We start from the raw sequence: 43,013 nt of genomic DNA, 5'->3' as shown, positions 1-43,013 counted from the left end.
GGGCCGGACACCCGAAGGCGTCCGGCCCCGCGAAGACCTGCACATCAAAGGTGCACATCAGACCCGCAAGTCAGGCTGCGGGCAACCCCGCGCTCAGACCTGTACCCGGTCCTCGACCGCCTTGACGATCTCGGCCACCGCCTCGTCGACCGGCACGCCGTTCTTCTGCTCGCCGTTGCGGTAGCGGAAGGACACCGCGCCGTTGGAGGCGTCCTCGTCGCCGGCCAGCAGCATGTACGGCACCTTGGACTTCTGCGCGTTGCGGATCTTCTTCTGCATGCGGTCGTCGGCCGTGTCGATCTCGACGCGGACCCCCTTCGCCCGCAGCTTCGCCGCGACCTCCTGGAGGTACGGGATGTGCGCGTCCGTGATCGGGATCCCGACCACCTGCACCGGCGCGAGCCACGCCGGGAACGCCCCCGCGTAGTGCTCCAGGAGCACCGCGAAGAACCTTTCGATCGAACCGAACAGCGCGCGGTGGATCATGACCGGCCGGGACCGGTTGCCGTCCGAGCCCTGGTACTCCATGTCGAACAACTGCGGCATCTGGAAGTCGACCTGGATGGTCGACATCTGCCAGGTGCGCCCGATCGCGTCCTTGGCCTGCACCGAGATCTTCGGGCCGTAGAACGCCGCCCCGGCCGGGTCGAGCACCAGGTCGAGGCCCTGCTTCTCGGCCGCCGCGCGCAGCAGCGTGGTGGCCTCCTCCCAGTCCTCGTCCGACCCGACGAACTTCTCCGGGTCCTTGGTGGACAGCTCCAGGTAGAAGTCGTCGAGGCCGTAGTCGCGCAGCAGGTTCAGCACGAAGGTCAGCAGCGAGTCGAGCTCGCCGGGCATCTGCTCCTTGGTGCAGTAGATGTGCGCGTCGTCCTGCGTGAACCCCCGGGCGCGGGTGAGGCCGTGCACGACGCCCGACTTCTCGTACCGGTACACCGTGCCGAACTCGAAGAACCGCAGCGGCAGTTCGCGGTAGGAGCGGCCGCGGGCACGGTAGATCAGGTTGTGCATCGGGCAGTTCATCGGCTTGAGGTAGTAGTCGACGCCCTCGTCGAGCTGCATGGGCGGGTACATGCCGTCGGCGTACCAGTCCAGGTGCCCGGAGACCTCGAACAACTTCCCCTTGGTCGCGTGCGGCGTGTAGACGAACTCGTAGCCGGCCTCCTCGTGGCGGCGGCGCGAGTAGTCCTCCATCACGCGGCGGATGATGCCGCCCTTGGGGTGGAAAACCGCCAGGCCCGAACCGATCTCCTCGGGGATCGAGAACAGGTCCAGCTCGCTGCCGAGCTTGCGGTGGTCCCGCTTCTCGGCCTCCTCCAGGAAGGTCAGGTGCGCCTTGAGCGCGTCGCGGCTCGGCCACGCGGTGCCGTACAGGCGCTGGAGCTGCTTGTTCTTCTCGCTGCCGCGCCAGTATGCCGCGGCCGAGCGCATCAGCTTGAACGCCGGGATGTTGCGGGTCGTCGGCAGGTGCGGGCCGCGGCAGAGGTCCTTCCAGCACAACTCGCCGGTCTTCGCGTCGAGGTTGTCGTAGATGGTCAGCTCACCGCCGCCCACCTCGACGTTCGCGCCGTCGTCGCTGGTCGCGTCCGAGCCCTTGAGGCCGATCAGCTCCAGCTTGTACGGCTCCCCGGACAGCTCGGCGCGCGCCTCGTCGTCGGCGACCACGCGCCGCGAGAACCGCTGCCCCTGCTTGATGATCTCCTGCATCTTCTTCTCGATGCGCTTGAGGTCGTCGGGGTGGAACGGGGTCTCGACGTCGAAGTCGTAGTAGAAGCCGTCCTTGATGGGCGGGCCGATGCCGAGCTTCGCGTCGGGGAACAGCTCCTGCACGGCCTGCGCCATGACGTGCGCGGCGGAGTGCCGCAGGATGTTCAGGCCGTCCTCGGAGTCCATCGGGACGGGCTCGACCTCGTCGCCGTCCGCCACGACGTACGCCAGGTCCTTGAGCTGGCCGCCCACGCGAGCGGCCACCACCGAACGGTCGCCGTCGAAGAGGTCGGCGGCCGTCGTGCCCGTGGCCACCAAGCGCTCTTCCCGCTCCGGGTCGCGTTTGATGATCACTCGGGCGTCGGACACGGCCATCTCCTGACTTGGGGGTGATTGGTGTTCCGATGCTATCGGGGTACGGGAGCACATCGCGCCTCGGTTTGGCCGCGCCGGCACGGCCCTGCCGTCGGCCGGTCCCGTCCCTGGTGGCTCGACGTCGGACGGTACTCGCGCTCCTCGCAGGGCGGGCCGGGACGCGGCGGGCGTTCGGCGAGCAGGTCCCGGGCGCGCTCGCGGGCCGCGTTCCCGGCGTACCACGGCTCGTCCGACCTGCTCAGGTCGGCCGCGATGGGCCGCAGTAGGCACGAGCGCTGCGGTTCGGGAAGTCGGTCGAGCCAGGGCACGGCGTCCGCGGACAGGCCGTCCAGGTCTCGGACATCGACCACGCCGGTGTCGCGCTGGCGTTCGACTCCGACGCGCGCGATCAGTTGATCGGGTGACGCGAGGCCGAGGCCGAACAGGATCACCGCGCCGGCCGCACCGGCGAGCCGCGGAAGCTGCCGCGCGGCGCGCTCCCAGGGGCCCGTGGCCAAGACCAGCACGAGCAGTACGCCCAGCCAGAGTTCGAGGGTGGCCGCGCAGATCCGGAGGCGCGTGAGGCCGGAGTATTCGACGTACAGCTCCAGCCGGTGCAGCGCGGCGGCGACCACCGCCAGGGCGAGGACGCACAACGTGCCCGACAGCGCCTCGAACAGTCGGCGGCCGGGCGCACCGCGGCGCGGGCCGAAGCGCGACGCCATCGCGACCACGGCAAGGGTGAGTGCGGTGACCACCAGCAGGACGAAGAACCCTTGGCGGGCGTAGTCGGCGTAGTTGATGCCTTTGCGCGCGAGGACCTCCTGATAGCCGTCGAAGACGACCACGGCGATCTGCACATAGACGAAGACCGCGAAGACGGCGTTCAGCACCACCAGCGGCAGAGCCCACTCGACCACGCGCAGAATGCGACCGCGACGCGCGACGTGCTCGACGGTGCGCGGACGCGCGGCGAGGTGCGCGGTTGCCAGGACGAGGACGAAGGCCGCGGTGCCAGTGGTGTACGCGACCGGTTCGCGGCCCGGGTCGACCGCGCCGAAGGCGTCGTCCGCCATCGCCGCCACCACCGCATCCGCTGCCGCGAACAAGCCGCCGAACACCGCGAGCACCGTGACGGTGCCGACCAGCGCCCACGCCAGGCTCCGCACCGGAGTACGCCGCGCCGCGATCGTGCCCACCCCGCGCGCGGCCCAGGTGATCCCCGGTTTCAGGGCACGCAGGAGCGCGAACGGCCGCGTCAGCACCGCCCGCCACCCGACTCCCCCGGCCAGCGCGAGCGAGCCGAAACCGAGCGCCGCAATGGTCGTATAGATGTGCAGCCAACTGTCGTCGCGCAACGTGGGCAGGGCGGCGAACGCCAAGGCTGCCAACGCCCACACGAGTCCCCATCCGCCGGGCGCCCTCCTTCCGAGGACAACACTCGCGCCACCGGCGACGCCCACGCGCGACGCCACGGCCGCCAGGGCCGCGAGGACCGACGCAATGAGGAGGTTGGCCCCCATCGCGTCGTGGAACGTGGTCGCCGACCACGCGCCCGCGGCCACCGCGAGGACGAGCACGGCGGCGAGCGCGCGGGGTGGCGGCGCATCGTGCCTAAGGACCTCGTGGGACTTGTGGCCCGCGTGGTCGTCGAGGCCGTCGCGGTCTCCGAGGACGTCATGGTCGTCGCGGTCGTCGCGGTCTCCGAGGGCCTCGTGGTCGTCGCGGTCGTCGTGGTCGCGGGTCACCGGCGATCCGCCGGGCCATCGTCCGTGCGCGTCGACCCACTCGGCGGTCCGCTCTGCGATCCGTACGTCGGTCCGTGGCCGGGCATCACCGGCGACGCGCAGCGCGCGTTCCTCAGGACGGGCCGGTCCCGGAGGATCCGCTCGGCGCGCTCGCGGGCCAGGCTGGTGGCGTACCAGGGCGGATCCTCGTCGGCGAGGTCCGCGGCGATCTCCCGCAGCGCGCAGGACCGGGTCGGCTCGGGGAGGCGGTCGAGGGCGGGGACGGCGTCGACGCCGAGGCCGCGCACGTACTCCAGGTTGATGCGGCCGGTCCGCTCGTACAGGCTCACGCGCTGGTCCGCCACCATGGCGTCCGGGGACGCCGCGGCGATCACCGCGACGGTGACCAGCCCGGCCGCGGCCGCCGTACGCGGCAGAGCCGTGGCCATCGCGCGCCACACCAGCGCGACCGGCACGAGCACCAGGACGACACACATCCACAGCTCGGCACCCGCCATCACCAGGCGGGAGCGGTTGAGGCCGAAGTCGTCGATGTAGGCGTCCGTGCGGTGGAGGCTCGCGGCGCCGACCACCAGCGCGAGCACGGCCAGCGCCCCGACCAGGCGCTTCGCGAGGCGGCGGTCGGACGGGCGGTCGCGCGGCACGACGTACATCACGGTCGCGATGACGACGAGCGTGAGGATCGTGACCCACAACAACTGCCAGAACCCCTCGCGCGCGTATTCGGCGCGCGTCGTGCCCGCGTCGTCGAGCGGGCCGTCGACGCCTCCGAAGAGCACCACCGCCTGTACGACGACGAATCCCGCGAACAGCGCGACGAGCACCGCGAGGGGCACCAACCACTCCATACGCCCTCGCACCGGTACGCGGGGCAGGCTCGGCTCGCGCCACAGGCCCTCGCGCGGCGGGTCGAACGCGACCGAGGCCGCCCCCGCCGCAAGCACCGTCGCCAGGGCCGCCAGGAACAACCGGAGCGCCAACGCGTCCCCGGGTACGAGCCCGTTCAGCAGTTCGGCGAACACCGCGTCGGCCGCCGCGAACAACGCCGCGAAGACCGCCGTCACCACGCCGGTGAGCAGGACGGCCCGGAACGCCGCTCCCGCACTGCCCTGCCGGCGCGGCAGCACCCGGGCGAACCCGCGGTAGACCCAGAGCACCCCGCGCGGCGCCAAGAGCAGCACCGCGAAGGGGCGGATGGCGATCTGCCACCAGGTCCGGCCGCCGGCCAGCGCGAGCGAGGCGGCGCCGAGTGCGACGGCGAGGGTGAGCGGGTGCAACCAGGTGTCGCCGTGCCAGAGCGGGACCGCGACGAGGGCGAGGCCGCCGAGCGCCCAGACGAGCGTCCACGGGCGTATTCGGCGGCCGCGTACGCCCAGCGCCGCCGTGACGGTCAGGGCCGCCGCGAGGATGAGCGCGTTGGCTCCCAGGCCCTCCGATATCGCGACGACAGCGGCGGTCAGCGCGGTGGCCGCGGTCCCGGCCAGCACCCTTGCCGGGGCGCCGAGCTCTGGTTCCTTGTGGCTGGATATGTCCGTACCGGACCATTGGCCGAACTGCTGGTCGTCCACGGCTCCCCCTGCGTCGCTCCCGCTCGCCGAGGCCGGGAACGCGGTGAAGGCACCGCCCCCGTCGGCGACTTGACGAGAACGCTAGGGCCGGGATGCGCGGGAACCGGGGCTCTTCTGCGGAGCACCCGTGAAGATCGTGTGGGGAGTCGGCGGACGATTCTCCGCCGTCGTCGACCGCACCGGATCAACCGTTTTGTCGGATGTAATCGACCACTCCTACCCTTCCGGTCCGGTAAATATCCCTCCCGGCGTCGAGATCGCTCGCTCGTTCGGGTGAGAATGGGCCCGTGAAGCATCGGACGGACCCAGGCGCCGCCCCGTTGCGGCCCGCCGTCCGTGCGCTGGCCGTGGCGCTGCTCATGCTGGGCGCGCTCATCGGCGGGACCTTTCCGGCCCGGGCGGAGCCCGTCCCCGCGCCACCGCCGCCGTCCGCCGCCGACCCGATGGCCTGCCCTTACCACGCGACGAGCCCCAGTGACTCGCAGGGCAACCCCCAGGGCTGCGGATCCGAGGTCAGCGTCTGCACGCCGTCGACGATCCCGCCGATCCCGCCGGTGCTCCCGGTGCCGGTCGGCTCCTTCGTCCCGCCGTGGCTGCTCGACCCCGACGGCACCGGCCCCGCGCTCGACACTGCACCAAGCGCGGTGCCCACCGACCTGACCGATCTCTGCGTCAGTCGCACCTAAGCGGCCCCGCGCGACCACCGGCTCTGCCCCCGCAGGGCCAGTACGGCCGCGTCCGCACACCCGAAATCACCCGCACACCTACTCCCGGAGGGACCCATGGGGCCGCAACAGTCGGGCAGTTCGAAGAAGCAGAACAAGGCGGCGAGGAACGCCAAGATGGCCGCGGCGCGCCAGCGCGTCGCGGAGCAGCGCGAGCGCGAGGCCAAGTCCGCGCGCCGCCGCTCCATACTCATCGGCTCGACCGCCGCGGTGATCGCCATCGGCGTGATCGCCGGACTCGCGGCAATCGTCATGACGTCGGACGACGGCGACGGCGGGCCGGCGGGCTCGGTCGACGCCGAGGTCACCGTCGCGGGCAACGTCAGCAGCACGATCAACGGCGTCGTCGCGTACACCGCGTCGCGCGATCACGTCGGCTCGGGCGTGGACTACAAGCAGGTCCCGCCGGTAGGCGGCAAGCACGACCAGCGGTGGCTGAACTGCGGCATATACGACAAGCCCGTCGAGAACCGCAATGCCGTGCACTCCCTCGAACACGGGGCCGTGTGGATCACCTACGACCCCGCGCTGCCCGCGGACCAGATAGAGAAGCTCAAGGCCAAGGCGAACCAGCCGTACATGCTGCTCACCCCGTACCCGGGCATGCCGAAGCCGGTCAACGCCACCGCGTGGGGCCTCCAGCTCCCGCTGGACACCGTCGACGACCCGCGCCTGGACGAGTTCATCAAGCTGTACCGCAACGGCCCGCAGACCCCCGAGCAGGGTGCGGCGTGCACCGGCGGAGTGGGGAAGCCGCAGTGACCTTCCGCACCAAGGCGGTCGCGTTCGGCGCGGCCGGCCTCATCGCCCTGCCGGTCCTCGCGGCGTGCGACTCCGACGACGGCAAGCCCGCGCAGCCGTCCGCCGCACCGACCGTCATCGGACTGCCGCCCGCGGCGGTGGCGAACCCGCCCGCGGACAACTCCGTCGAGGCCGGGTTCGCGCGCGACATGAAGGAGCACCACGCGCAGGCCGTGGAAATGTCGATGATCGTCCGCGTGCAGACGGAGGACGAGGACATCCGGAGCCTTGCGTACGACATCGCCACCACGCAGCAGAACCAGGAAGGCCAGATGTTCGGCTGGCTGGACCTGTGGGGCCTGACCCAGACCACCACCGGCCCGCCGATGACCTGGATGTCCCCTGAGGGCATGACGGCGATGGGCCACAACATGGGCACGCCTGGCCCCGACGCCCCCCGCATGCCGGGCATGGCGACCAAGGCCGAGATGGAACGCCTCCGCCAGGCCAAGGGGCGCGAGGCCGAGGTGCTGTTCCTGCAACTGATGATCAAGCACCACGCGGCGGGCGTGGCGATGGCCCAGGACGCGGCCAACCGCGCCACCGTGCCGCAGGTGAAGAGCCTCGCGCAGAAGATGGTCAACGGGCAGACGTCCGAGATGGACCTGATGCGCGACCTGCTCGCCGAGCGGGGCGCCTGACGCGAGAGGGGCGGGGGGGGCTCCCGCCCCCCCCCCCCCCCCCCCCCCCCCCCCCCCCCCCCCCCCCCCCCCCCCCCCCCCCTCGCCGTCACTCAACCGGCCTCCGGGACCTCGTCCGGCACCTCGCCACCGCCGCGACGCCGCCGCACCGCCCGCACAATGCGCGCCGGTATGCCGACCAGCAGGGGCACCGAAGCCCCGAGCAGCATGCCGCACACCACCACGAACAACGGGCTGTCATGCACATACTCGCCCGCGAGCGCCCCGATGGTCAGCGCGTACGACACCGATATGCCGGCACCCACCAACGTCGCCGTCCGAAACTGCCGCGGCGGATAACCCACGCGCCCCGCGAGTATGTTCACCGCGGTACGCCCTCCCGGCAGAAACCGCGCGGCCACCAACGCCGCCATCCCGCCCCGGTTGAGCGCGCGCTCCGCAAGATCGAACGCCTTCTGACGCCGCGGCCCCAACGTCACGTCCCCGCCCCGCCGCAACCCCGCGCGCCCCACGGCGTAGGCGCACTGGTCCCCGACAAACGCCCCGACCGCCGCGAGCAGCAGCACCAACGCCAAATACCCGAAGTTCCCGCGCCCCACCGCCGACGCGGCCATCACGAGCTCGTCCCCCGGAATGACCGGCACCACGGAGTCGGCACAAACAGTCAGCGGCAGTACGAGCCACAGCCAAGGCGAAAACAGCAGCCCCGTCCCGGCCGCCGTCACGATGCGCCTCCGCTCCACCGGTCAGCACAGCCGTCACTCAAACTCACCGCCCGATCATCGCGCGCGCCCCACCCACCCCAAACAGCGGGTCCCCCAACCCCGTGCGCCGACGCACTGCGAAGAGCGCGACGGCAAGTCGTCGGGCGCGCGTCGCCGCACGGCGGCGAGGCGAGTGCGACGGCACGGCTGTAGTCGCGCGAAGCCGGGGGCCGCCCTACCGCGGTGGGTTGGGGGAGCGCGTCGGCACGACCGTGGTCGGCAACTCGGCGCCAAACCGACACAGCTGGGGCCGGCAAACGTTTGGTGCCACCGCACTGGCCCCGGTGTGAAGGCGTAGCAGAACACCATGCCGACGCGAAGTCGGAGGCGGGCGTCGGCGGTGTGGAAAGGGGCGGCACGGTCACGCAACGACGCTCCACCGGGGCGATGCCGGAGGCGGGCTGCTTGGGGGGTGGGAAGGCGGGGTTAGTGCGCTTTGCGGGGCGGAGTGCGTTTGCGAGGGGGTGCGGGTGGCGAAGCCCCCGCCGCGGCGAGGCCGCAAAAAACGACGAGGGCGACCCGGTCTGCGCAGTCCGCAGACATGGGTCGCCCTCGCGCTCGTGGGCGATACTGGGATCGAACCAGTGACCCCTTCGGTGTGAACGAAGTGCTCTCCCGCTGAGCTAATCGCCCGGGCGCGGTAAGAACCTTACCGCATGGGGAGGGGTCGTCGTGCCGCGCTCAGGACGGCAGGGCGAGGCCGTACTTGAGGTAGTAGAGCACCGCGGCCGCGGCGATGAGCAGGACGCCGACAATCAGGATGATCAGGTTGCGGCGGCGCGTCTTCGGGTCGAGAGCCCGCTGCGCGGCCTTCGTGGCCTGGTCCTTGGTCCACAGCAGGGTGCGCTGCGCCCAGACGAACTCGGTGCCGAGGATCGCGAGGCCCACCAGGACCGCGGGAATGCCCGGCCCCGGGATCACCATCATGATCAGGCCCGCGACGATCACCGCGAAGCCGACGATCGCGACGCCGATCTGCCACGTCAGGTGCAGGGTGCGGGAACGCTTGATGAAGTGGGGCGCCTTCGACGAGTGCCCGCGGGGCTTCGGCACGGTCGACTCCGCGGTCTCCGCGCCCTCCGTCGCCGCCGTGGGCGCGGCGGTGTCGGTCTCCTGCGCCTTGTTGGCGGCGCCTGCGGCCCCCGTGTCCATCGTGGGCTCCCCTTTCTCGGTGCAGATCCATGGCGCTGTGCTTGTTCCGTGACGGAATGTCGCGTCATCCGCTACATCCGGTGCCACGTACTGTGGACGCGCGTGTGCGCGGGGGGACCACGCTACAAGGGGGCGCCCCGAGGGCACAGGCCCAGTACGTACATGGGTTCGGATACCAAGCGTCGCAGAACAAACCGTCCCCCTGTTGGGGTACACCACGCGACCGACCCGGCACAGCCCGTACGCCACCCGTCCGGCCCCTTCGGGACACATCCGGTACGTGTCCGGGACAGACCCGCAACACACCGCGGGAGGGCCCTCGCGATTGGCCCCGAGCAGGCCCCGGAGGCCGTCCACCGATGGGCTGACCGGCCTCATTGCGGTGTTTCGCGGGGACTTCGCTCTTAAGGAGTACCCAGAGGCGCGTATATCGGGCAACGACGTTTACGAAGCGCGCGTAGGTGGGATGTTGCGAACGCCGAGTGCGAATCCCCGAGCGCACACTGAGCGAAAGGCCATGGCGCTTATGAACACCACGGTCAGCTGCGAGCTGCACCTGCGCCTCGTCGTCTCCGCCGAGTCTTCGCTTCCCGTCCCCGCGGGACTGCGCTACGACTCGTCGGACCCCTACGCGGTGCATGCCACTTTCCACACGGGTGCCGATGAGACGGTCGACTGGGTGTTCGCCCGCGACCTGCTCGCCGAAGGGCTGCGCCAGCCCTCGGGCACCGGAGATGTCCGCGTGTGGCCGTCCCGAAGCCACGGTCAGGGCATCGTGTGTATCGCGCTGAGCTCCCCCGAGGGCGAGGCGCTCCTGGAGGCCCCCGCGCGGGCGCTCGAATCCTTCCTCAAGCGCACCAACGCCGCCGTCGCGCCCGGTGCCGAACACCGCTACTTCGATCTCGACCGCGAACTCTCGCAGATCCTCGCGGAGAGCTGACCTCCCGCCCGCCGCCGTCGCGCCCCCAGGGCCGGTCTCCACGGGCCGTCCGCCGGGCGCCACGCGACGCCGTGCGGTAGCGGGAGCAGTCCTCCGCGGGACACCGGTACAAGCTCCATCCGAGGCCGACCGGGCCTCCCACTCGGGGAAGAGGGTCCGGTCGGCCTCGGCGCATCCGGGGCCGCCGGGCCCTCCGTCGTACGGGGGCCCGGCAGGCCCCGTACGGCTGCCGCGACGTGGCGCGGGTGCGAGGTTTGCGTCCGTATTTTCGCGGAACCGCGACGTTTCCGGTTCGGGTCTCGTTCGACTTGTGCCCGAACGCGATAGATCTGCGGCGAGATCACGATCTGTTGTTGCGCGGCGAAGGAGCCGCCCCGCGCGGGCGTACGGAAGTCGTCCCGGAATTAGGTGAACTTCCCGGTTATTCGCGCATACATATCCGCGCGGACGCATCACCACATGCGTGACCGGATTCACAGGCATGCATCACGACATAGCGTTCAACGCTAACCGCAACGGCTATTTCCGGCGGACCGCCGCATCAGATTCCGCGGCGCCGCAGGATCTCCTCGATCTCCGCGAACTCGTCGCCCAAACCGCTGTCCCCGCGCCGCGACCTGGGCTGCTTGGCAGGCCTGGCCTTGGGCTGCTCCTGGGGCTGCCCCGCGGTACGTGCCGTCTCCCCCGCGACCGGCGGCAGACCACGCGCGGCCGCCCCCGCACCGGCCAGGGAGGCGGGGCCGGACGACTCCTCCTCCGCCCCGGAGCGGCGCGCGCCGATCGCGCGCACGAGCAGGAGCAGCATCGCCGCGAAGGCGAGGATCGCAATCCCTGCCCAGGCGCGAATGCCGAACACCAGGTCCGTCGCCCAGTCGGCGGCGGCGTCGCCCACCCGCCGCCCGAGGGTGGCCAGGCCGGTCAGGTAGAGGCCGGCCGGGATCAGTGCGATGCCCACCCAGCGCGTCGCCCGCAGGTAGCTTCCGGCCTGCGCGGAGCGTACGGCCAGGACAAACCCGAGGCCCGTCAGTGCCGCGCACACCGCCCCCGTGACAATGCCTGCGTCAGACATCTCGCGCTCCCTCCGCGTCGAACACCTCCCATAGTGCCCCCCATGCGCGGCTGGGGCGTCGTCCGCGCGCACGAGTCACGATCTCCGACCTGGGAGAATTGCGGTATGAGTGCTCCTGTTCCACTGCGCCTGGACTTCTGGTGCGAACTGCAATGCCCCGACTGCCGCACCGCGCTCGCCGACGTGGCCGCGCTGCGTGACCTGTTCGGTCCCGAACTCGTGGTGGAACTCCGGCACTTCCCGCTGGAGAAGCACAAGCACGCGCACCTGGCCGGACAGGCCGCGGAGGAAGCGCGTGCGCAGGGGCAGATGTGGACGTACGTCGACGCCGTCCTCGCGCGCGTCGGCGAACTCGCCGCGGCCAAGGGCGCGGCGGCCGAGAAACTGCTCGTCGACATCGCGCGCGAACTGGGGCTGGACGCGGACGAGATGGAACTCGCGTTGATCGACGGCCGCCACATCCTCCAGGTTGATGCGGATGAGGCGGAGGGTGCCGCGATCGGCGTCAGGGGCACACCGACGTACGAGGTGGCCGGCAAGCTGCTCGACGGCAGCAAGGACCAGACGGGGCTGCGCGAGCAGATCGAAGCCCTGCTCACCGACCGTGCGGGGCACCTGCACAACGGGGGCTGACAACCGCGATCGTTCACTTCTGTGCGCGGCGGGAACCGTCCAGCGCCGGCCGTGCCGAGCGCCTTCTCGGGCCGCGCCCCAGCACCACAGCCGGGCCTGGACGGCCGTCAGGGCGGCGTTCCGCCTCGATACGAAAAGCGGCGAGGCCGAGGCGTAGGGGCCGCCGGGATGTTGGTGCGGTTGACGGGTGGGGCCGTGGAGTGCGGTGTGGCGGCGCGGGTGGTTGTCGGCACGGAACGGGCCGCAGGTGTTGGTCCGTTCCCGTTGCCGGTGTGGGGCCGCGGACAGGCGCCTGTGTCGAGTTTGCGAAGGCCGGCTAGAGGATCATCTTCCCGAGCTGCCGCGCATGGGTGGTGTAGCCGAGTTCGGCGGCGATGTGGCGGGCGGCGGGGACGGGGCCGACGAGTTCGAGGCCGAGTTCGCCCAGTCCCGCGGTGTACGCGAGGTGTTCGGCGGTGCGCAGGAGCAGCCTGCCGTGGCCCCGCCCGCGCCACGCGTCGGCGACCTCCACTGCGCGCACCTCGGCGCGTCCCGGAACCGCCCGGGAGGGATCGAGCCACACCACTCCGGCCCGGGCGCCGTCCGGGGCGCACAGCTCGTATGCGGGCGACTCGCCGCCCGACAGGCGTGCGCAGGCGCGTGATTCGGCCGCGCGTCGCGACCAGCCGGCTCCGGTGAGCAGGGCGACGTAGCGGCGCCACGCGTCCTCGCGCCACGCCTCGTGCGCGGTCTCGGACATGACGGCGAGCCTCATGCCCGCCGGCGGTTCGGGCGGCGTACGCTCCGCACCGACCCCGCCCCGCACCCGCGCGACCAGGTAGCGGCTGTCGAACACGTAGCCCAGCGACGTCGCCAGGCGCAGCCCCGGCAGGTTCCCCTCCGGCACCTCGACGGCCACCCGCCCGCAGCCCAGGCGCCGCAGCACCTCTTCGGCGGTGAGCAGCGCGACGCAGCCGTGCCCGCGTCTGCGCCGCGAGGCAAGCACCTCGATGTGGTCGATCCAGCCGGTACCGTCGCCCCAGCGCCCGCCCGCGGCCAGATGCAGGCGTCCGATCGGACGCCCGTTGGCGCAGATCGCGTACCAGTCACCGGTCTCGACCTCCGCCCGGTTCCCCGGCGGAGCGGGCCGCAGTGTCGTGGTCACCGGGCTGCCCTCCCCTCGTCCGTCGAAGGGGTGCTGCCCACCGCGGGAGCCGGTCAACCTACGCGAGGTGCCCGCGGCGAACGCCATGGGCGAACGACGTGTGCACGGCCGAGAATTGCGCCCGGCCGCGGGCGGTCAGGGATCGATATCGGCCGCCGAGCGCGCGGCGAACGCCTCGGCGGCGGCCCGGGTCAGCGGCCCGGGCGCGGCGAGGTCGCGGGCGTCGACCCGGTGCACGGGCTGGACGTCGCGCAGCGAGGAGGTCACGAAGACCTCGTCGGCCTCGGCGAGCACGGCGTAGGGCAGGTCGGCCTCTTCGGCGTCGGTCCACTCCAGGACCAGGGCGCGCGTCACGCCGGCGAGGCAGCCGGATTCCAGCCGCGGGGTCAGCAGGCGTCCGCCGACGCCGACGAAGACGTTCGAGCCGGTTCCCTCGCACAGCAGTCCGGCGGTGTTCGCGAACAGCGCCTCGGACGCACCCTGCCGCGCGGCGTGCGCGAGCATCACCACGTTGTCGGCGTAGCTGGTCGTCTTCAGGCCGGCCGTCGGGGAGTTCTCGTTGCGCGTCCACGGCACGGTGGCGACGGCCGTGGTGGGTTGGTGCGCCTTCGCCGGGGTCAGGGCCACGACGAGGGTCGCGGGGGCCGCGCCGCGGTCGGAGCCGAGCGGGGAGGGCCCGCCGGTGTACGTGACGCGCAGCCGCGCCGTCCCCTCGACCCGGTTGGCCCCCAGGACCTCCGCACATGCCTCGCGGACCAGTGCGAGGTCGGGATCGGGCAAGCCGAGGCCGCGTGCGGAACGGGTGAGCCGGTCGAGGTGCCGGGTGAGGGCGAACGCCTCGCCGCCGACCGCCTTCATGGTCTCGAAGACGCCGTCCCCGACCGTGAACCCGTGGTCGACGACGGAAACCGTCGCGTCCTCCTCGTGGACCAGGCCGCCGCCCGTGCCGTCGCCCAGCCAGATCTTCATGCGTCTCCCTCGTTCCCGTGGCCGTTCGCGTTCCCGTGGCCGTGTCCGCGGTGCGTATCGCCGGACGCCACTCTGAGCAGGTTCGCGGCCTTCAGCTCGGTCTCGTCCCACTCCCCCTGCGGGTCCGAACCGTACGTGATGCCCGCGCCCGTACCGAAGCACAGACGCCCCTCCGCGTCCACGAAGAAGCTCCGGATGCCCACCGCGAGTTCGCCTTCGCGGCGGTCGGCGTCGACCCAGCCGACCGCACCGCAGTAAGGGCCGCGCGGGACCGGCTCCAACTCGCTGATGACACGCAGCGCGCTGGACTTGGGGGCACCGCTGACCGATCCGGGCGGAAATGTCGCGGCGAACAATTCCGGCCAACCGGCGTTCGCGGTCAGCCGGCCGTCGACGACGGAGACGAGGTGGACGAGGCCCGGGTGCTTCTCGACGATGCACAGCTCGGGCACGGTCACGCTGCCGGTCTCGCTGGTCCGGCCGAGGTCGTTGCGGACCAGGTCGACGATCATGACGTTCTCGGCGAAGTCCTTGGGCAGCAGGTCCGCTTCGGTGCGGCCGGTGCCCTTGATCGGCCCGGACTCAACGTGGCGGCCGCGGCGCCGCAGATACAACTCCGGTGAGGCGCAGGCGACTTGCACGCCATGTCCGGGCAGGCGTATGACGCCGCCGTAGGGCGCGGGGTTGCCCAGTGCCAGGCGGCCCGCGAGCCCGACTATGTCGGCGCGGTCGGGATGGGGCAGCGGCGCGGTCAGGATGCGGCAGAGATTGACCTGGTAGACCTCGCCCTGCTCGATGTATGAGCGGATGCGGCGCACCCCGTCGCGGTACGCGTCGGCGTCCAGCGACGTCGTCCAGGCGTCCGGCCGCGGACCGTGCCAGGGCGCGGGCGGCAGCGGCGCCTCGCGCACGTCGTCGAACCGCGCGCACACGATGCCGCCCTCGAAGTCGGCCACCACCGCCCAGAAGCCGCGCGAGTCCAGCGCGGCGGGGTCGTCGGTGACGTCGCGCAGGCCGGTCGCGAGGCGACCGCCGAGGTGGGCGAGGGCGGGGAGTTCGTTCACGCGTTCACGGGGTTCCACGGGATTCGCGGGGCGGCGGAGCCGTCGGCCGGGGATTCGGCCCGGCGCCGGGCGGCGGCGGGCACCTTATTGTAAGGACGTTTGTAAGGACGTTCCGGACAGATGCCGGTCCGCGACGAGGGCTCCCCTACATCGTGATCCGGCCACCCGTTCCCGCGGATGTCCGCGCACGGCATGATGCGGTGTCAGGGGGCGAGGGGAAACTGTCGCGCCCGGTCGTCTCCGGGGACGACGAAGGATCCGCGTGGGCGGACCACCTGGCCATCCCCGGTCCGGCAATTGTCGTCCGGTCTGCTGTCCGGGCTGCTGTCTGGTCTGCATGACAATGAAGGGTTCCATTCGTGCTCTGTCCCGCCTGCGGCACCTGGTCCACCCAGGCCGACCGCTGCTCGCACTGCGGTACCGCGTTGGCCGCGCCCCCGGCGGCGCCTGTCCCCGTGGGCGGTTCGGCGGCTCCCCAGCCTCCCGCGGCCCCGTACGGGCAGCCCGTTCCCGGGCAGGGCGCGCAGCCGCAGAACCCGTACGCTGCGCCGAATCCCTACGCCGCCGCACCGCAGGCACCCGCCTACGGGGCGCCGAACCCGTACGCGGCGCAGCAGGCCGCGTACGGCCAGATGCCCGGGCAGGTTCCGGGGCAGATTCCCGGCCAGGTCCCCGGTCAGATGCCGTACGCCGGGCCCGGCTACCCCGGGGCGCAGCCGCCCTATCCGGGCGCGCCCGGGTACCCGGGCGCCGGGTTCACCTGGCGTCCGCCGCAGCCGTTCAAGCCGCTCAAGGGCCTGGCCGTCTCGCTGTACGTGCTGCTGGGCGTCACCTCGCTGGGCGCGGTGGTCAGCCTGGTCGCCTACTTCATGCGGGCCTCACTTCTGAGCGATCTGATCGACGACCCGGGGTCTGTGACCGGTAGCGAAGCCGACAATGCCGACAACTTCGTCACCGCGGCGACGGTGTTCGAGGGCGCGGTGATGCTGGCGACGGCGGTGGTCTTCGTCATCTGGTTCTACCGGGCGCGCGGCAACGTCGACCTGTTCGGCGCCTCGCGCCAGACGCTCGCCAAGGGGTGGGCGATCGGGGGCTGGTTCTGCCCGGTCGTGTGGTGGTGGTTCCCGAAGCAGATCGCGCACGACATTTGGAAGGCGAGCGACCCGCAGGCGGCGGAACGCGGCGGTGCGACGCCGGGACGCAAGCCGCTGCTGTGGGTGTGGTGGATCCTGTACGTGCTGGCCGTCTGGGCGCCGGTGGGTGCGGCCTTCCTGTACCCGTCGGAGGACGACATCGTCTTCGACGACGCGAAGGACCTGCGTACGGCCGACTACGTGTCCGGCGGCCTGACCCTGCTCACGGTTTTCGCGGCGATCGCCGCGGTGTTCGTGGTCCGCAAGATCACCGCGTTCCAGCACGCCCGTGAGGCGCAGGCGTTCGCGGCGCTGGGCCTGCCGCAGGACGCCGCCGCAGCGGCCGCGTGGTCGGGCGCTCCGGCGGCCGGTCAGGTGCCGGGTCAGGTGCCGGGTCAGGCGCCGGGTCCGCTGGGTGCCGCGTCGGCCCCGGCGCCGGGGGCGCCGCAGGACGCGGCTCCGCCCGTACCGCAGGGTCCGCCGGCCATGCCGACGGCGCCTCCGACGGTCGCGCCCGCGGCGCAGCCCGCGCCGCCGTCGGTCGAGTCGGAGCCCGCGGTCTTCGCGTCGGCTCCGCCCGAGGCGCCTGCCGAGGCCCCGGGGATCCCGGCCGAGCCGGAGGCCTTCCCCGCGTCGGCCCCCTCACTGGAAAAGCCGGAGCCGCAAGCGGCCGCGGCCGTCGAGTCGGCTGCCGAGGCGCCTGTCGAAGCCCCGGCCGAGACCCCGGTGGCGGCTCCCGGAACCGACGCACCGTCCGCCCCGGCCGCACAGGACGACGACTCCTCTCCCCTGACGCTCACCAAGCGCTCAGAGGAGGCCGCCGAGACCGAGGCCGACGAGCCCGTAGCTGCCGAGCCCGTCGCCGCCGAACCGGAGGCGGAGGCCGGAACGACGATCGTCCCGGCCGTCCCGGCGGCCTCCGCCCCGGAGCCCGAGCCCGCCCCGGAGCCCGAGCCCGAGCCCGAGCCGGAGCCCGTGCGCGAGCCCGCACCCGCCGCGGAATCCGACGCCGAAGCGGGCACGACCGTCGTACCGGCGATCACGCCGTCCCACGTGACCCCCGAGCCGGACGCACCCGCCGAGACCGAGGCGTCGCGCACCGAGGCGTCAACAACTGAATCCGCACCGGCCGAGGACGCCGCGGAGCCCGCTCCGATCGCCGAACCGGAGGCGGGCACGATGATCCTCCCGATCGACACCCCGCCCGCGGACCAAGCGCCCGCGGACGATTCGCCGTCCGACGAACCCCCGGCGACGCGTCCGTAACGGCCGTAAAGTCCCGCCGCGCGCAAAGCAGTTGCCCACAGAACTGCGAACAGGCCGAACGCCCCCGCCGCCTCTCCGGCGCCGGGGGCGTTCGGCGTTTTCCCTGGTGTCCCCCGGGTCTCCCCCACGCCAACGCGCAACGCGCGCTGCCTCGATGCACACCAGACGCGCACCCCGCTTCGCTCCCGACCTCACACGCCGGCGTACGCATTCCGGTCGGCCGGGAGGTGTCGCAACGTCCCGGTTGTGTCCTGGTTGTGAACGGATGGCGCCCGGGAATACCCCGTCCCGGATCGCATGTTCGGCCCCCTCCGGGCACGTTGACCTGCGGGTTCGGCGCCGACGCCGGGCAGCGGACATTTCACCCCGGGGGTGGACCTGAGGGAAACGGAATTTGTCCTGGCCTCGGTTTCCGCTAAAGTTCTTCTCGTCGCCGGGAAGCGGAAACGCCGACCGGAAGGCACGCGGACGTGGCTCAGTTGGTAGAGCATCACCTTGCCAAGGTGAGGGTCGCGAGTTCGAATCTCGTCGTCCGCTCGGAAGATGGTTGTGGGATCGCCGTGGGCCACCGCCCATGTGGTCCCGCGCTTGGTGGAGTGGCCGAGAGGCGAGGCAACGGCCTGCAAAGCCGTCTACACGGGTTCAAATCCCGTCTCCACCTCGACGGAGGGAGTTCCGGTCCGCCGGAGCACTCTTCCCCGCGCGATTAGCTCAGCGGGAGAGCACCACACTGACACTGTGGGGGTCACTGGTTCAATCCCAGTATCGCGCACCACCTCGATCGATCGGGCCGCCTGGATCTCGTTCCGAGGTGGCCCTGTCCATGAGGGGCGCGGCACCCGTAGTACCATCTGAGCGGATCGCAAGGTCCGTCCCGCGCGATTAGCTCAGCGGGAGAGCACCACACTGACACTGTGGGGGTCACTGGTTCAATCCCAGTATCGCGCACCACCTCGATCGATCGGGCCGCCTGGATCTCGTTCCGAGGTGGCCCTGTCCATGAGGGGCGCGGCACCCGTAGTACCATCTGAGCGGATCGCAAGGTCCGTCCCGCGCGATTAGCTCAGCGGGAGAGCACCACACTGACACTGTGGGGGTCACTGGTTCAATCCCAGTATCGCGCACCACCTCGATCGATCGGGCCGCCTGGATCTCGTTCCGAGGTGGCCCTGTCCATGAGGGGCGCGGCACCCGTAGTACCATCTGAGCGGATCGCAAGGTCCGTCCCGCGCGATTAGCTCAGCGGGAGAGCACCACACTGACACTGTGGGGGTCACTGGTTCAATCCCAGTATCGCGCACCGACGAATGGGCCGCAGGAGGCAACTCCTGCGGCCCTTCTTCGTGTTGGGAACCCCGCGGGTGTGCGCGCCGAGCCTGGGACGGGGGCGGGCGGCGCGCCGGAGCGGAACCGGGGGGATACCGGGTGGGGGCATGTTCGGGGTCCGGCGCTCCCGGGCGTCGCCCGGCTACCATGACATGCCCGTCCTCCGGGCCCGTGACGAGACGATTCCTCGACCGACAGGCACGCCGATGATCCTCAGACCCCGTCGGCCTGCCGCCGACAGGGGGGCGATCGGCCCCGAACCCTCGCTCGGCGACCGCCGCGCGACCCTCGCCGCGTATGCCGCGATCCTGGCGATCTCCGTCATCGACGCCCTCATCGACCCCGCCGTCCCCGGCGCCGTCGCCCTGGGCCTCGTCGCACCGGCCGCCGCCGCCGTGTGCAGCAGGCGGCAGGTCGCCGGGATCGCGCTGACCGCGACGGTGAGCGCGGTGGTGCTGGTCAGCTGGTACGAGGCGACGACCCTCACGTCCAAGTTCATCCACGTCACCGTCATCGGCTCGCTCGGCCTGGTCGCGCTCGGCGTGACGTCGACGCGCCTGCGCCGCGAAGCGCAGCTCAGACACGCCCGGTCGGTCGCCATGACTTTGCAGAGCGCGGTACTGGAGCCGGTGCCGCCACGGCTGCCGGGTCTGGACCTGGCGAGCCTCTACATGGCGGCCGAGGCGGAGACGCTGGTCGGCGGGGATTTCTACGCGGTGGTCGACGGGCCGCACGGCATCCGCATGCTGATCGGCGACGTGCGCGGCAAAGGGCTGCCCGCGGTCAACACGGCGGCGGCGCTGATGGCGACGTTCCGCGAGGCGGCGTACCACGAGAAGGACCTGACCGAGGTGGCGTCCCGTCTGGAGGGGCGCATCCACCGGCTGACCTCGGAGCGCACCGGGCCTCCCGGCGAGCGGTTCGCGACCGCGCTCCTCATGGCGTTCGACGATCCCGACCGGCTGCGGCTGATCACGTGCGGGCACACGCCGCCCGTCATGCTGCGGGACGGCTCCGCGACCGAGATCGAACTCGGCGACATCGCACCGCCTCTGGGCCTCGCGCCGCTGTACCCGGGCGGGGTGAAGTACGTGGAGCACGAGATCCCGTTCGAGGCGGGCGACACGTTGGTGGCGACCACCGACGGCATCGACGAGGCGCGGGACGCCGAGGGGCAGTTCTACCCGGCGGCCTCCCGGCTCGCGGGGTGGAGCAGGGCGTGGCCGCAGCACATCGTGCTGCACCTCTACAGCGACCTGCGCGCGCACACCGGCGGGCCGTTGCAGGACGACGCGGCGGCGCTCGTCCTCCAGCGCCCTCGCCGCGAGACGCCCGCCGGGACGCGCCGCCGCATGCTGCCCATCTGACCCTGAACCGGGGCAATTCTCTTGCGCGGCAGGCGTTTTCTCGCACCGACGGCCGCAACGCCGTCAGATCTCTTTCACCTGCGCGCAACACATGAGGGCGCCCGCGGAAACAGCCCGTCCCTCTACTAGGTCACGACCCGCCGCGACGGCGGGGCGCGGCTAGGGTTCCGCCGCTCGGTGCCGAGGCACCGGCGGGACTGGTCCGAGAGCCGCAGGCGGGGCCGCGTCGGCCCCGTTCCACGGCGGGGGAAAAGCCCGGGAGGCCAGGTCGATCCGGTACGTCCGGATCCCGGTCCCGGGGAGCTCCCGTGACGCATCATCAGCACTTCCTCACTGCGGCGGCCGTCACGCGCAGCAGGACCGCGCATGCCGCCATGCGCCCGCCTCCCGGTCCCCGGGCACCCCATCGCCGCGCCCCTCTCCCCTGCGCCGCACCGCGCGCGGAAAGGCCCATGCCATGACCACGCTCAGCGCCCCGTCCGGCCCGCCGCCGGCCGCATCCGCGCCCCCCGGTGAAACCGCCGGAGCCGGAGCCGCCGACGCGCACGACCTCGCGACCTTCGGCTACCAGCAGCAACTGCACCGCAAACTGGGATCGTTCGCGTCCTTCGCGGCCGGGTTCTCGTTCGTCTCGATCCTCACGACGGTGTTCCAGCTCTTCGCGTTCGGCTTCGCCTTCGGCGGCCCGGCGTTCTTCTGGACCTGGCCGATCGTGTTCGCCGGGCAGCTCCTGGTCGCGCTGTGCTTCGCCGAGCTCGCCGCCCGCTACCCGATCGCCGGGTGCGTCTACCAGTGGTCGCGCCGCCTCTCCACCGGTCTGACGGGCTGGTTCGCGGGCTGGCTCATGCTGATCGGCCAGATCGTCTCGGTCGCGGCGGCCGCCATCGCGCTCCAGGTCGTACTGCCGAGGATCTGGTCGGGATTCCAGCTCGTCGGCACCGACACCGCGCTCACCTCCGGCGACGGCGCCACCAACGCGGTGCTGCTGGGCACCGCGCTCATCGTCGTGACCACGGTGATCACCGCGGTCGGGGTCAAGGTGATGTCGCTGGTCAACAGCGTCGGCGTGGCGTGCGAGCTGGTCGGCATCGCCCTGCTGATCGCACTGTTGTTCTGGCACGCGGAGCGCGGGCCGTCGGTCGTCACCGACACCGGCGGCGCCGGGGGCGAGGGCGGCTACTTCGCGGCGTTCCTGGTGTCGGCGCTGATGGCGGCGTACGTCATGTACGGCTTCGACAGCGCGGGCGAGCTCGCCGAGGAGACCAGGAACCCCCGCAGGACCGCGCCGCGGGCGATCCTCCGCGCGCTCATCGCCTCCGGGGTCGCCGGGCTCCTGCTGCTGCTCGGCGCCCTGATGGCTGCGCCGAGCGTGACGGACGGCGAACTGGCCGCGGGCGGGCTGCCGTACGTCCTGACCACGCAGCTCGGCACCGGGCTCGGCAAGGCGCTGCTGGTCGACGTGGCCATCGCGATGTTCGTGTGCACGCTGGCTATCCAGACGGCCGCGACGCGCCTGGTGTTCTCGATGTCGCGCGACGGCGTGCTGCCCGGGTCGGCACGGCTGGCCAAGGTGTCCCCGCGCACCGGGACCCCGGTGCTGCCCGCGCTCGTGGTCGGCGTGCTGGCCGCCGCGCTGCTGCTGGTCAACGTCGGGCGCGCGGAGCTGTTCACGGCGCTCACCTCGGTGGCGATCGTGCTGGTGTACGTCGCCTATCTGCTGGTCACGCTGCCCATGCTGATCGCCCGGCTGCGCGGCCGGCTGTCCGCGCACGAGGGCTTCGGGCTGGGCCGGTTCGGGCTCGCGGTGAACCTGGGCGCGGTCGTGTACGGCCTGCTCATGGCGGTCAACATCGCCTGGCCGCGGGCGGAGGTGTACGACCCGGCGGGAGGGCACTGGTATCTGGAGTGGTTCGCGGCGCTGTTCGTGGGCGGCGCGCTGGTCGTGGGCGCCGGAGCATACGCCCTGCTGCGCCGCGAGCACCGGCGTACCGCACCGGTCGCCGTCGCCGCGGGGGTGGCGTCGTGACCGCGCTCCCCCACGCGCCCGGGGCGCCGCTGTACGGGCACGAGATCGCCGCGGGCGCCGCCTGGACCGTGCGCCTCAACCGCCACCGGGCGCTGCGCCTGACCTGCGTGGACGACGGGGCCAACGCGTCCGTCCTGGTGTTCGCTGCGGCCGATCCGCTCGAACGGCTGAACGTCCCGGACACCCTCAAGGCGCAGATGTCCGCACGAGTGTGCCCGCCGATGGTCCTGATGTCGGACATGGGCCGCGCGCTGGCGTCGATGACCGGCTCGTCGCTGGACTGGCACGACGCGATCACCGGGCACAGCACCGACGCGCAGGTGCTCGCCCGGTTCGGGCCGTCCGACTACGCGGGCGACCGCAACGCGTGGCGACGCAGTGCGCGTTCGGGGCTGCTGGACGAGTTGGGGAAGCACGGGCTCGGCCGCCGCGACCTGCACGCGACGCTCAATCTGTTCAGCAAGGTCGTCCCGTCCGGGGACGCGCGCGGCTCGCTGGTCTTCGTGCCGGGGCACGCGTCGGCCGGGGACTGGGCGGAACTGCGGGCCGAACAGGACCTGTTGGTGATGCTGTCGACGGCACCGCATCCCATGGACCCCGCACCGAAGTGGGCGCCGGCCCGGGTGCGCGCGACGGTCGCGGCCGTACCCGCGCCCGGTGTCGACGATCCGTCGCGGGTGTTCCGCGCCGAGTCGGGACGCGCGCTCGCCGCGACCGAGAGGAGCCTCGCGTGACCGCCATCGACACCGGCCTCCTGCTGGACACGACGGTTGCGGCCGGGGACGGCTGGACCGGGGAGATCCCGGCCGGCGGCCGCCTGCGCATCGTCGACCTGTGCGGCAACCAGGCCGTGGACACCCTCTTCTTCGATGCGCACGACTACGCAAACCGCTACAGCGCCGTGGACACCGTTCGCGAGCAAGGTGCCGTCTACCTGACCACGGGCTCCGTACTGCTGTCGACCGGTCTCGACCCGCTCGCGACGATTGTGGACGACACATGCGGCAGGCACGACACGCTCGGCGGCGCATGTGCGCAGGAGAGCAATGTGGTGCGCTACGGCGAGCACACGCGGCACCAACACGCGTGCCGCACCACGTTCCTACGGCAGGTCGCGGCGTGGGGCCGCGGCCTCGACAAGCACAGTCTCGACAAGCACGGCCTCGACAAGCATGGCCTCGACAAGCGCGACATCACACACAACGTCAACTTCTTCATGAACGTCCCGCTCGCGCCCGACGGCGGGCTTGCGTTCGAGGACGGCGTGTCCGCCCCGGGCAAGTACGTCGAACTGCGCGCCGAACGCGACATCCTCGTGGTCGTCAGCAACTGCCCCCAGCTCAACAACCCGTGCAACGGCTACGACCCGACGCCGGTGCGGCTCATGGGGTGGTCCGCGTGACGGCCGTCGCGGGAGCGGAGTCCCCGCAGACGGCATCGGCGGCCCCGCCGGGCTTCACCGTGGTCGCGCCGGGCGTGCAGTCGTTCGTCGTGGACCTGTCCGGACGCCGCGGGCTGTGGGGCGTGGGCGTGCCGCCGTCCGGCGCGTTCGACGACCGCTCGTTCGCGCTGGCCAATGCCGCGGTGGGCAATCCGGCGTCGGCGGCGGGGATCGAGGCCGTGCTGCGCGGCCCGGTGCTGCGGTTCGAGCGGCGGGTGCTGGTCTGCCTCGCAGGCGCGGTCGCCCGCGCCACGCTGGACGGCCGTCCGGTCGTCCCCGGCCGCGTCACCGTGGTCGAGCCGGGCCAGGTCCTCGACCTCGGCGACACCGTCGGCCCCGGGCTGCGGCAGTACCTCGCGGTGGGTGGCGGCATCGCGGTCCCGGCGGTGCTCGGCAGCCGGACCACCTTCCTGCTCGGCAAGTTCGGCGGCCACGAGGGACGCGCGCTGGCCGCGGGCGATGTGCTCGGCATCGGCTCGGCGGAGAACCTGGCCGCGCCGCTCGACGTCACCGCGCTGCTCCCCCGGCTCGCGGACGCGTGGGAACTGCGCGTCGTACCGGGCCCGCACGGCGCACCCGAGCACCTGACCGACGACGGCCTGGCCGAACTGTTCGCCGCGGAATGGCGGGTGGACCACCGGGCGGACCGCACCGGCGTGCGCCTGGTCGGGCCGCCCCCTGGCTGGGCGCGTGGGGACGGGGGCGAGGCGGGGCTGCACCCGAGCAACATCCACGACAGCGCGTACCCCGTCGGGGGGATCATGCTGTCCGGCAACACCCCGGTCGTGGTCGGGCCGGACGGGCCGAGCCTGGGCGGCTTCGTGGTGCCCGCGGTCGTGGTGCGGGCGGACCGGTGGAAGCTCGCACAGGCGCGGCCGGACGACCGCGTGCGGCTCGTCCCGGTGACGCCGCAAGAAGCCGCGGACGCGAACCGGGCGCGGGACGCCGAACTCGCGGACCCACGAGCCGCCGCCGCGTGGCTGGAGGTGCTGGGCGGCCACGCCTCCGACCTGCCGCCGGACGGAGCCGGCCCGGAACTGCCCGAGCCGCTGCTGGTCCTGCCCGCGGCGGGGGTGCGCCCGGCTCTCGCGGTCCGGCACGCGGGCGACTGCCACGTGCTGGTCGAGGCCGGTCCGCCGCGGCTCGACCTGACCGTGCGCCTGCAAATTCACCTGCTCGCCCGGGCGTTGGCCGAGCGGTTCCCCACGGGCGGGGCGACGGGGATCACCGAGGCGGTGGAGGGCGTACGGTCGCTGCTTCTCGCGTACGACCCCGAAGTCCTCGACGCGCGGGACGTCGCCGAGGCCGTGCACGCGGCGTGGTCGACCCTGCCGGATCCGCGCGACATCGAACTGCCGGTGCGCGAGGTCGTGTTGCCGCTGTCCCTGGACGATCCGGCGGCGCACGAGGCGATGCTGCGCTACCAGCGCGGCGTGCGCCCGGACGCGCCCTGGTGTCCGGACAACGTCGAGTTCATCCGCCGCGTCAACGATCTGCCGTCGCGCGAGGCGGTGTTCGACGTGGTCGAGGCCGCCACGTACCTGGTGCTGGGGCTCGGCGACGTCTACCTCGGCGCTCCCGTCGCGGTGCCTCTCGACCCGCGGCACCGGCTGGTGACCACGAAGTACGACCCGGCACGCACCTGGACGCCGGAGAACGCGGTCGGCATCGGCGGCGTCTACCTGTGCGTCTACGGCATGGAGGGCCCGGGCGGCTACCAGCTCGTGGGCCGGACCGTCCCGGTGTGGCGGTTCACCGACTCCGACGAACCGCCATGGCTGTTGAGGCAGTTCGATCTGCTGCGCTTCCGACCGGTCGCTGCGGACGAACTACTGCGCCTGCGCGCCGAGGTCGCCGCCGGACGCGCCGGCCCGGAGATCCGCGAGGCGACGCTGACCTGGGACGACCTGACCGCGGCCACCGTTCTGCTGACCGCCGAACAGCGGCGCGAAGCCGCCGACTTCACCGCGCGTCGCGAGGCCGCGTTCGCCGCGGAACGCGAAAGGTGGGCCGCACGTTGACGACATGGATCTCCCGGTACCCGGAGGATCGGCTGAAAGCCCGCGAACGGTCCGCACCGACCGGCGGATCGCTCGCGGGGGTCCGCTTCGCGGTGAAGGACAACCTGGACGTCGCCGGGCTCCCCACCACCGCGGCGTGCCCCGCGTTGGAGGACCGCGTCGCGACCCACGACGCCGAGGCGGTCCGCCGTCTCGCGGCGGCCGGCGCGGTCCCCGTCGGCAAGACCAACATGGACCAGTTCGCGACCGGCCTGGTCGGCACCCGCAGTCCCTACGGCGCGTGCCGCAGCGTCGCCTCGCCGGACCACGTGTCGGGCGGCAGCAGTTCGGGCAGCGCGCTCGCGGTCGCCACCGGGCAGGTCCCGCTGGCGCTCGGCACGGACACCGCCGGGTCGGGGCGGGTGCCCGCCGCGTTCAACGGCCTGGTGGGCGTCAAGCCGACGCGGGGCCTGGTGTCGACGCGAGGGCTCCTGCCCGCGTGCCGGTCGCTGGACTGCGTCACCACTCTGACCCGCACGGTCGCCGAAGGACGGGCGGCGCTGAGGGAGTTGGCCGGATACGACGCGGCGGACGCGTGGTCGCGCGCGGCTCCACCGGTGGCGCCGCAGGGGATCGCCGCGTCGATGGGCGTGGTGGGCGTTCCGTCCGGGCCGCTGGACCTGGACGGCAAGCACGAGGAGGCGTGGCGGGGCGCGGTCGCGCGCGCGTACGAGATCGCGGACGCGGTCGTCGAGGTCGACGTGGGCGCGTTTCTGGAAGCGGCCCGGCTGTTGTACCAAGGGCCTTGGCCCGCCGAGCGGTTCGCCGCCTTCGGGACGCTGCTGGCACCGGACGGACCGCATCTGGACCCGACGGTGCGCCGCATCGCGATGGCCGGGCGGCTGGTGACCGGCGAGCAGGTGTTCGCGGGCCTGGACCGGTTGGCCGAACTGCGGCGCGCGACCGAGCCGGTGTGGTGGGACGTGGACGCGCTGCTGCTGCCGGTGACGCCGACGCATCCGACCCTCGCGGAGGTCGCGGCGGATCCGGTGGGCGTCAACGCGCGGTTGGGGACGTACACCAACTTCGTGAACCTGCTGGACCTTTGCGCGGTCGCGGTGCCGTTCGGCGAGCGCGCGGACGGCCTGCCGTTCGGAGTGCAGTTCGTGGCCCCGGCGTTCGCGGACGGGCCGCTGCTCGACCTCGCGTCGCGGTGGTGCGGCGAGAGGGACGCGGGGGTGCCGATCGCTTCGGGACGCACGCAACTCGTGGTCGCGGGCGCGCACATGAGCGGTCTGCCGCTGAACCGCCAGGTGCTGGGAGTCGGCGGACGGCTGTACCGGCGCGCCCGGACGGCCGCGGGGTACCGGCTCTTCCGGCTGCCCGGCGACGGCCTCCCGCGCCCGGCCCTGGCCGCGACCGGCGACGGCCCGGCGGAGGGGATCGCGGTCGAGGTGTGGGATGTACCCGAACAGGGCGTCGGTGCACTGCTGGACGCGATCCCGGCGCCGCTCGCGCTGGGTCGCACGCAGTTGGCGGACGGCACGTGGGCGACGGCATTCACGGTGGCCGAGGGCGGGTTGCGGGGCGCGGAGGACATCACCGAGTGCGGCGGGTGGCGGGCGTACCTGCGCCGACGGGAGGAGGACGCGACGTCCCCTGCGTGGCGCGGCGCGATGTGACCGACACGGTGCTCCACCATGTGAGTTCAGGGGAAGAGGCGGCGTGTTCCGACGGTGGGGGCCGGTGCCGCGCGGGAATTCGCCCGTGTGGCACCGGCCCCGGTGGCTTGCGCTGGTTCCCGGTCCGTTACCGGACGGTCTTCCGGTGTGTCGGCGTCTTGGTGACGTCGTCCTACGACGCGTCGGGCGCGTCGGGCTTGGCGGCTGCCTCGCGCGTCTCCGTCTCCGCCGGAACCGTCTCGATCGCCCCCGTCTCCCCGGTCTCCCCCGTCTCCCCGGTCTCCCCCGTCTCCCCCGCCGAGGCCGCGGGCGCGGACGGCTCGGCGGCGGTCGGGGCCGGAGGCGCTTCGGCAGGCCGAACTTCCGGAGCGGGGGCGGAACTCGGCGGTGCGGGAGTCGGCGCGGGGGCCTGGGCCTGGGCCGCCGCCCGGGGCTTGGGCGGGGCCTTCTTGGCCATGGCCTTGCGGTCCGGCTCGGGCAGCCCGAGGCCCTTGAGCTCGTCGGCGGTCCAACCACCCGCAAGGGCCTCGGTCCAGGCGTGCAGCACCCGTTGCTCGCCCTCGGCGGCGGCGCGTTGCAGCGGCTCCAGCTCCGAGGCGGCGGCGGTCAGTTCGCGGATCAGCTCGATGCGCCGGTCGAGCAGGGCCCGGGCCGCCGCTTCGGCCTTCATAATCATGGTGTCATCGGCCATGCACGCACCGTAGTGGATCGCGCGCGCCAGCCGAAATCTCCCACGCCGACCACCAGTCCTCCTACCAGTCCGTTCACCAGTCCTCCCCTAACGCGACCGTCACGAGCGCGCGCACGAAGCGGTCGAAGGAGATCTGGCAGCTCTCCAACCGCTCGTACGTGCGCGCCGAGACCACGACGACTGCTCCTCCGTCTGCTGCGAGGCTCCAGCTCCAGCCCCGACCCCCGTCTGCGCGTCCCATGAGCGGTCGCAGGTCCGCCACGTTCGTGCGCAGCCCCTCCAGTTCCGCGCGGCAGACCGCCACGCTCGCGTACCCCCGCGCCGACCGGGCGATGACCCGGCCGTTGGGCGCGATCATCCGCCACCGGACCCGGCGTTCGGCGTCCAGGTGGACGTCGTACCGCGCGGTGCGGTCGGAGGCGGTGCGGTCGGAGGCGCTGCGGTCCGGGGCGGTGCGGTCGGCAGTGGTGTCGGAAGTGGTGCGTGAAGCCTCCGCCTCACCCGAATCGGCCGGCGACATAGTCGGCCGTCCGGGTGTCCTGCGGGGAGCCGAACACCCGCGTGGTCGGCCCCGACTCGACGATCCGGCCGGGCGTGTCCTCGGCGGCGAGGAAGAACGCGCAGTGGTCCGACACGCGTTGGGCCTGCTGCATGTTGTGCGTGACGATCACGATCGTGACCTCCTCGCGCAGTTCGGCGATGGTGTCCTCGATGCGTCGCGTGGACGTGGGGTCGAGGGCAGAGCAGGGCTCGTCCATGAGCAGCACGTCGGGGTCGACGGCCAGCGAACGGGCGATGCACAGGCGCTGCTGCTGTCCGCCGGACAGCGCGCCGCCGGGCTGGCGGAGCCGGTTGCGCACCTCCGCCCACAAACCGGCGCGGGTGAGGGCGGATTCGACGACCGCGTCCTTGTCGACGCCGCGGCGGCCGGTGAGCTTGAGGCCGGAGACGACGTTGTCGTAGATCGACATGGTCGGGAAGGGGTTGGGCTTCTGGAAGACCATGCCGACGCGGCGGCGGGTGTCGATCGGACGCCGTGCGGGGGCGTAGATGTCGTCCCCGTCCAACAGGACCTCGCCCGCCAGTTGGGCGGACGGGATGAGCTCGTGCATGCGGTTGAGGATGCGCAGGAAGGTGGATTTGCCGCACCCCGATGGGCCGATGAGCGCGGTGACGCTGTTGGCGGCCATGGTCAGGTCGACGCGCTCCAACACCTTGTGGGAGCCGAACCAGGCGCTGACCGAACGGGCCTCAAGCGTCGAGGCGTTGCGGCCGCCGGGCTTCGGGACGAGCGGCGATGGGATGGGCTGGGTGGTCGCGGTGGTGCCGCTGGACACGAGGAGAACCTTCCGCTCCGGGGACGAATTGTGCTTTCCCGCCGGGGACTTGGTCGTGTGGCCCCGAGGTGGCGGCCGCGTGGTGCGCGGTGCTCCGGCGGTCTTGCTCGCGCGCGGTCGCCGGGCCTGGGCGGTCCGGGTCGCGCGCGGTGGTGCAGGAGGATCCCTTGCATGGTTCGGTCGGTCGTCGGTCAGGCCGCATGCACCTCACCTCATGTCATTCCATGCTGAAAACCCCGGTCACCACCTCACTCGTTGACCGAACTCACGTCCATACCCCGCGTGTTGTGCTCATTGTGTTGTTCCGTCCCGCACACGGGGGCGTCACCTGCCGTTGACTTTCCGCGTAGCTCGGAGCGGGGGTGGTGGTGGGGACAGGTGGCGGTGGTCCGGACAGGACGGGACCGGTGGGGGGCCGCCCGGGCGGCACGGGGTGGGACCGGCCGCCCGGACGTGCGGCCACGGGGGCGTCACAGCGTCGCGGGCAGGAGTCGGGCGGCCGTGTCGTACAGGCTCCACAGCACCGCGGCGGTGATCGGGACGCCGAGGAGCAGCGTGACGCGCCGGTCATAGCGGCGCAGGGCCCATGCGGCGACGGCGACCACCAGGACGAGCGCCTGCGCCCACAGCAGCAGCCCGATGCCCACCCCGGACTCTCCCCCGGTCCCCTTCTCGTCCTCGCGGATCGTCCGGGTCCGGCCCCGTTCGGCGAGCTGGAACTCGCCCTGGAGGTCGGCCACGACGACCGTACGTCCGCGCGGGCGCCACCACGAGTCCGCGGTGACCAGGGTCAACTGGTGTGCGCCGCCTGGGGAGATGGCGTCGTCGGAGCCGTTGCGGATGTGCTTCTTCTCGCGTACCAGGTAGGTGAAGTCGCCTTGCTGGGTGGTGACATAGATGCGGTGGCCCGGCTTGAGCGTGTCGATGCGGCCGAAGGGTGCGCCGTACGTCCAGGACTTGCCCATCAGCACCGAGTTGCCGAATCCGCCGGGCAGCGACGTATTGCGCAAGTGACCTGGTCCGCCCCGGAGTTCGTTGGCCGTGGTGCCTTCGACCACGACCTGCCTGAGGTCGATGGACGGGATCTCCAGGACCGCGACCGGCGTCCCCTCCTCGATGTCGCCGCCGATCGGGGCGGTGTCGTTGTAGAGGCTGTCGGAGATGCGGTCGAACAACTGCCGCTGGGTACGGGCCTGTTGCAGGTCGGAGGCGACGGCCAGGTAGCCGATGAAGCCGCCGAGGAGCACCACGACCAGTCCCATGGCGACGCCCGCGATGGTGAACGGGTCCCACGCCGGGCGGGTGTCCTTGGGTTGCCGCGGAATCACCTGGAGTGCGGTGGATTTGGCGGGTGTCCCGCCCGCGCTGGGGGCGGGCGGGACGGACGTCTCGGGACGCGGGTCCACAGTGGTCATGTCAGCTTGCTCCGGTGGGCCTGCGGCGGACGAGGGAGATGAGGGCGGCCACCGGCGGCGGCCAGTTCCCGGTCCGGCGGCGCCAGCCGATGCCCAGCAGCACCGGGGCGGCGACCGCGGCGCCCAGGGACATCACCGAGAGGACGAGGAACAGGATCGCGGACGGATCGCCGCGCAAGGCTTGCTTGATCCGCTCGGCGAGGGCCGCCGGGAGGTTCTCGGGCCCGTCGTCACCGGACGCGGCGGCCGGGCCGGTGCGCGGCGAGGAACTGGGCGAGGGGCTGTTCCCGGGAGGCGGGGACGCCCCCGTCCCGCCGCCGCCCGTACCGCCGGTCGCGGCCGCGTCGTCGGTGTTCGCCCCGTCCGGCGACTGGCCGCCGGGCTGCTCCCCGTCGCTCCCGCCGCTCGTGCCGAGCGTGCCGCCCGCGCTGTCCCGCGTGGGCGTCGGCGACGGCGTTTGGGTGTTGGGCGGCACCACGGCGGCGGCCTTCCGCACGGCCTCGCGGGCGGCCGTGACCTGCTGCTTCTGCGTGGCGTTGAGCGGGGCGTACCCCGGCGGAAGCCGCCCCGGCTCCAGCCCGCCGACCTGGCCGGGGCCGGAGGCGTACGCGAGGTAGGTGTCGATGGACGCCGCCAACTCCGTGGTGAGACCTTTCGTGGGCAGGGCGACGACGTCGGTCGTGGTGAGCGGGTACGCCTTGGGGTCGGTCGCGGCGAAGTCGTTGCTGAGCGTCACCCCGTCCGCCCCGCGCTTCGCGGCGGCCACCCCGGCGGAGATCGACTCGGTGGTGGGCGCCACGAACTCCCCTGCCGCGTTGCGGAGTCGGACCACCGGCAGCTTCATGCGCTCGGCGGCTTCGAGGGAGGTTATGCCGATCACCGCCCGTGCCCCGGGCGGATCGGGGTCGACCGACTTGGGCAGTCCTCCGACACCGGTGATCATCTCCGGCCCCTGTGCCTTCCCGAGGTTGTCGGCGATCGTCCAGTACGAGCCGATCGGACGGTATTGGGACTCGCGCTCTTCGATGCGGTTCGTGAGCAACCCGATCGGATACTCCAGCTGCGGAATGCGCCAGGCGTCCGGGCATGCGATGCCGTTCTCGTCGACGGCTCCGCCCAGCCAGTCCCTGGTGGCCTGATCCGAGAGAAGCCACCGTGTCAGCTCGTGAATCGTGTCGTCGTTGACGCCGCGCACAAGAATCCCGTGGAGTGTCGTGATCCCGGGCAGACCCGGGTTGATCGCGGTGAATTCCGGATCCTCGAACAGAGATCTGTAGTGGTCGTACGTGGGCGGGAAGCCGGGCACCTCCTTCTTGGGCAGGCTCCCGCTCTTGTACTTCTCCTGGATTCGGTACGCATCCGTGAGCAGTTTCGCCACCAGTCGAGGTGTCAGGTTGAGGGGTGGCAGCATCACGGGCTGGCCGCTGGCGTCCCATACCTCCAGGTTGGCCGCGAGCACGATCGCACCGTTCGTGACCGGGGCGTACACGACTTCTCCGGCTTTGCGTCCGGGTTGGCCGCTGGATGCCGTGCCGAGGCTCTGGTCCAGCGGGCCGCCGAGCGGTTGCGTGGTGATCGCCGCGTCGACGGTGCCGTTGCGGAACGTGTCACGGCCCTCGGGCGAGGTCCCCGCGGTGACCGTCGTCATCATGGGCTCGGCGGCACGGCACATCCCGCCCTGCCATGACAGACCAGCCATGTTGTGCTCGGAATTGCCCCCCAGCCGCAGTGCCACGCCGCGATCCGCACACTGGCCGGGCTCGGGTGCGAAGTGCAGGGGTGCCCAAGCCGCCTGGCCGCCTTGGACGGCGAGGTCGAATTCCGAGCTCAGGGGGATGTTCGCGTGCCCGGAGCCGGGGACCGAGTTGGCAGGCACCAGGTTCTGCGGCGTCGACCCGGGAGCGGGGCGCAGGACGACTGCGAGGATGCACTCCGTGTCGTCGCCGCACCCCAGGCTGGGGCGATCCGACTTGGGAAGTACCTGAATCCATCCCTCGCCTTCGGATCCGCTCGCGCCGAACGTCGCCCGGTGCCCCACCACGGAGCCCCTGGGCAGCCCGGTCTCCGGATTGATCGCCTCGTCGGTCACGCCGTCGCATTCAGAGCCCTTGGGCACGGTGCCGCGGCACTGGTAGATGCCGAGGGCGTACCTGTTGGGCATGAAGCCGCTCCAGCCGACCTTGATCCGCTGGTTCACCAGGTCGGTGGACTGCGACAAGGTCACCTTGGGGCCACTCGGTTCTTCGGCCGAGGCCGGCCCGGCGGTGTACGCCAGGCCGCCGAGTGCCCCGAGCACGAACGCCAGGAGGGCGGCGGTCAGCCCCGGGGCATGCCACGGCCGGCTGAGGAACAAGCGTTGCACGGTGTCTCCGGTCGTCGGTCGGGCCGCGCTACCCGCGGCGGCTCCCGGCGCGCCAACTCGCGCGCAGGGTCCGGGAACCACCTCACCGGTCGGTCGAACTCACGTCCAGGGCCGGGAAGTTGTACTCATCCTTTCGTTCCCTCCCGCACACGGCTTGGTCACGTGCCGTTGACCTGGCCGGGGCCCGCGTCGTCCTTCGGCGGTATTCGTCGCCCGTCCGGGACTGAAATCCGTGCTGTGTCGGGCCATTTGCGCGCCGGACACCTGGGCCATCGAGCGTTTCCGCCGCGGTTACGTCGAGACGTCCGAACAGCGGCAAGTGTGGTGGTCGTTGCCGCGGCAACACCCATCCAGCACACGGCAGCCCCATCGGGCTCCGGGAGGGAATCGCCATGATTCGCAAGCTCGCCACTGCCACCGCGGCTGTCGCCGCCGCCCTCGTCCTGGCGGTGCCGTCGGCCGCCGACGCCGCGACCGACGAGTATGCGGGTGTCGGCTCGGACACCACGCAGGATGTGATGCGCGCCCTCAGCGAAGAGTACAGCCTGGACAACCCCGACTACCTCTGGACGAGCATCGACGCAGGCTCGACGTCGCAGACCATCCAGAACCTCGGCACCTGCCCCGGCGTGACCTATTCGTCGGGCAACCCGGCGCCGAACGGTTCGAGCGCCGGCATCGAGGCCCTGCTGCTCGGCACGAACAACTGCATCGACTACGCCCGTTCGTCGCGTGCCCTCAAGCCCGCCGAGACTGCCTCGCTGACCGCGGTGCGTCTGGGCGGCGACTCGGTGACCTGGTCGGCCCTTCCCCAGGCGAACGGCGGCTACGCCCCGAACCCGATGAACCTGACGCTCGCGCCCGCCGACGTCACCGACACCCTGCGCAAGATCTACAAGTGCGAGATCACCAACTGGAGCCAGGTGCCCGGCGGCAAGGCGGGCGGCGGCGACATCGTCCGCTACTACCCGCAGACCGGCTCCGGCACGCGCGACTTCTTCACCAACTCGGTCCTGGGCTTCGACCCGACCATCCTGTCCACCGGCAGCTGCACCACGGCGCCGAAGATCGTCCAGGAGAACCGCGGCAGCGCCGTGCTTCCGGCCGACCGCGCCACCGCGATCCTGCCCTACTCGAAGGCCGCCTGGACCGCGCAGGCCAACAGCTCCATCACCGGAGTCCCCGACAACCGCGCCCAGTTCGCCCTCGGCACCATCAACGGCATCGCCGCCGGAGCCAACGGCTTCGTCGGCAACCGCGAGGTCTTCAACGTCTACAAGACCGCGACCGCGCCCCAGACCCTCAAGGACTTCCTGAACTGGGCCGCCGCCCAGAACACCATCAAGGCCACCTACGGCTTCACCCCCTGATCACCCCCACGTAGCCCCACCGCCGCCCCGGAGCCCGCACCAGGACTCCGGGGCGGCGCCACGCCCCCGGCGCCTCGCCGAACCGTCTACGGCGGGTGTCGCAGGTGCGGCCGAACGTGCCGGTAGAGGGCAACAGGCCCTTCGAACAGGCTCGTTCGTTGTCATCTCTTGTTTCCTTCGCAGTCGCCCCGGGCGTACTGGGGCGCTGGTTGGCTCGATTCGATTCGGTTCCAGGGCCGGAAGGCCGCCCTGTCGCCAACGCACCGACCCGGGGGCTCACGCATGACTGCCGCAGTGCCGGACGCCGAGACCGACACTCCTCGCCGCATCGCGGTCCGGCGTACCCGGGTCGACCTGGCGTACCGCTGGACCACGCGTCTCGCGGCGTGTGCCGTCCTGGCGCTGCTGGGGGCCATCGGCCTGTACCTGCTGCGTCGCGGGTACGACGCGCTCGACGCCGCCGGGTGGTCGTTCTTCACGGAGGACGAATGGACGCCGGTGGGCGGCACGTTCGGCGTCAAGGGGCTGCTGGTCGGGACGGTCCTCGTGGCCCTCGTGGCGCTGCTGGTGGCCGTCCCGATCGCGCTGACCGCGGCGCTGTTCATCACCGAGTACGCGCCACCCAGCACCCGCCGGGTGCTCACGTCGATCGTCGACATGATGGCCGCGGTGCCGAGCATCGTGTACGGCCTCTTCGGATTCTTCCTGCTGCAACCGCAGTTGATCCCGATCAGCGAATGGCTCGCGACGCACTTCGGCTTCGTCCCCATCTTCGAGGTGCACAAGCTGGAGGGCGTAAGCCGTTACGTGGACGGGCAGTTCGCCTCCTCGCTGTTCATCTCGGGCGTCGTCGTGTCCTGCATGGTGATCCCGATCTGCTGCGCGGTGATGCGCGAGGTGTTCGCACAGGCGCCGGCCGGCGAGAAGGAGGGCGCGCTGGCGCTCGGCGCGACGCGCTGGGGCGTGGTGCGGTCCGTCGTCCTGCCGTTCGGCCGGGGCGGCATCATCGGCGGCGTCATGCTGGGCCTCGGCCGCGCGCTGGGCGAGACGATCGCCGTCGCGATCGTGCTGTCCTTCGACACCGGGTTCACCGTCCGGGTCCTGGAGGGCCACGGCTCCACGATCTCCACGCTCATCATCCTCAAGTTCGGCGAGGCCGACGAGTTCGCGCTGTCCGCGCTCATGGCCGCCGGCCTGGCGCTGTTCATGATGACCCTCATGGTCAACGTGGTCGCGGGCTGGGCCATCTCCAAGTCGCGCAGCGGCGGCGCCACCGAGGCGTGACCGGCCTCGTCCCGATCCGATCGTCCCCGTCCCGCTTGGAGTGGAGAACCCGCAGCATGACGACCGTCACTGTGCCGCCGCCCCCGGCGCCGACGCCCCCGCCTCCTTCGCCGCCCGTCGAGCCGGAGTCCCCGGAGCGCCGGGTACCGCTGCGGGGCGTCCCGCTGGAGGACGTCGGCGTCGCCGCCGCATCGATGCTCGCCGGGGCGTCGTTCGCCTGGGTGCTGTACGGCCGGATCCTGCCGGTGTCGGGATGGCAGGGCTATCTGGTCACCGCGTACGCGTCCTTCGTGGCGCTGTACGGCATCAGCACCTATCTGCGGTCCGACGGCGTACGGGCGCGCGACCGGATGGCCGGCACCGTCGTGACGACCGGCATGCTGGCGCTGCTCGGCACCGTCTTCACCGTCATCGGCTACATCTTCGAACGCGGCTGGGACTCGATCGACCTCGACTTCTTCACGAAGACGCAGGAGTACTTCGGAGCGCTGAGCGGCCCGGAGGTCGCGGTCGGCGCCGGGCACGCGATCGTCGGGACGCTGGAGCAGGTCGCGCTGGCCACCGCGATGACGGTGCCGCTCGGCATCGCCGCGGCGGTGTACCTCAACGAGGTCCGCGGGCGGCTCGCCGGGATCGTCCGCATCGTCGTCGAGGCGATGAGCGCGCTGCCGTCCATCGTCGCGGGGCTGTTCGTGTACGCGGTACTCATCATCGAGTTCAAGCAGGGCCGCAGCGGCTTCGCGGCGTCGCTCGCGCTGGCCGTCATGATGCTGCCGATCGTCACGCGCACCGCCGAGGTGGTGCTGCGCCTGGTCCCCGGCGGGCTGCGGGAGGCGTCCCTCGCCCTCGGCGCGAGCGAACTGCGCACGCTGTGGCACATCGTGCTGCCCACCGCGCGCAGCGGCATGGTCACCGCGGTGATCCTCGGTGTGGCGCGCGCCGCCGGCGAGACGTCGCCCGTGCTGCTGGTGGCGGGCGGCAACTCGCGGATGAACTGGAACCCGTTCCACGGCGAGCAGGAGTCGCTGGTCTTCTTCATCTGGCGCAACGTCAAGTCCCCCAGCGACCGGCTCAATTCGCTCGCGTTCGGCGGCGCGGTCGGGCTGGTCTCGATCGTGCTCGCGCTGTTCGTGCTCACACGCCTGATCGCGGGACGCGCCCCGGGCGAGCTGAGCCGCCGTCAGAAGCGCCGGATCGCCCGCGAGTCCGCGCGGTGAGCCCGTTGCCCGTAATCCGCCTCATGTCGGGAGCCGACACCGTGTCCAGCAGCAGGTCCCCAGCCCGAGCCCTGTCCCGAGTCCTGCGCCTGGCGGCGGCGCTGGGGCTGGGCGCCGTGATGACCGTCGCCTCCGCGCCGTCCGCCAACGCCGCGATGGAGCCGATCTACGGATCGGGCTCCACCTGGAGTCAGGTCGCGGTGGACCAGTGGTCGCGCGACGTCGCCAGCCGCGGGATCAAGGTCAACTACGGTGGCGGCGGCTCCACCCTGGGCCGCAGCCAATTCATGCAGCAGACCGTGGACTTCGCCGTCTCGGAGATCCCGTTCCAGCCGGCCTACCGTTCACCGAACGGAGTGGTCGTCGACGAACAGAAGATCATGCGCGACCGCGACATCCAGTTCGCCTACCTGCCCATCGTCGCGGGCGGCACGTCGTTCATGTACCACCTCAAGGACGGCAACGACAAGATCCGCAACCTCCAGCTGTCCGCCCCGACGCTCGCCAAGATCTTCACGGGGCAGATCAAGGTCTGGAACCACCCGGACATCAAGGCCGACAACCCGCACATCCGCAGCCTGCCGCCGAAGCCGGTCATCCCGGTCGTGCGCTCCGACGGGTCGGGCACCAGCGCGCAGTTCAGCCTCTACATGTCCACGATGGTGCCGACCATCTGGAAGACCGGCATGACGTCGGACTTCCCGGTCCCGCCCGGCGGAAAGGCGCAGCCGCAGTCGGACGGGGTGGCCAACTGGGTCGCGGCGTCGTACGGGGACGGCGCGATCACGTACGTGGAGTACGCGTACGCCAAACAGCGCAACTTCCCCGTGGCGTCGGTCAAGAACGCGTCCGGCAGGTACGTCCAGCCCACCTCTGACGCGGTGTCAATCGCCCTCACCCAGGCGGAGTTGGCGTCCGACTCGACGCAGAAGCTCGACAACGTCTACAAGATGACGGACGTGCGCGCGTACCCGGTGTCGAGCTACAGCTACATGATCGTGCCGACGAACTTCCCCTCCGGAACACGGTTCAACACCCAAAAGGGCGAGACACTCGGGCGCTACATCAAGTACTTCCTGTGCGAGGGCCAGAAGCAGGTCGACAACCTCGGATACTCCCCCCTGCCACCGAGGTTGGTCGGGTTCGGCTATGCCGCGCTGAAGAAGCTCCCGGGCGCGCCCGATCCGGGTCCGATGCCGCGCGACATCAACAACATCACCCAGGCCGAATACGACGCCTGTCCGAACCCGACCTTCAAACCGGGTTACATCAAGCCGATCGACAACAACCGCCCGGGCGGCACCAACGGCGGCGCGAGCGGCGGAAGCAACGGCGGCAACAGCGGCGGTACGACCGGCTCCGGCGGCAACTCCGGTGGCGCATCCGGGAATTCCGGCAACGCCGCCACCGGTGGCGACGACGCGACCGGCGGCACGGGCGGTGCCCCCGCCGACGGCACCGCGGGCGACGACGCGACCGGGGGCACCGGAGACGCCACCGGGCAGCCCGCGTTCGACCCCGAGACCGGTGAGGCGCTGGACGGTGCCGCGGGCGGGGGCGACGGAAGCGGCGGCGGAAGCGGCGGGAGTGCGAGCGGTGCGCAGAGCGCCGGATCGATGAACCTCACCGACCCACCCGCGATCCCCGCGATCTGGTTCTACGTGCTCGCCGTCGGCACCCTCGCAATCGCCGTAGGCGGCGGCCCGGCCCTGTACTCCTACCTCGACAAACGCCGGACCTCGGCGCGCAGCAGCGGCCCCTGACCGGGGGCCGCCCCAGAACCGCTCACCCCCCTTCCCCGCCCCGCACGTCCCGCACCACCCCGGCGCGCCCCCACGCGCCTTCGAGGGCATGCCCGCGTCGCGGTGTGCTCCGGCCAACCCCGAAGGGAAGCACCACCATGAAGTTCCTCCGTCCCCGTGCCCTGGCCTCGGTCCTGCTGCCGGTCGCGACCCTCGCCGCGCTCGCGGTGCCCGCGTCGGCGAGCGCGCCGACGGCCGCGCCGGCGCCCGCCCCGGCGATCACCGTCACGCCGAACTACGGAGCCGCCAACGGGGGAACGGCGGTCGCCGAGACCAATGCCCCCTGCCCCGAGAACGCCACGTCCTTCCGGTTCATGCTCGACGGCCCGAACGTGTCGTCGTCGCCGTTCGGCAGCTCGCGGTTCGGCACGCCGCTGCCGGCCGACCGGATCCCGGACACCTCGGTCGTGGGGCAGCGTCCGCTGTTCCCAGCCAGCCGTCCGCCGGTGAACGGCGCGTCGTACGCGCTGACCGCGGAGTGCCTGGACGCCGACCTGGCCGTCACCACGCTGGCGACCACCACGGTCAAGGTCAACGAGAACGTGTGGACGACGCTCCAGCCCAAGGTGTACGCGCTGCCGTCGAAGATCGGCTCGCTGCGTCTGGCGCTGGTGGCGTACACCGGGTTCGCCTCGGGTGAGCAGGTCACCGGCGTGCTGCGGGCGGCGGACGGCACGACCGCGCCGGTGACGCTCCAGCCGCAGGGCACCGGGCCGCAGGGCAACGGCGCGGCGCTGCTCCAGATCCCGTCCTCGGTTGCGGACGGCTCCTACACGCTCGTGATCACCGGCGCCAACTCGAAGGCGATCGGCGAGATCGCCGTGACGCTGGACACCACGCGCGTCTGGTGGTGACCGGCACCGCGCCCTGAAATCCACCTGTCGTCCCATCTGACGTCCCACCACGTCCGACCTGACGTCCCATCAGGACGGCTCCCGGCGGCGTAGGTCCACCGCGACCGCGCCGCCGGGGGCCTCCGGCCGGCCCGCCGGTTCCCCTGTCCCCTCACCTACCGGAAGTCGCCATGCTGCTGGTAAGAATCCTCGGCGCCGCCGGAGCGGTCCTGCTCACGGCGTCGCTCACCACCGCCCTGACGGCGTCGGCGGAAGAACCCGCGCCGCCGGCCGAACTCGTCTTCGCGCCCGCCACCGGACAGGTGGCGGTCGCCCCCGATCCCGAAGTGCCCGGAAGCGGCTCGTCCGGCACCGGGGCGACCATCAGCGTCGACACGCCCTGCCCGACGACGCACCGCAACCGGGTCCGGCTCGAACTGGTGAACCCCGCGACCGGGCTGGCCAAGAGCGTGTTCTTCAACCGCCCGACGGCCGACGGCATGCTCGTGTCGACGACCGACCTCAACTTCTGGACCGTCGGCGGCAACACCTTCCCGGCGCCGGACTCCCTGTACGAGGTGCACGCCAAGTGCATCGACACCGCGAGCGTTCCCCTCGTGGTGGCCAAGGCGGTCGTCAAGGTGACCGGCACCACGTGGACCGCGGCGCCGCTCGGCCTCGAGTACCACCCGGAGATCACCAACCTCGGGGACACGCTGACGGCGGGCACTCCCACGCCGCTGGTCCTCAAGGGCTTCCGGCCGTTCGACCGGATCGCGGTCGCGGCTCGACCGGAATCCGACCCTACGGCGACGCCCATCGAGATCGCGACGGTGACGTTGAACGCCACGGGCGACCTCAACGGTGAGATCACCGTCCCGAGTTCGTGGACGACCGGCACCTACCGCGTGACGATCACCGGCGCGCAGACCGGGGGCGAGCCGCCGGCGAAGACGCTCGTCATCAGGGCGAGCAACTTCGGCATCACCCTGACGCCGCAGAACGTCAAGGCGAACGAGCAGGTCACGGTGGGAGTCACCGGCTTCGCGCCGAACGAGCAGGTCGAGCTCAAGTTCGTCACGGGCACGGCGAAGCCGCTGTGGCAGACCGTGACGGTGGACGCTCAAGGCGCGCACTCGCAGGCGTTTGCGCTGCCGACCGGCACCCGGCCGGGAGCGCACGCGGTCGAGGCGGAGGGCAAGACGTCGCACGCCGCCGTCAACCTCCAGTTGGGCGTGCTCCCGTCGTCGTCGCAGCCCCCCACCTCGGAGCCGCCGACCTCGCAGCCGCCCACTTCGCAGCCCCCCACGTCGGAGCCGCCGACGAGCGAACCGCCGACGGAGACGGGCGACCCGACGGACACGGGTACGCCCACCGACACCGGAACGCCGACCGCGACCGACACCGGCGGTTCCAACGGCGGTGGCGACACCGGCGGTTCGAGCGGCGGAACCGGCGGCTCGGACGTCAAGGGCGGCGGTCTCGCCAGCACCGGCGCCCTGGGCGACCCCCGACTGTTCGGCACCGCCGGCGCCCTGCTGATGGCCGGCAGCGGCGCAGTCTGGTACCGCATGCGCCGCCGCTCGACCCTGTTGGAGGCCGACGGCCAGGTATGAAGCCGACCGGCAAACCCTGAGCCCGGCCCGGCAACACAGCACGGCCCGCGCACAACCAGGCGGCGGCCGCACCAGGCCGCCGCCTGTGCCGCCGCAACTGGCCGATCGCCGCCTCTACCCCCTACTCCTGTGCGGTCAAGCGGGCGAAGGCGACCACGTTGCCCGTGTACCCCTTCTTCTTGTCGTACTTGCCGCCGCAGGTGATGACGCGGAGTTCCGGGACGCCCGTTCCGCCGTAGACGCGTTCCACCGGGAAGTCCTTCTTGCCGAACACCTGCACGCCGTACACGGTGAAGACCGCCGTCTTGCCGTCCTCGCGCGGGACGCGGATCACCGATCCCTTGCGCAGCGTCCCCAGGTCGTAGAACACCGCCGGGCCGCTCGGCACGTCGACGTGGCCCACGATCACCGACGTACCCTCGGCCCCCGGCGTGGGCGAACCGTCGTACCACGCCGCGAGGTTGCGGTCCTTGTCGGTGGGCGCGTCGATCCAGCCCTTCGCGGTCAGCCCCACCCGTGTCAGCTTCGCCTGGACGCCGATGCTGCGGATCTCCACGAGCATGGGCGGCGACGGCGGCATCGGCGGGTGCGCGCTGGGCGACGGAGAAGGCGGCGCTTCGGGGACGGTCGCCCCGACCGGCACCGGGGCCGCCTGCGGGGACGCCGCCGCGGCCGACTTCGCGTCCGGTCCCGGCACCACCGGATCCGGGGACGGGGACGGCACTGTGGACGCGGCAGTTGTGACACTCGGCCCCGCGGCCGCTGCCGGTTGCGGCGGGCCGCCACCCCGGCCCAGTCCCTGATTGGCGATCACAATCCCGGTGAGCACCGCCCCGAGCACGGTCGCGACCGTCAACAGCCTTCCTCGGCGCGTGAGTTGGAGCGCCGTGGGAGCGTGCCCGCCTCGACCGGCGCGCCCCGCGCGTCCCGTCCGGCCGTCGCGAGCATCCCGCCCGCGCGGATCGGACGGCCGTCCGCCCGGCCGCGGACGGCGTCGTTCCGGCGGCTCCGACGGCCGCCGCCCGCCGACTCCCGCAGCCGACCGACCGCCGCCACGCCCCACGTCGGCCGACCCCCGAGCCGTCTCGCGCCCCCGACCCGCCCCCGTGCGGCGGTGGCGCACAGCGTCAGGCGGTCGATCCCGCCTCCGCGAGTCCGACGACCCGGACCCGCCGTCCGCGACCGGCCGCCGCTCGCCGGGTGTCTGCGAGCCACCCTGGCGAACGGTGCGGCGGTCACGGCCGGATGCGTCTCCCGAACGCGCATCCGCGTCTGTCGCGGGGCCGTTCCGGTCCGTCGCGTCTCGCCGACGTGCGGCGGCGGACGGTGTACGCCGTCCTCCGTCGCGGTCCCGGTCCGGTGCGGTCCCGCCCAATCGGGAGGCCGCGGACCGGCGCGAGCGATCCGCCATGGGCCCGGTGCCTCCCTTCCTGCCGTCGTCCGGTGCCGCGGCGTCGCGCCGCGCTCCGGCTCCGGTGTCACTGCCCGGTGTGGAGTCCGATCCGGCCTCCTCTCCGATTCGCGGCCCCCTGGGGGGCCTTCGCCGCGGACTGGGGTCCGGCCGCGCGG

33 protein-coding genes and 7 tRNA genes are annotated in these 43,013 nt (G+C 72.0%); 24 read left to right on the top strand and 16 right to left on the bottom strand.

The genetic code is table 11. The features are described 5' to 3' along the window. Window positions 1–93: 93 nt before the first annotated feature. Genes thrS through ACRX5S_RS00565 form a run of 3 tightly spaced genes read right to left on the bottom strand, consistent with a single transcriptional unit; the run spans window position 94 to window position 5,374 of the window. Window positions 94–2,073, bottom strand: a complete 1,980-nt coding sequence (gene thrS, locus ACRX5S_RS00575; RefSeq protein ID WP_436770653.1) for a threonine--tRNA ligase — start codon at window positions 2,071–2,073, stop codon at window positions 94–96. Window positions 2,074–2,111: 38 nt separating this feature from the next. Continuing rightward, window positions 2,112–3,806 (bottom strand): DUF4153 domain-containing protein, encoded by a 1,695-nt coding sequence (locus ACRX5S_RS00570; RefSeq protein WP_436770652.1) that lies wholly within the window; start codon window positions 3,804–3,806, stop codon window positions 2,112–2,114. Beyond that, window positions 3,803–5,374 (bottom strand): DUF4153 domain-containing protein, encoded by a 1,572-nt coding sequence (locus ACRX5S_RS00565; protein ID WP_436770651.1) that lies wholly within the window; start codon window positions 5,372–5,374, stop codon window positions 3,803–3,805. The genes ACRX5S_RS00570 and ACRX5S_RS00565 overlap by 4 nt, the downstream gene beginning before the upstream one ends. A 287-nt stretch (window positions 5,375–5,661) precedes the next feature. Between ACRX5S_RS00565 and ACRX5S_RS00560 the strand changes: the two genes are divergently transcribed. The 3 genes from ACRX5S_RS00560 to ACRX5S_RS00550 all read left to right on the top strand — a co-directional run bounded on the left by ACRX5S_RS00560 (window position 5,662) and on the right by ACRX5S_RS00550 (window position 7,541). Continuing rightward, entirely contained in the window at window positions 5,662–6,060 is a 399-nt protein-coding gene (locus tag ACRX5S_RS00560; protein WP_436770650.1) for a hypothetical protein, read from the top strand. Window positions 6,061–6,156: 96 nt separating this feature from the next. After that, entirely contained in the window at window positions 6,157–6,861 is a 705-nt protein-coding gene (locus ACRX5S_RS00555) for a DUF3105 domain-containing protein (RefSeq protein ID WP_436770649.1), read from the top strand. Beyond that, window positions 6,858–7,541: a DUF305 domain-containing protein gene (locus ACRX5S_RS00550; RefSeq protein WP_436770648.1), complete on the top strand. Its 684-nt coding sequence runs from the start codon at window positions 6,858–6,860 to the stop codon at window positions 7,539–7,541. The genes ACRX5S_RS00555 and ACRX5S_RS00550 overlap by 4 nt, the downstream gene beginning before the upstream one ends. 92 nt (window positions 7,542–7,633) lie before the next feature. Here the strand turns inward: ACRX5S_RS00550 and ACRX5S_RS00545 are convergent, their stop codons facing one another. The 3 genes from ACRX5S_RS00545 to ACRX5S_RS00535 form a co-directional block, all read right to left on the bottom strand. Further along, window positions 7,634–8,266, bottom strand: a complete 633-nt coding sequence (locus ACRX5S_RS00545; protein ID WP_436770647.1) for a DedA family protein — start codon at window positions 8,264–8,266, stop codon at window positions 7,634–7,636. Window positions 8,267–8,866: 600 nt separating this feature from the next. Next, window positions 8,867–8,938: transfer RNA gene (locus ACRX5S_RS00540), tRNA-Val, on the bottom strand. 48 nt (window positions 8,939–8,986) lie between these two features. After that, window positions 8,987–9,457, bottom strand: a complete 471-nt coding sequence (locus ACRX5S_RS00535; protein ID WP_436770646.1) for a TIGR02611 family protein — start codon at window positions 9,455–9,457, stop codon at window positions 8,987–8,989. 526 nt (window positions 9,458–9,983) lie between these two features. Here ACRX5S_RS00535 and ACRX5S_RS00530 point away from each other — a divergent pair. After that, the gene (locus ACRX5S_RS00530; RefSeq protein WP_231779752.1) at window positions 9,984–10,397 is read left to right on the top strand and encodes an SsgA family sporulation/cell division regulator; all 414 of its coding nucleotides are present in this window, start codon (window positions 9,984–9,986) and stop codon (window positions 10,395–10,397) included. 541 nt (window positions 10,398–10,938) lie between these two features. Here the strand turns inward: ACRX5S_RS00530 and ACRX5S_RS00525 are convergent. Next, on the bottom strand, window positions 10,939–11,466 hold the full coding sequence (locus tag ACRX5S_RS00525) for a hypothetical protein (protein WP_436770645.1): 528 nt from the start codon (window positions 11,464–11,466) through the stop codon (window positions 10,939–10,941). 105 nt (window positions 11,467–11,571) lie between these two features. On the opposite strand from ACRX5S_RS00525, the gene ACRX5S_RS00520 reads away from it, so the two are divergent. After that, window positions 11,572–12,099 carry a DsbA family protein gene (locus ACRX5S_RS00520; RefSeq protein ID WP_436770644.1) on the top strand — a complete coding sequence of 176 codons (528 nt, stop codon included), beginning with the start codon at window positions 11,572–11,574 and terminating at the stop codon, window positions 12,097–12,099. 316 nt (window positions 12,100–12,415) lie between these two features. Here the strand turns inward: ACRX5S_RS00520 and ACRX5S_RS00515 are convergent, their stop codons facing one another. The 3 genes from ACRX5S_RS00515 to ACRX5S_RS00505 all read right to left on the bottom strand — a co-directional run bounded on the left by ACRX5S_RS00515 (window position 12,416) and on the right by ACRX5S_RS00505 (window position 15,276). Next, complete coding sequence (locus tag ACRX5S_RS00515; protein ID WP_436770643.1) at window positions 12,416–13,243, bottom strand: GNAT family N-acetyltransferase; 828 nt, start codon at window positions 13,241–13,243, stop codon at window positions 12,416–12,418. Between the two features lie 135 nt (window positions 13,244–13,378). Continuing rightward, window positions 13,379–14,212, bottom strand: coding sequence for an aminotransferase class IV (locus ACRX5S_RS00510; RefSeq protein WP_436770642.1), 834 nt, complete (start codon window positions 14,210–14,212; stop codon window positions 13,379–13,381). Beyond that, window positions 14,209–15,276 (bottom strand): chorismate-binding protein, encoded by a 1,068-nt coding sequence (locus ACRX5S_RS00505; protein ID WP_436770641.1) that lies wholly within the window; start codon window positions 15,274–15,276, stop codon window positions 14,209–14,211. The genes ACRX5S_RS00510 and ACRX5S_RS00505 overlap by 4 nt, the downstream gene beginning before the upstream one ends. Window positions 15,277–15,635: 359 nt before the next feature. Between ACRX5S_RS00505 and ACRX5S_RS00500 the strand changes: the two genes are divergently transcribed. The 13 genes from ACRX5S_RS00500 to atzF all read left to right on the top strand — a co-directional run bounded on the left by ACRX5S_RS00500 (window position 15,636) and on the right by atzF (window position 27,517). Continuing rightward, entirely contained in the window at window positions 15,636–17,675 is a 2,040-nt protein-coding gene (locus ACRX5S_RS00500) for a DUF4328 domain-containing protein (protein ID WP_436770640.1), read from the top strand. 464 nt (window positions 17,676–18,139) lie between these two features. Next, a tRNA-Gly gene (locus ACRX5S_RS00495) sits at window positions 18,140–18,212 on the top strand. 53 nt (window positions 18,213–18,265) lie between these two features. Continuing rightward, a tRNA-Cys gene (locus ACRX5S_RS00490) sits at window positions 18,266–18,336 on the top strand. 39 nt (window positions 18,337–18,375) lie between these two features. Continuing rightward, a tRNA-Val gene (locus ACRX5S_RS00485) sits at window positions 18,376–18,450 on the top strand. A 101-nt stretch (window positions 18,451–18,551) separates the two neighbouring features. Then, a tRNA-Val gene (locus ACRX5S_RS00480) sits at window positions 18,552–18,626 on the top strand. Window positions 18,627–18,727: 101 nt separating this feature from the next. Continuing rightward, a tRNA-Val gene (locus ACRX5S_RS00475) sits at window positions 18,728–18,802 on the top strand. Between the two features lie 101 nt (window positions 18,803–18,903). Then, window positions 18,904–18,975, top strand: a tRNA-Val gene (locus ACRX5S_RS00470). A 232-nt stretch (window positions 18,976–19,207) separates the two neighbouring features. After that, entirely contained in the window at window positions 19,208–20,368 is a 1,161-nt protein-coding gene (locus ACRX5S_RS00465; protein ID WP_436770639.1) for a PP2C family protein-serine/threonine phosphatase, read from the top strand. 457 nt (window positions 20,369–20,825) lie between these two features. Then, entirely contained in the window at window positions 20,826–22,394 is a 1,569-nt protein-coding gene (locus tag ACRX5S_RS00460; protein WP_436770638.1) for an amino acid permease, read from the top strand. Further along, entirely contained in the window at window positions 22,391–23,128 is a 738-nt protein-coding gene (locus ACRX5S_RS00455; RefSeq protein ID WP_436770637.1) for an urea amidolyase associated protein UAAP1, read from the top strand. The genes ACRX5S_RS00460 and ACRX5S_RS00455 overlap by 4 nt, the downstream gene beginning before the upstream one ends. Then, window positions 23,125–23,796, top strand: a complete 672-nt coding sequence (locus ACRX5S_RS00450) for an urea amidolyase associated protein UAAP2 (RefSeq protein ID WP_436770636.1) — start codon at window positions 23,125–23,127, stop codon at window positions 23,794–23,796. The genes ACRX5S_RS00455 and ACRX5S_RS00450 overlap by 4 nt, the downstream gene beginning before the upstream one ends. Beyond that, the gene (locus tag ACRX5S_RS00445; protein ID WP_436770635.1) at window positions 23,793–25,856 is read left to right on the top strand and encodes a 5-oxoprolinase/urea amidolyase family protein; all 2,064 of its coding nucleotides are present in this window, start codon (window positions 23,793–23,795) and stop codon (window positions 25,854–25,856) included. Before ACRX5S_RS00450 ends, ACRX5S_RS00445 begins: the two co-directional genes overlap by 4 nt. Then, the gene (gene atzF, locus ACRX5S_RS00440; protein ID WP_436770634.1) at window positions 25,853–27,517 is read left to right on the top strand and encodes an allophanate hydrolase; all 1,665 of its coding nucleotides are present in this window, start codon (window positions 25,853–25,855) and stop codon (window positions 27,515–27,517) included. The genes ACRX5S_RS00445 and atzF overlap by 4 nt, the downstream gene beginning before the upstream one ends. A 172-nt stretch (window positions 27,518–27,689) precedes the next feature. Here the strand turns inward: atzF and ACRX5S_RS00435 are convergent, their stop codons facing one another. The 5 genes from ACRX5S_RS00435 to ACRX5S_RS00415 all read right to left on the bottom strand — a co-directional run bounded on the left by ACRX5S_RS00435 (window position 27,690) and on the right by ACRX5S_RS00415 (window position 33,313). Next, complete coding sequence (locus tag ACRX5S_RS00435; RefSeq protein ID WP_436770633.1) at window positions 27,690–28,208, bottom strand: hypothetical protein; 519 nt, start codon at window positions 28,206–28,208, stop codon at window positions 27,690–27,692. 73 nt (window positions 28,209–28,281) lie between these two features. After that, on the bottom strand, window positions 28,282–28,728 hold the full coding sequence (locus ACRX5S_RS00430) for a DUF1508 domain-containing protein (RefSeq protein WP_436770632.1): 447 nt from the start codon (window positions 28,726–28,728) through the stop codon (window positions 28,282–28,284). Beyond that, a complete protein-coding gene (locus ACRX5S_RS00425) occupies window positions 28,706–29,512 on the bottom strand; it encodes a phosphate ABC transporter ATP-binding protein (protein WP_436771124.1) in 807 nt (268 codons plus the stop codon). The genes ACRX5S_RS00430 and ACRX5S_RS00425 overlap by 23 nt, the downstream gene beginning before the upstream one ends. 503 nt (window positions 29,513–30,015) lie before the next feature. Next, window positions 30,016–30,960, bottom strand: coding sequence for a sortase (locus ACRX5S_RS00420; protein ID WP_436770631.1), 945 nt, complete (start codon window positions 30,958–30,960; stop codon window positions 30,016–30,018). Window position 30,961: 1 nt separating this feature from the next. Next, window positions 30,962–33,313, bottom strand: a complete 2,352-nt coding sequence (locus ACRX5S_RS00415) for a hypothetical protein (RefSeq protein ID WP_436770630.1) — start codon at window positions 33,311–33,313, stop codon at window positions 30,962–30,964. Window positions 33,314–33,714: 401 nt separating this feature from the next. On the opposite strand from ACRX5S_RS00415, the gene ACRX5S_RS00410 reads away from it, so the two are divergent. The 6 genes from ACRX5S_RS00410 (at window position 33,715) to ACRX5S_RS00385 (ending at window position 41,444) form a co-directional block, all read left to right on the top strand. After that, the gene (locus tag ACRX5S_RS00410) at window positions 33,715–34,692 is read left to right on the top strand and encodes a PstS family phosphate ABC transporter substrate-binding protein (protein WP_436770629.1); all 978 of its coding nucleotides are present in this window, start codon (window positions 33,715–33,717) and stop codon (window positions 34,690–34,692) included. Window positions 34,693–34,974: 282 nt separating this feature from the next. Next, the gene (gene pstC / locus ACRX5S_RS00405; RefSeq protein WP_436770628.1) at window positions 34,975–35,976 is read left to right on the top strand and encodes a phosphate ABC transporter permease subunit PstC; all 1,002 of its coding nucleotides are present in this window, start codon (window positions 34,975–34,977) and stop codon (window positions 35,974–35,976) included. 56 nt (window positions 35,977–36,032) lie between these two features. Further along, on the top strand, window positions 36,033–37,193 hold the full coding sequence (gene pstA, locus ACRX5S_RS00400; protein ID WP_436770627.1) for a phosphate ABC transporter permease PstA: 1,161 nt from the start codon (window positions 36,033–36,035) through the stop codon (window positions 37,191–37,193). 41 nt (window positions 37,194–37,234) lie between these two features. Beyond that, on the top strand, window positions 37,235–38,956 hold the full coding sequence (pstS, locus tag ACRX5S_RS00395; RefSeq protein WP_436770626.1) for a phosphate ABC transporter substrate-binding protein PstS: 1,722 nt from the start codon (window positions 37,235–37,237) through the stop codon (window positions 38,954–38,956). Window positions 38,957–39,093: 137 nt separating this feature from the next. Beyond that, window positions 39,094–39,849 (top strand): hypothetical protein, encoded by a 756-nt coding sequence (locus ACRX5S_RS00390; RefSeq protein WP_436770625.1) that lies wholly within the window; start codon window positions 39,094–39,096, stop codon window positions 39,847–39,849. A gap of 170 nt (window positions 39,850–40,019) precedes the next feature. Next, on the top strand, window positions 40,020–41,444 hold the full coding sequence (locus ACRX5S_RS00385; RefSeq protein WP_436770624.1) for a hypothetical protein: 1,425 nt from the start codon (window positions 40,020–40,022) through the stop codon (window positions 41,442–41,444). A 121-nt stretch (window positions 41,445–41,565) separates the two neighbouring features. Here ACRX5S_RS00385 and ACRX5S_RS00380 read toward each other — a convergent pair whose 3' ends face one another. After that, window positions 41,566–42,300, bottom strand: coding sequence for a class F sortase (locus ACRX5S_RS00380; protein ID WP_436770623.1), 735 nt, complete (start codon window positions 42,298–42,300; stop codon window positions 41,566–41,568). Window positions 42,301–43,013: the final 713 nt, after the last annotated feature.

This window comes from Yinghuangia sp. YIM S09857, assembly GCF_051388915.1.
GTDB lineage: Bacteria > Actinomycetota > Actinomycetes > Streptomycetales > Streptomycetaceae > Yinghuangia.
Note: the sequence above shows the minus strand (reverse complement) of the source record. Positions and strands in the feature narration are given on the sequence as shown.

Bases quoted from the DNA above. Each gene is read 5' to 3' on its own strand.
- ACRX5S_RS00460 (WP_436770638.1), top strand. From the start codon at position 20,826: ATGACCACGCTCAGCGCCCCGTCCGGCCCGCCGCCGGCCGCATCCGCG.
- ACRX5S_RS00385 (WP_436770624.1), top strand. From the start codon at position 40,020: ATGCTGCTGGTAAGAATCCTCGGCGCCGCCGGAGCGGTCCTGCTCACG.
- ACRX5S_RS00525 (WP_436770645.1), bottom strand. From the start codon at position 11,466: ATGTCTGACGCAGGCATTGTCACGGGGGCGGTGTGCGCGGCACTGACG.
- pstA (WP_436770627.1), top strand. From the start codon at position 36,033: ATGACGACCGTCACTGTGCCGCCGCCCCCGGCGCCGACGCCCCCGCCT.
- ACRX5S_RS00510 (WP_436770642.1), bottom strand. From the start codon at position 14,212: ATGAAGATCTGGCTGGGCGACGGCACGGGCGGCGGCCTGGTCCACGAG.
- ACRX5S_RS00430 (WP_436770632.1), bottom strand. From the start codon at position 28,728: ATGTCGCCGGCCGATTCGGGTGAGGCGGAGGCTTCACGCACCACTTCC.
- ACRX5S_RS00410 (WP_436770629.1), top strand. From the start codon at position 33,715: ATGATTCGCAAGCTCGCCACTGCCACCGCGGCTGTCGCCGCCGCCCTC.
- ACRX5S_RS00465 (WP_436770639.1), top strand. From the start codon at position 19,208: ATGATCCTCAGACCCCGTCGGCCTGCCGCCGACAGGGGGGCGATCGGC.
- ACRX5S_RS00435 (WP_436770633.1), bottom strand. From the start codon at position 28,208: ATGGCCGATGACACCATGATTATGAAGGCCGAAGCGGCGGCCCGGGCC.
- ACRX5S_RS00535 (WP_436770646.1), bottom strand. From the start codon at position 9,457: ATGGACACGGGGGCCGCAGGCGCCGCCAACAAGGCGCAGGAGACCGAC.
- ACRX5S_RS00390 (WP_436770625.1), top strand. From the start codon at position 39,094: ATGAAGTTCCTCCGTCCCCGTGCCCTGGCCTCGGTCCTGCTGCCGGTC.
- ACRX5S_RS00520 (WP_436770644.1), top strand. From the start codon at position 11,572: ATGAGTGCTCCTGTTCCACTGCGCCTGGACTTCTGGTGCGAACTGCAA.
- ACRX5S_RS00555 (WP_436770649.1), top strand. From the start codon at position 6,157: ATGGGGCCGCAACAGTCGGGCAGTTCGAAGAAGCAGAACAAGGCGGCG.
- ACRX5S_RS00420 (WP_436770631.1), bottom strand. From the start codon at position 30,960: ATGACCACTGTGGACCCGCGTCCCGAGACGTCCGTCCCGCCCGCCCCC.
- pstC (WP_436770628.1), top strand. From the start codon at position 34,975: ATGACTGCCGCAGTGCCGGACGCCGAGACCGACACTCCTCGCCGCATC.
- ACRX5S_RS00530 (WP_231779752.1), top strand. From the start codon at position 9,984: ATGAACACCACGGTCAGCTGCGAGCTGCACCTGCGCCTCGTCGTCTCC.